Genomic DNA, 56,566 nt, shown 5'->3' with positions numbered 1-56,566 from the left:
CTCGATCCGAAAGACGTCTACGCGGCGGACCGGCCGAACAAGCTCTCCCCGGTGGTCAAGGACTTCCCGTCGCGCGTCTACGTGCCGAACACCAGCTCCAACACGGTGTCCGTCATCGACCCGGTGACCTACCAGGTCATCGACACCATCCCGGTCGGCGTCCAGCCCCAGCACGTGGTGCCCTCCTGGGACATGAAGACCCTGTGGGTCAACAACAACCGCGGCCACACGCTCACCCCGATCAACCCGGCCACCGGAGAGGCCGGAAAGCCCGTCGAGGTGCACGACCCGTACAACCTGTACTTCACGCCGAACGGCAAGTACGCGATCGTCATGGCCTCGATGGACAAGGAGCTCGTCTTCCGCGACCCGCACACGATGGACCGCGTGAAGACCGTCCCGGTGACCTGCTACGGCGTCAACCACGCGGACTTCTCCGCCGACGGCCGCTACTTCATCGTGAGCTGCGAGTTCTCCGGCGAACTCCTCAAGGTCGACACCGAGCGGATGGAGGTCATCGGCCAGCAGAAGCTGCCGTTCGAGGGCGCGATGCCGCAGGACGTCAAGATCTCGCCGGACGGGAAGACCTTCTACGTCGCGGACATGATGGCGCACGGCATGTGGGTGCTCAGCGGCGACACCTTCGAGACCCCCAAGCTGCTGCCCACCGGCAAGGGCTGCCACGGCCTGTACGTGAGCCGCGACTCCAAGGAGATGTACGTCTCCAACCGCGGCGAGGGCACGATCTCGGTCTTCAACTTCCCCGAGAACAAGCTCACCAAGAAGTGGACGCTGCCGGACGGCGGCAGCCCCGACATGGGCGGGGTGTCGGCCGACGGCAAGGTGCTGTGGCTGTCGGGCCGCTACAACTCCGAGGTGTACGCGATCGACACCGTGACCGGCAAGCAGCTCGCCCGGATCCCGGTCGGCGGCGGCCCGCACGGGCTCGCGGTGTACCCGCAGCCCGGCCGCTACTCGCTCGGCCACACCGGGATCTTCCGGTAGCCGAAGGCTCCGGCAGCCGAGGGACGTGACGACGGCGCCCCGGGAGCTCGCACAACTCCCGGGACACCGTCACCGACCCGTCGGGCCACGGACTACCAGGCGACCGGAAGACGCTCCGGAAGCCGTTTGATGAAGCCCGTGCGCCAGACGAGGTTCTCGGCGGGCACCGCGAGGCGCAGCCCGGGCAGCCGCTCGACCAGCACCTCCAGCGCGATCTCGGCGTGTGCCCGGCCCAGCGCGGAGGCCGGGCAGAAGTGCCGCCCGGCGCCGAAGGCGAGATGGGCGTTCGGGCTCTCGCGCTCCAGGTTCAGCTCGTCCGGGTTCTCGAAGGCCTCCGGGTCGAAGTTGGCCCCCTCCAGGAGGACGAGGACGAGCTCGCCCTCCTTGACCAGCACGTCGCCGACCCGGACGTCCGCCAGGGCGATGCGCGGCAGGCCGTCGCCGACGGACAGGTTCCAGCGCAGCAGCTCGTCGACCGCCCTGCCCATCCGGTCCGGGTGCTCGCGCAGGTACCCGATCAGCTCGGGCCTCTGGAGCAGCGCGAGGACCACGAGGGTGAGGAAGGCCGAGGTGGAGACCGCGCCCGCGCCGAAGAGCGAGACGGCGACCGTCGCGAACATGTCGTCGGTCAGACGGGCCGACTCCGGGTCCGCCTCCTTCAGCCCGGCGAACCTCCCGAGGAGCCCCGTACGCTCCTCGGGGGCCAGCGCGAGCTGCACGCCCAGCTGCCCGGCGAAGTAGCCCACGTCCTTGTACCAGTTGAGGGCCGAGTCGGCGAACGGTTCGCGCGCGGTCATGAACGCGACGTCCAGCCCCGACATCAGCCGGCGCCATTCCTCGAAGGGCACCCCGAGCACCTGGCAGTGCAGGGCCGCCGAGAAGGGGTCGGCGAACCCCGCCCGGAGGTCGGCCGGGCCGCCCTCGGCCACGATCCGGTCGATGAGCTCGCCGGCCTTGGCGCGCAGCAGTTCCTGCAGCCCCTTCTGGCGCGGATTGAGCGCCTTCATCACGGCGTTGCGCAGGCCGGCGCTGTTGATGTTGCCCATGTTGTTGACGACCTCGGGCGGGATCGTCAGCGCGTACTGGCGCGGGACCCCGGCGTTCGCCGTGTCCTTGAGGCTGAAGCGGTCGTCCTCCAGCACCTGCTTGGCCAGCGCGTAGCTGCTCACCAGCCAGGCCGGGTCCCCGGTGAGGGTGCGGACCCTGGCGACCGGGGCCTTCTCGCGCAGCCAGGCGCACTCCTCGGGGAGCACGTCACCGCGCCGCGACAGCGGGAAGTCGAGGAGCGGCTGCGGCACCCGGTTCTCCAGGCCCTCAAGCTGCTCGACGCTCATCGGCGGTCCTTTCGGCTGGTGCGTGGTTCACGGCGCTCCGGGGTGCGGCGGCCGCGGCGGGCTCGGGCCGTACGACGGCGTAGGCCTGGTTGCGGGTCGCGCGCAGGCCCCCGCCGCGCGCGAAGAGGACATCGGTCAGCGGCATCTTGACGTGGTAGGCCGCCACCGAGGACGGCACGTCGAGAATGCTCGGGGTGTCCACGAAGAACGGCAGCTCGGCAGCCATGTAATCGAAACAGACCTGCAACTGGTCGTCTGTGATCGATTCACCTTCCGGCAACTTGGAGCCGATGAAATGCAGGGCCATCTCCTCGCAGCCCTTGCGGAATTCGTCGTCGGTTTCCAGGAAATGCAGGACGCGGCGGTGCAGCAGTTGGTACACCGGGTTCGGCTGGAACTCCGACAGGGCCCGCACGCGGATTTCGGACTGCCCGGGCCCTGATTCCTCCACGCCCTTGAGGATCCGCCGCCGGACCGCCTTTATTTCCTTCGCGGCGCGCTTTTCCGCGTGCTCGCGGCTGTAGCCGAAAGCGGCGAACATCCGGTCCACGTGGAGGTCGGCGTAGACGAAGTCGACCTGGGCGAAGCGGGTCGTGGCCCACTGGGCGAGGCCGGCGATGCGCTCGGAACTGAAGTAGCTGTTCCCGGGACTCACTCCGATGAGCACATGGTCGCCGTCTTCCCAGATATGGCGGCAGGTGCGCGTGAAGGGCAGAACTTCGAATGATGCGTCAGCTGTGATCGTCACCTGTGTGATCGCCCTTGTTGCCGCTTGTCCCTGGGAGCCCTGCGCTCCTGGTGTGGCGGCAATGCCGTTACGTTATGCCGTGGCCCCGGAGTGTGACAAGTGGCGGCCGGATTTGTTGGCTGGAATTATCGCTTCCGTATTACGGAAGGGTAATTGAAGTTATATCTGCCGCTTGAACGGGACCCGCGGCGGGGGCCGGCCGGGGAGACCGCTACCCTGAGCCGGTCAACAGGCATCAAGAAGGAGTGGACCCAGTGGCGGACATCGAGAACGCACGGACGACGTTCGGCAAGTTCGACGTGAACGGTGACGGCTTCGTCACGGCCGACGAGTTCAAGGCCGCCATGGCGGCCATGGGCGACCCGTTCGTCACCGGCCCGGTCGCGGACGCCGTGATCGCCGCCAAGGACGCGAACGGCGACGGCCTGCTGAGCTTCGACGAGTTCTGGGCCTCCCTGAACAAGTAGTCCTTCCGCTCCCGCCCCGCCGGCCGGGGCGGGAGCGTACGGACGTACGGACGTACGGACGTACGGACGTACGCGTCAGGCTTCCGGCCCGGACATGTCCTCGACCTCGGCGAGGGCCTCCTCCAGCCAGGTCAGCCAGAACGTCTCCAGGGCGATCCCGCCGTGCAGGACGAGCCGGCGCAGCCGGTCCTCCACGGCGTCGCGCCCCGGCGGGAAGTCCTTCTCCTCGATGGCCTCGTACTGCGCCAGCTGGCGCCGGTGCAGGTCCAGATGGCGCCGCAGCTCAGGGCCGAGCCCCTGCGGCCCCACCACGCCCGCCGCCCGGATCCGCAGCAGCAGCGGGTCGCGCATCGGCTTGGGGTCCTGGCTCTCGCCGACCCACCGGGCCAGCTCCGCACTGCCGCCGGGCAGCACCTCGTACTCCTTCTTCTGCCCCCGCACGGGCACCTCGCTGGGCAGCGCCCGGATCAGCCCGGCCTCCTCCAGCCGCCCGAGCTCGCGGTAGATCTGCTGGTGCGTCGCCGACCAGAAGTACCCGATCGACTTGTCGAACCGCCGGGTCAGCTCCAGCCCGGACGAGGGCTTCTCGAGCAGGGCGGTGAGGATGGCATGCGGGAGGGACATGGCGCCATCCTAGATTTGCGGCCGCCCCCGTACGGCCGCCCCCGGCTGGCGGCCGGGCCCGGCGGTCCACAGGCTGGGGGAGTGTCCGCCGACTTCGAGTACCCCGACCTCACCGCCGTGTTCGTGAACTGCACCCTCAAGCGCTCGCCCGAGACCAGCAACACCGAGGGCCTGATCGCGAAGAGCCGCGCGGTCATGGAAGCGGCAGGCGCCCGCACCTCGCTCGTCCGGGCCGTCGACCACGACATCGCGACCGGCGTCTGGCCGGACATGACGGAGCACGGCTGGGAGAGCGACCAGTGGCCGGTCCTCTACAGCCAGATCATGGACGCCGACATCCTCGTGCTGTGCGGCCCGATCTGGCTCGGCGACAACAGCTCCGTGATGAAGCAGGTCATCGAGCGGCTCTACGCCTGCTCCTCCCTGCTGAACGAGCAGGGCCAGTACGCCTATTACGGGCGGGTGGGCGGCGCGCTGATCACCGGCAACGAGGACGGCGTCAAGCACTGCGCCATGAACATCCTCTACAGCCTCCAGCACCTCGGCTACGTGATCCCGCCACAGGCCGACGCGGGCTGGATCGGCGAGGCCGGGCCCGGGCCGTCCTACCTCGACGCGGGCTCGGGCGGTCCCGAGAACGACTTCACCAACCGGAACACCACCTTCATGTCGTGGAACCTGATGCACCTGGCCGCCCTGCTCAAGCGCTCGGGAGGCATCCCGGCCCACGGCAACCAGCGCTCGCTCTGGGACGCCGGCTGCCGCTTCGACTTCCCCAACCCCGAGCACCGCTGAGCCCGCCGCCCGGAGAGGCCCGCAGCCCGTGCAGCAACTACTGAGAGTCCAGAACTTCAGCGTCTCGCGCGACGGATTCGGTGCCGGTGAGCACCAGAGCCTCGCCCGGCCGTTCGGCGACGCCGATCCCGGCGAGCTGTTCGCCTGGGCCGGAGCCACCGCGAGCTGGCCCAACCGCACCGACCCCGGCGGGAGCCGGGGCCTCGACGACTACTTCACCCGGGACTTCGCGCACAACATCGGCGCCGAGATCATGGGCCGCAACAAGTTCGGACCCCAGCGCGGGCCCTGGGCCGACCACGACTGGCGCGGCTGGTGGGGTGAGGAGCCCCCGTTCCACACCCCCGTGTTCGTCATGACCCACCACACGCGTCCTTCGTTCACGCTCTCCGACACCACCTTCCACTTCGTCGACGCCGACCCGGCGACGGTCCTCGACCGGGCGCGGGAAGCAGCGCGGGGCAAGGACGTCCGGCTCGGCGGCGGGGCCACCACCATCCGCGAGTTCCTCGACGCCGACCTCGTCGACACCCTGCACGTGGCGGTCGCGCCGGTGGAGTTCGGATCCGGGGTCAGGCTCTGGGAAACCCCCGACGAGCTGCTCGACCGCTTCCACCTCGACGTGGTGCCCAGTCCCAGCGGTGTGACCCACCACCTGTTCTGGCGGAGGTGACGGGAGGGCCCTCCCGGGGACGCCGTTGCGCGGTGGACACCCCTACGCCGGCACCTCCGCCAGTGCCGACTCCAGCCGCGCCAGCAGCGGCCGGGCGTTCATCCGGCGGCAGCTGGCGAGGGCCTCCCGCAGCAGGACCCGGGCCGCGCCAGCCTCCCCCGACGCCAGCAGGGCGCGGGCGAGGGGCTCCACCGCCAGGACGCGCACCAGGCTCTGGCCCGAGCGGCGGCCCAGCTCGTCCGCCGCCCGCAGCTGCCGCAGCGCCCCGGCCACGTCTCCGCCGTCCAGCGCGATCCGGCCCAGCCCGATGCGGGCCGCGCTCTGCCCGGCCAGGTCTCCGGAGCCGCGGGTGTGGGCCAGGACCTCCCGGAAGCCGGCCGCCGCCTCGGCCGGCCTGCCCAGCATCCGCTGCGCGTCGGCGACCCAGCGGAGCATGCACATCGCGCCGTCCTCCCCCACCACGTCCAGGCCGGCGCGGCCGGAGCGTACGGGCACCTCCCCCGGCTCGGTGCACCAGTCCCTGCGCCCGCGCAGTTCAGCGGCATCGGCGAGGACCGCCGCGTGCAGGGACCGCAGTTCCGGGCCGGGGTCCAGGCCGGCCTCCCGCGCCAGCCGGCGCCGCGCCGAGTCGAAGGCGGTCAGCGCCTCCGCGCGCCGGCCCGAGCGGTACAGGGCCAGCATGTGAAGCTCCACCAGGCGTTCCCGTAAAGGGTGTTCGCCGGTGAGCACGGCCAGTTCCGGGCAGACCTCCGCATGGCGTCCGAGGGCTATGTCCGCGGCCAGCGCTCGCTCGACGCAGTCGATCCGCTCCTGTGCCAGCCGGGCCGCCGCCGCCTCGAAGATCCGCCCGCGCAGCCCGCCCAGCGCCGCCGGAGCGCGCCACAACCCCAGTGCGCGGACCAGCAGTTCACGGGCCGCGCCGGGACCGGCCGCCGCCTCCGCCGCACACCGCAGCCGCGCGAACTCCCGTACGTCCAGCACCGCCGGGCCCGGGTCCAGCAGGAAGCCGGCATCCGTGCGGACCACCGAGGCCCCCGCGCCCGCGAGGCGCCTGCGCAACAGGCCGGCCGCGTTCTGCAGTTGCTCCCGGGCCGTGGCCGGCGGGTCGTCCCACACGGCCTGCGCCAGTCCGGCGGTGGGCACCACCCGCCCCGCCTCCAGCGCCAGCGCCGCCAGTACCCGCCGGCCGCGTGGCCCGCCGAGCTGCAACGGAATGCCGTCCAGGGTGACTTGTACCGGACCCAGCAGGGAGAGGACCAAGGTCATGGCGGACTCCGCAGCGCTCCGTGGCGGACGGGTGGCCGGCGGATGGGCCGCCGGTGGGGGCCGATCGTAACCTCTGCCCACCTCGCCGGAGCAGGGGTGGATCAGACTCCGCTTCGGCCCCGTCCCTTCCGAGAGGACAGCCCCCCATGCCCAGGACAGGTCCCGGCCGCACGCGCACCGCCTCCCGCGGCGCCGCGCTGCTGACCGTCGCACTGCTCTCCCTGGCCGGACTCACCGCCCCGGACGCCTCGGCGGCCCCGTCCGGGCCCACCGTCGCCGTGGCGATGGGCGACAGTTTCATCTCCGGTGAGGGCGGCCGCTGGCTCGGCAACACCGATCGCCACGAAGGCAGCCGCAACGGCACCGACCGGGCCTGGACCGGCGGCTCGAAGTACGACCCGGCCAAGGTCTACGGGGCGACGGGCGCGGTCGGCGGCTGCCACCGCTCCGACGTCTCCGAGATAGCCGCCGCCCCGCTGCCCGGCATCGAGCAGCGCGTCAACCTGGCCTGCTCCGGCGCCGAGACGGTCAACGTCCTGAGTGCGGCCGCCGGCGGGCAGCCCTACCAGGGGGAGGCCCCGCAGACCGATCAGCTGGCCGCCGTGGCCCGGAGCGCACGGGTCAGGCTGATCGCGCTGTCCATCGGCGGGAACGACCTCGGCTTCGGCACGATCATCGGCGACTGCGCGTACGACTGGTACTTCAAGCGGCTGTGCTGGAAGAAGCAGGCGCCGCTCGTCGAGCAGAAGCTGCCCGGAGTGAAGGCGAAGGTCACGGCGGTGACGGACGACATCCGGGCCACCATGCGGGCCGCCGGGTACGCGGACGGCGACTACCGGCTGGTCCTGCAGTCCTACCCCTCGCCCATCCCGGGCGGGGAGTCCTTCCGGCTGAACCAGAACGACTCGGACCGGATGTTCAAGGACGGCTGCCCGTTCAACGACCGGGACGCGGACTGGGCGGCGTACACGCTCGTCCCGAAGATCGGCGACATGGTCAAGGCGGTGGCCGGCGCCCGCGGTACCGACTACCTGGACCTGAGGGACGCGCTGGCCGGGCACGAGGTGTGCGTGCTGGGCACCGAGCAGGTGGGCCAGGGCGGACCGGACCCGCGCGAGCACGAGTGGTTCCGCTTCCTCGACTACGCCAACACCCAGGGCACGCTGGAGGAGTCCATGCACCCCAACGCCCACGGGCAGCGGGCGATGGCGGCCTGCCTCGGGCTGGTGGGCGCGGCCGCGCCGGGCCGGTACGCGTGCACGCAGGACTGGTTCGGCGACGGAGACCCGAGCCGGATGAGGATCCGGCCGGCGGGGTGACGGGGGCCCGCGGCGGGCCCGGGGCACGTGCGACGCCCCGGGCCCGCCGGGCCGTGGGCCCGTGCGCCCGTCACTGGGTGACGTGCGAGATGTCCACGACGAACCGCTCCGGGGAGTGCAGGGTGTAGGCGCGGTAGTACGGCACGGTGTCGAAGGCGGCGCCGAAGGTCACGTACCCCTCGTAGTCGCCGGTCAGGGCGATGCCCTTGAGCTTGCTGAGGTAGATCTTCTGGAGCTTGGGTCCCTGGTAGACGCTCTGGCCCGCGTCGTTGTGCGCGGCGGCGGGGTTGAAGCGGATCTCCAGGAAGTACTTCCCGGCCAGCGGCACGGGCTTTCCGGACCCGTCGTAGACCAGCTGCGGGACGGGAGTGACGGTCACCTCGGGAACGTACCCCTGCAGGTCGATGACGATCCGGTCGAACGTGGCGTGCCCGCCCCAGCGGGCGTTGACGACGAGCGGGGTCTGGCTCTGGGCGACGGTGGCGGTGGTAGGGGCGGCGGCGGTGGCGGCCGAGGCAGGCGCGGCGAAGGAGAGGCAGGCGGCGAGCAGAGCGCCGGAGGCCAGGGCCACGATCGGCCGGAGACGTGCGTGGATCATGACGTCCCCTCGATTCCTGAGAGACGGGGACTGGTGGCACAGCCTAGGACGCCACGGCGGATCCGGCGGTTCCCGTTCTCCTTCGGTCAATCCACCGCTGCGCAACTGCCTTGGGTGGCAGGGTGGTTGACTGGAACCTGGCCCGCTCGACAGGAGAGAACCGGATGCGTCTTCACCGCTTTTCCCGTCATGGAACGGTCGCCGTGGCCCTCGTCCTGGCGGCCACCGCCTGCGGCGGCGGCGAGGACCGCGAGGTCTCGCAGGAGGGGAAGGGCGGCTACCGCTGGCTGGCCGCGGACGAGATCTGCAACGTGCTCCCGTACGGCGAGCTCGCCGACCCGCTCGGGGCGCGCGAGGAGGCCGCGGACCGGGACAAGCGGTCCGGCCAGGGCGCCCCGGGCGTCAAGTGCGTCCAGCCGCTCGTCGAGACCGGCCCGGCGAAGTACGGCAACGTCAAGGTGGAGCTGGACCTCGCGTACACGGAGAGCGTCGACTTCTCCAAGGACGTCTTCGCCAGGGGCCGCGAGAACACGGCCAAGGACATGCCGGACAGCGGTCTCACCGAGGTGAAGGACGTCGGCAAGGAGGCCTACCGGTTCGCCTTCAACAAGCCGACCGAGCTGCGCCAGGTGCGCGCGCTGCGCCTGCGCGACAGCAACATGACGATCGACGTGACGGTCACGGCCGAGGCCCGCACACCGCCCACCCCCGAGAGCCTGAAGGCGTACGACGCGTCGGTGGACGATTTCGCCAGGGGGGTCCTCAAGGCGCTGCGCCGCGGATAGCGGACGGCGGAAACGGAAGGGGCCCGGCGCGTACGGTACGCCGGGCCCCTTCCGTCAGCTGTCGGTGATCAGCACTCGATGACGTTGACCGCGAGGCCGCCGCGGGCCGTCTCCTTGTACTTCACCTTCATGTCCGCACCGGTCTCCTTCATGGTCTTGATGACCTTGTCGAGGGAGACCTTGTGGGTGCCGTCGCCGCGCATCGCCATCTTGGCGGCGGTGACGGCCTTGACCGCGGCCATGCCGTTGCGCTCGATGCAGGGGATCTGCACCAGGCCGCCGACCGGGTCGCAGGTCAGGCCCAGGTTGTGCTCCATGCCGATCTCGGCCGCGTTCTCGACCTGCTCCGGGGTGCCGCCGAGGACCTCGGCGAGCGCGCCGGCCGCCATCGAGCAGGCGGAGCCCACCTCGCCCTGGCAGCCGACCTCGGCGCCGGAGATCGAGGCGTTCTCCTTGAAGAGCATGCCGATCGCGCCCGCCGCGAGGAGGAAGCGGACCACGCCGTCCTCATCCGCGCCCGGCACGAAGTTCACGTAGTAGTGGAGCACCGCCGGGAGGACGCCCGCGGCTCCGTTGGTCGGGGCGGTCACGACCCGGCCGCCCGCCGCGTTCTCCTCGTTGACCGCCATCGCGTAGATCGTCGTCCACTCGCTGCGGTGCATCATGGGGTCGCCCTCGGTGCGCAGCTGGCGCGCCGTGGAGGCGGCCCGGCGCTTGACCCGCAGGCCGCCGGGGAGGATGCCCTCGCGGGACATGCCGCGCGAGACGCAGGACTGCATGACGCGCCAGATCTCCAGGAGGCCCTCGCGGATCTCCTCCTCGGTGCGCCAGGCCTTCTCGTTCTCCAGCATCAGCGAGGAGATCGACAGGCCGGTCTCGTTCGCGAGGCGCAGCATCTCGTCGCCGGAGCGGAAGGGGTACTTCAGCACCGTGTCGTCGAGCTTGATCCGGTCCTCGCCGACCGCGTCCTCGTCCACGACGAAACCGCCGCCGACCGAGTAGTAGGTCTTCTCCAGCAGCGGGGCGCCGGCCTCGTCGTACGCGAAGAGCGTCATGCCGTTCGCGTGGTACGGCAGGGAGCGCCGGCGGTGGAGGATCAGCTGGTTCGGCTCGTCGAAGGCGATCTCGTGTCCATCGCCTATCTCCGCGCCCAGCAGCCGCAGCCGGCCGCTCTTGCGGATGCGCTCCACCTCGTCGTCCGCCGTCTCGACGTTCACCGTGCGGGGGGAGTGGCCCTCCAGGCCCAGCAGCACCGCCTTGGGGGTGCCGTGTCCGTGGCCGGTCGCGCCGAGGGAGCCGAAGAGCTCGGCCCGGACGGAGGCGGTCTGGGCCAGCACGCCGTCCTTCTTCAGCCGCATGACGAACATCCGCGCGGCGCGCATCGGGCCGACCGTGTGGGAGGAGGAGGGACCGATGCCGATGGAGAAGAGATCGAAGACGGAGATGGCCACGGTGGCGGACTCCCTTGTCTGCTCGTGGGGTGGGAGGGGGCAGGAGAGGTGGATTGATCAGATTTTGTCCGACAGACGAGCTTAACGCGGTGAGGTGAACGGCTGGGCCGTCGGACGAGGTGGGAAGGATTACGTGGACGGGTCGGGCGGGTGCCGTCTCACGCTCCGGAGCCGCCTCGTGTCCCGCACGGCCGTGGCCGCGGCCGGCGCCGTCGCCGGGAGGCGGAAGGGGCGGGGAGCCCCGCGCCGTGCGGGGGCAGGGGCCGGGGCGGGCGCGGAGGGGGCGGGGCGGGGGTGCGGCCGCCCGGTACTCCTGGTCATGGGAAGGGCCCGGCCCTGTCCGCGAACAAGACCGGGCCCTTCACGCCGTCGCTTAGAGCGACGGGTACAGCGGGAACTTCGCGGCGAGCGCCGAGACGCGCGCCTTGAGGGACTCGGCGTCGTACGTCGGCTTCAGCGCCTGCGCGATGATCTCGGCGACCTCGGTGAAGGCCTCGGCGTCGAAACCGCGGGTGGCGAGGGCCGGCGTACCGATCCGCAGACCCGAGGTGACCATCGGGGGCCGCGGGTCGTTCGGGATGGCGTTGCGGTTGACCGTGATGCCGACCTCGTGGAGGCGGTCCTCGGCCTGCTGTCCGTCCAGCTCGGAGTTGCGCAGGTCGACCAGGACCAGGTGCACGTCGGTGCCACCGGTGAGGACGTCCACGCCCACGGCCTTGACGTCGTCCTGGACCAGGCGGGCGGCGAGGATCTTCGCGCCCTCCAGGGTGCGCTCCTGGCGCTCCTTGAACTCGGGCGAGGCCGCGACCAGGAAGGAGACGGCCTTGGCCGCGATCACGTGCTCCAGCGGGCCGCCCTGCTGACCCGGGAAGACCGCGGAGTTGATCTTCTTGGCCAGCTCCTGCGTCGACAGGATGACACCGCCGCGCGGACCGCCGAGGGTCTTGTGCGTGGTGGTCGTGACGACGTGGGCGTGCGGCACCGGGTTCGGGTGCAGACCCGCGGCGACCAGGCCGGCGAAGTGCGCCATGTCGACCATCAGGTACGCGCCGACCTCGTCCGCGATCCGGCGGAAGGCGGCGAAGTCCAGCTGGCGCGGGTACGCGGACCAGCCGGCGACGATCAGCTGCGGCTTGGACTCCTTGGCGAGGCGCTCGACCTCGGCCATGTCCACCTCGCCGGTCTCGTCGACGTGGTACGGGACCACGTTGTAGAGCTTGCCGGAGAAGTTGATCTTCATGCCGTGGGTCAGGTGACCACCGTGGGCCAGGTTCAGGCCCATGATCGTGTCGCCCGGCTTCAGCAGCGCGAACATCGCGGCGGCGTTCGCCTGCGCACCCGAGTGCGGCTGGACGTTCGCGGCCTCGGCGCCGAACAGCGCCTTGATGCGGTCGATCGCGATCTGCTCGACCACGTCGACGTGCTCGCAGCCGCCGTAGTAACGGCGGCCCGGGTAGCCCTCGGCGTACTTGTTGGTCAGGACCGAGCCCTGGGCCTCCATGACGGCGACCGGAGCGAAGTTCTCCGACGCGATCATTTCCAGGGTGGACTGCTGGCGAACGAGCTCGGCGTCGACGGCGGCGGCGACGTCCGGGTCGAGCTCGTGGAGAGGGGTGTTCAGTACAGACATCAGGGTCCCCTGGGGTCAGTTACCGGCGGTGAGCTGGGTGTACTCCTCGAAGGACAGGGTGTCCTTCGGCTCCTCCGAGAGGCGCACCTTGAACAGCCAGCCGCCCTCGAACGGGGCCGTGTTCACGAGCGCCGGGTCGTCCACGACGTCCTGGTTGAACTCGACGATCTCGCCGGAGACGGGGGAGTACAGGTCGCTGACCGACTTCGTCGACTCCAGCTCGCCACAGGTCTCGCCCTCGGTCACGGTCTCGCCGACCTCGGGGAGCTGGGCGTAGACGACGTCACCGAGCGCGTTGGCCGCGAACTCCGTGATGCCGACCGTCGCGACGCCGTCCACGGCGTCCGACAGCCACTCGTGCTCCTTGGTGTAACGCAGCTTCTCGGGGTTGCTCATGACCTGATTCTCCTGGATGCGGGGGAGTGGATACGAACTGTGGTCTTGGGTACTGAGACGGCGCCGTACGGGTTTCCGGACGGCGGACGTGGTGCGTGGAGCTACTTCTGCCGCTTGTAGAACGGCAGCGCCACGACCTCGTACGGCTCATGCGTACCGCGAATGTCGACGCCGACGCCGGACGTGCCGGGCGCGGCGTGCGCCGCGTCCACGTACGCCATCGCGAGCGGCTTGCCCAGCGTCGGGGACGGGGCGCCGGAGGTGACCTCGCCGATGACCTGACCGTCGGCGACGACCGGGAAACCGGCGCGCGGGACGCGGCGGCCCTCGGCGATCAGGCCGACCAGCTTGCGCGGCGGGTTGGTGGCGGCGCGCTCGGCGGCGGCCTCCAGCGCGGCGCGGCCGACGAAGTCCCCCTCCTTCTCGAACTTCACGACCCGGCCCAGCCCCGCGTCGAAGGGGGTCAGGGAGGTGGTCAGCTCGTGCCCGTACAGCGGCATGCCCGCTTCCAGGCGCAGGGTGTCGCGGCAGGACAGGCCGGCCGGCACCAGGCCGACGCCCTCGCCCGCCTTGGTCAGCGCCTGCCACAGCTCCACGGCGTGCTCGGGGGCGACGAACAGCTCGAAGCCGTCCTCGCCGGTGTAGCCCGTACGCGCGATCAGCGCGGGCACGCCCGCGACCGTGCCCGGCAGACCGGCGTAGTACTTGAGGCCGTCCAGATCGGCGTCCGTCAGGGACTTCAGGATGCCGGGGGATTCCGGGCCCTGCACCGCGAGCAGCGCGTACGCGTCGCGGTCGTCGCGGACCTCGGTGTCGAAGCCGGCGGCGCGCTCGGTCAGGGCGTCGAGGACGACCTGGGCGTTGGAGGCGTTGGCGACGACCATGAACTCGGTCTCGCCGAGGCGGTAGACGATCAGGTCGTCGACGATCCCGCCGTCCTCCTGGCAGATGTGCGTGTAGCGGGCGCGGCCGACGCCGACGGTGGAGATGTTGCCGACCAGCGCGTAGTCGAGGGCCTTGACGGCCTCCGGGCCGGTCAGCGTGATCTCGCCCATGTGCGACAGGTCGAACAGGCCGGCCTTGGTGCGTACGGCGTTGTGCTCGTCGCGCTCGCTGGCGTACCGCAGCGGCATGTCCCAGCCCGCGAAGTCGGTCATGGTCGCACCGAGCGAGCGGTGCAGCGCGTCGAGGGCGGTCAGACGGGGGGCAGTGCTCATGGGTGTGGCTCCCGAGTCCCAGGGCATGACATGACGAGGAGGGTCCTCCCCATCTGTCATCGGAACCTGAGAGGTTCGCCGAGAGTTCCTCGGCTTGCACCTTGGGTGGAGCTGTCGAGCAGCTCGCTTTTCAGATCTGCCTCATCCACGCGGTACGGGGCCTGAGAGATTCAAGGGAGGATCTTGCTCCTTCGGCGCCCGCGCACGGCCTTGCGGCGTGCCGGGACTCTCCCGCGCGGATTCAAGCGGCCGGTATGCAGTTGGTCCAGATGGCGCACATCATTGCACGCCATGCCCGTGATCGGGCGGAGGGGTCCGAAAGTTCGTACGGTACCCCGAGTGGGCGGACCGGAACCGGGGCTGCCGGATTACCGTCTCTTTACACTCAGTGGGCAAGGGTCCTGGCGACCCGATTCGGGGGAGGCGAACACTGTGCGGAGATTCGGAGTGGTGACGACGACGGGAACCGTGGACGCGGTGCCGGCGCAGCGCGGCCCGCGCGGGCGGGACCACGAGCGCGAGCGTGCGGCGGGCCCCGGCATCCGTTCCGTACGCGACCTGCGCGGCCCCGCGGTCCACGGCCCGCAGCGGCTCGCCTTCGCGGACGGGGACATCGTCGTGGTGTCCGGCCTGCCCGGCGGCGGCAAGAGCACGCTGATCAAGCGGGCGGCGGCCGAGGGCGGGGCCGTCGATTCCCAGGACACCCGTGAGCGCTGGGAGCGGCGGATGCCGGCGGCGCTGCCGTACGCCGTGTACCGGCCGCTGGTGCGCGCCGCGCACTACTGGGGGCTGTGGCGGCTCCTGCGCTCCGGAGCCTCCGTGGTCGTCCACGACTGCGGTACGCAGAGCTGGGTGCGCGGCCTGCTCGCGGCGGCCGCGCGGCGCCGGGGGCGGGCGCTGCACCTGCTCCTCCTCGACAGCAGCCCCGCGGAGGCCCTCTCCGGGCAGGCCGCACGGGGGCGGCGGGTGTCCGCCTACGCCTTCGCCCGCCACCGCGGCGCGGTGGGCCGCCTCCTGCGCGAAGCCGAGGCCGGCCGCCCCCCGCACGGCTGCGCCTCGGTCACCCTGCTGGACCGTGCCTCCGCCGCGACGGTGACCCGGATCGCGTTCCACGCCTGACCCGCCGGGCGCGCCGCCGCTGCCGGGCTCTGCCCGGACCCGCTCCTCAAACGCCGGTGGGGCTGGAATATGCAGCCCCGGCGGCGGTGCGGCGCACGGGGCCGGTACCCTGCGGGGCGACACGCGCGGGATCAGGCAAAGGCAGGGGCACATGCAGGGCAGCGGCTGGCCGGGGAATGAGCTGGAGCAGGTGCTCGGGGCGGCGCTCGGGCACCCGGACGCCGGCGGACGGATCCTGGAGGTGCTCGGGCGCAGCCAGGTGTGGGTCCCCCTGCCCGGCGGCGGTGGCCCGGACTCGGCCGACCTCACCCTGCCCACGATGGACATCGGCGGGGCGGCGTACGTCCCCGTCTACACCTCCGAGGCCCAGTTCCTCGCCTGCGTCGGCCCCGGCATGGGCTTCGCCGTGGCCCCGGCCGTGGAGTTCGCCCGCGGCCTGCCCCCGCAGCTCGGCATCGCGCTGAATCCCGACGGCGCCGTCGGCGTCCCGCTGCCCCCGCCCGCCGTCGCGGAGCTCTGCCGTACCGGCCGGACCCCCCTCGACGGCCCCTCCACCGGCGGCCGCGTCCGGCTCTACGAGCCCGACTGGCAGGAGGACCCGGTGGACTTCCTGGCCGCCGCCACCGAGGAGTTCCGGGCCACCGGCGTGGTCGCGGCCGCGCACCGCTGCCTCGCCAGCATCGAGGGCGGGGATCCGGAGCTGTTCATCGGTGTCCGCCTGGTGGGATGGGAACCCGAGATGCGCGAGGCCCCGATGGAGGCCCTCGGGCGGGCCCTGACCCGCGTCCCGCCGCCGTGGCCCGTGCAGTTGATCCTCCTGGACGCCGCCCAGGACCCGGTCACGGACTGGATTCGTGAGCGCGTACGCCCCTTCTACGTCCCGTAGGGCCGCTTAAGCTGAGGGGCACGCGTGGACGACGGGCGGACGAAGAGGGGTACCGGGTGAGTGCGTCAGGCACGGCCGCGGCCGGGCAGGTCGAGCACATGATGCGCCAGGTGACTCCCGGGCGCTATGAGAGCTACGAGTCGCTCCTGCATGCCCTGTCCGAGGGCCGGCTCTGGATGCTGCTGTGGCAGGGGCAGCCGGGTTCCCCGGACGCCCAGTACGGCGGCATGGAGGTCGAGGGCCTCGGGTACGCGCCCTGCGTCACCTCCCCGCAGGAGCTGGCCGCCAGCGGCTGGAACCGGGGCTACGAGGTGGTCACCGGGCGCGACATCGCCCGCGCGCTCTACCCGGACCGCTGGGGCCTGTGGCTCAACCCGCACGCCCAGGGCGGCGGCCTCGGCGTGCCCTGGGCCGACCTGCGCCGGATCGCGACCGGCCTGGACCGGATGCCGGCCGGCCCGCTGCGGCTCGCCGAGCCCGCCATCGAGCTTCCGCAGTTCTACGGGCTGCTGACCCAGCACGCGCACCGCACGCCCGCCGTCCGGTCGCTGCGCCGCGCCTGGGTGCAGCCCGCGCTCGGGTCCCCGTACCTCGCGGTCGGGCTCGACCTGTACGACGCCTCCGCGCCCGCGCTGGAATCCGTACGGGAGATGATGCGGCAGTCCGTCGGGGTGGTCCCCGAGGGCGTCCCGGTGTGCACGGTCGCGCTGGCGGACGAGCACGACCCGGTGGCGATGTGGCTGCGCGCGCAGACCCGCCCCTTCTACGACCGCGAGGGCCAGGCGCCGGCGTACTGATCCCCCGCACATATCGAGACATCCCCCTCGAAGGCCGCACCGGACCCATTGGTGCGGCCTTCGGCATATCCGCTGAATAGACCCAAGATCCGTGCACGAAAAGGCAGTTGAGACGGATGTCCGTTCCGCGCCGAACGTGAGCTCTTGAACCGCTGAGGCGGGTGCGCCGTTCGGATAACGGAAGTCGACACGTCACATCACGGTTGCGCATCACATCCCCGTCGGGTCTGGCGGGTGATCGAGAGACCGTTGAAGACTCCCCCCACTGAGAGGGCCCAACCAGCGGGTGCCCACTCTTCATCCGCATTTCGCGAGCAGTATCCGTAGCGACGAACCGCCGGCAACCAGCGACAACCGCGCCACGAAGTGAACCAGGCCGTCACAGCGGCTGGCAGGGGCCGGCCACCAGCCGGCCGAGAGGGGTCCCCACCACGATGACGGCACCTACCGAGACCAGCGGGCCTGCGCGGCCCCAACCCGGCGCCAGCCCGGACGGGGCGAAGCAAGGGGCGATTGAGGGCCGCTCGCTCGGCCGGATCGCATGGACCCGCCTCAAGCGGGACCGGGTCGCGATGGCCGGCGGGATCGTCGTCCTCTTCCTGGTCGTGCTGGCCGTTCTCTCGCAGCCGATCCAGGCGATCTTCGGCCTCGACCCCGACGCCCTGCACCAGGACCTGATCGACCCGTCGCTCGCGACCCCCATCGGCTCCTTCGGCGGCATCAGCTGGTCCCACCCGCTGGGCGTGGAGCCGAAGTTCGGCCGTGACATCGCCACCCGCATCCTGGAGGGCTCCTGGGTGTCGCTGCTCGTGGCCTTCGGCTCGACGCTGCTGTCCGTGGTCATCGGCTCGGTGCTGGGCGTCGTCGCCGGCTATTACGGCGGCTGGGCCGACACCGTCATCAGCCGGATGATGGACACCTTCCTCGCCTTCCCGCTGCTGCTGTTCGCGATCTCCATCTCGGCCGCGCTGCAGGGCGGGGCGTTCGGACTGGAGGGGCTGCCGCTCCACATCAGCGTGCTGGTGTTCGTGATCGGCTTCTTCGGCTGGCCCTACATCGGGCGCATCGTGCGCGGGCAGACACTGTCGCTGCGCGAACGGGAGTTCGTCGACGCGGCACGCTCCCTGGGCGCGCGGGGCCCGTTCATCGTCTTCAAGGAACTGCTCCCGAACCTGGTGGCGCCGATCCTCGTCTACGCGACCCTGCTCATCCCCACCAACATCCTTTTCGAGGCGTCCCTGAGCTTCCTGGGCGTCGGTATCCAGCCCCCGCAGGCTTCCTGGGGCGGAATGCTGAGCGAGGCCGTCAGGTACTACAAGGTCGACCCGATGTACATGGTCGTGCCGGGCCTGGCGATCTTCATCACTGTGCTCGCCTTCAACCTGCTCGGCGACGGTCTGCGGGACGCCCTGGACCCCAAGAGCCGCCGCTGAACCGTTTCCTCGGGCGCGGCCGGGCCACCGCCCACCCCATCACCACTCCACTCTGAATCAGGGGGCTTAACTCCACCATGAAAAGCAGGTCGAGATCAGCTGCGGTGCTCGTGGCCGCCATCAGCATCGCCATGGGCGCCTCCGCGTGCAGCGGCGGGGACAAGACGGGCGAGGGTGACGGCAAGGGTTCCGCCGCCAACGCAGCCGTCACGGGTGTCGTCAACGCCTCGGACAAGAAGGGCGGGACGCTCATCTACGAGGCGTCCGACACGCCCGACTCGTTCGACCCGGGCAACACGTACTACGGCTTCGTCTTCAACTTCAGCCGCCTGTACGCGCGTCCGCTGACCACCTTCGCCCCCGCTCCGGGCGCCGAGGGCAACAAGGTCGTGCCGGACCTCGCCGAGTCCCTGGGCGTCCCGAGCGACGGCGGCGCCACCTGGACGTACAAGCTCCGCAAGGGCGTGAAGTACAGCGACGGCACCGAGGTCACCTCGAAGGACGTCAAGTACGGCGTCGAGCGCAGCAACTTCGCCCGTGACGTCCACTCCAACGGCCCGAGCTACCTGGCCCAGTACCTCAAGGACAACGAGCCGAAGTACGAAGGCCCGTACAAGGACAAGAGCGACGAGGGTCTGAAGTCCATCGAGACCCCGGACGACCACACCATCGTCTTCAAGCTCAAGCAGCCCTTCGCGGAGTTCGACTACCTCCTCGCCAACCCGCAGTCGGCCCCGGTGCCGAAGGCCAAGGACGACGGCGCGGACTACGTCAAGCACATCATGTCCTCCGGCTCGTACATGTTCGAGAGCTACGAGCAGGACAAGCAGGCCGTCCTGGTCCGCAACCCCAACTGGGACGCCGGCAACGACCCGCTCCGCAAGCAGCTGCCGGACAAGATCGTCGTCAAGCTGAAGGTCAACCAGGAGACGATCGACTCCAACCTGAAGGCCGGCAACTCGCACATCGACATCGTCGGCAACGGCGTCGCCCAGCAGACCCAGTCGGAGCTGCTGAGCTCGAAGGACCCGAACACCGACAACGCGCAGGGCGGTCGCCTGGTCTACATGGCGATCAACACCAAGGTGGCGCCCTTCGACAAGGCCGAGTGCCGCAAGGCCGTCCAGTACGCGGTGGACAAGGTCTCGGTGCAGACCGCGTTCGGCGGACCGGTCCGCGGCGCCGTCGCCAGCACGGTGCTGCCGACGGACATCCCGGGCCACGTGGACTTCGACACCTACAAGACCCCGGACAACAAGGGTGACGAGGCCAAGTCCAAGGAACTGCTGACCGCCTGCGGCCAGCCGAACGGCTTCGAGACCACCATCACGGCCCGCAACGACCGTGCCGGTGAGGTCGACATGGCCACCGCGATCCAGGCCTCGCTGAAGAAGGTCGGGATCACCGTCAAGATCCAGCAGTACCCGGCCGGCAAGTACTTCAGTGACTACGCGGGTGTCCCGAAGTTCACCGAGGACAACAAGATCGGCCTCATGATGATGCAGTGGGGTGCCGACTGGCCGACCGGCTTCGGTTTCCTCCAGCAGGTGGTCCACGGTGACGCGATCGGCAAGACGGGCAACACCAACCTGTCGCAGCTGAACAACCCCGAGATCAACAAGATGCTCAACGACAACATCGCCAACACCGACCCCGCCGCGCGGGAGAAGGTCTACGGCGACATCGACAAGAAGGTCATGGACGAGGCGGTCATCGTGCCGCTGACCTACTTCAAGGTGCTGCACTACCGCTCGCCGAAGATCACCAACGCGGTGTCGAACCCGGCCTGGAGCGGCCAGTACGACTACCTCAACGTCGGCCTGAAGTAAGTCCGAACCCAGTAAGGCCCGACCTTTCAGCCCGATCTGCCAGAACCGTGGAAGGCAGGTGAAGGCAGCAGTGCACGCCGGCTCGTGCGGCTCCCCCGACCGGGGGGCCGTACGGGCCGGCGGACGCCGAAGCCGACCCTCGTGTTTGTGTACATCGTCCGGCGGATGATCGCCGCGGTGGCCCTGCTGCTCGTCGTCAGCGCGATCACCTTTGCGATTTTCTTCCTGCTGCCCAGGCTGGCCGGCGGAACCGTCGACTCGCTCGCCACCCAGTACATCGGCAAGAATCCCTCACCGGAGTCGATCGCCGCGGTCAAGCAGAACCTTGGCCTCGACCAGCCCCTGCACCAGCAGTTCTGGGAGTTCCTGAAGGGGATATTCGTCGGCCGCGAGTTCAACTTCGGCCCGCAGCCCTCGCAGTGCCACGCGCCCTGCCTCGGCTACTCCTTCAAGGACCACGTCGAGGTCTGGCCCCAGATGGTGGAGCGCCTGCCGATCACGGCCTCCCTCGCCTTCGGCGCGGCCGTCGTCTGGCTGGTCACCGGCGTGACCACCGGAGTCATCTCCGCCCTGCGACCGGGCTCGCTCTTCGACCGCGTGGCCATGGGCGTGGCGCTGGCCGGCGTCTCGCTGCCCATGTTCTTCACCGGCGTCCTGTCGCTGGCGCTGTTCGTCTTCAACTGGCCGATCTTCACCAACGTGTACGTCGACTTCTCCGACGACCCGGCCGGCTGGTTCCAGGCGCTCGTCCTGCCCTGGTGCACCCTCGCCTTCCTCTACTCGGCGCTCTACGCCCGTCTCACCCGGGCCGGAATGCTGGAGACGATGAGCGAGGACTACATCCGGACGGCCCGTGCCAAGGGCCTGCGCGAGCGCGTGGTGGTGACCCGGCACGGACTGCGGTCCGCGCTGACGCCGATCATCACCATCTTCGGCATGGACTTCGGGCTCCTCCTCGGCGGCGCCATCGTCACCGAGACCGTCTTCTCGTACCACGGGGTCGGCGAGTACGCCTATCAGGCGATCGCGGTCAACGACCTCCCGAAGATCCTCGGCGTGACCCTGTTCGCCGCGTTCTTCATCGTGTTCTGCAACCTGGTGGTCGACCTCGTCTACGCCATCATCGACCCGAGGGTGAGGCTGTCGTGACCGACCCGACGAAGCCCGTCAGCGGTGCCGGTCAGGGCACCGAAACCGGCACCGAAACCGGCACAGGAACGAGCACCGGCACCGCGTCGGCCGCCGGCGCGCCCGGGACCTTCCTCGACGTCCGCGACCTGCGGGTCCACTTCCCCACGGACGACGGCCTGGTGAAGTCGGTCGACGGACTCTCCTTCCAACTGGAGAAGGGCAAGACCCTCGGCATCGTGGGCGAGTCGGGCTCCGGCAAGTCCGTCACCTCCCTGGCCCTCATGGGCCTGCACCGCGTCGGCAACGGCGGCCGCTCCAGCGCCTCCCTCTCGGGAGAGATCTGGCTCAACGGCAATGAGCTGCTCTCCGCCGACCCGGAGGAGGTGCGCCGGCTGCGCGGCCGGGAGATGGCGATGATCTTCCAGGATCCGCTCAGCGCGCTGCACCCCTACTACACCATCGGCTCCCAGATCGTGGAGGCCTACCGGGTCCACCACCAGGTGAGCAAGAAGACCGCCCGCGCCCGTGCGGTCGAGATGCTGGACCGCGTCGGCATCCCCGAGCCCGACAAGCGGGTGGACAACTACCCGCACGAGTTCTCGGGCGGCATGCGCCAGCGCGCCATGATCGCGATGTCGCTGGTGAACAACCCCGAGCTGCTCATCGCGGACGAGCCGACGACCGCCCTCGACGTCACCGTCCAGGCGCAGATCCTCGACCTCATCCGGGACCTGCAGAAGGAGTTCGGCTCCGCGGTCATCATGATCACCCACGACCTCGGCGTGGTGGCCGAGATGGCCGACGACATCCTCGTGATGTACGGCGGCCGGTGCGTGGAGCGCGGCTCCGCCGAGAAGGTCTTCTACGAGCCCCGGCACCCGTACACCTGGGGCCTGCTCGGCTCGATGCCCCGCATCGACCGCGACCAGACCGAGCGGCTCATCCCGGTCAAGGGCTCGCCGCCCAGCCTGATCAACATCCCCAGCGGCTGTGCCTTCAATCCGCGCTGCCCGTACGCCGACGTGCCCGAGGACGGGATCACCCGCACCCTGCGGCCCGAGCTGACGGAGGACGGGAACAAGCACTGGTCCGCCTGCCACATGTCGACGGAGCAGCGGACCCGGATCTGGACCGAAGAGATTGCGCCGAAGCTGTGACCGAGGACATGAAGAAGAAGGACGCCCCCGGTGTCCCCGCGCAGCGGGCGGAGCAGGACGGGCCGCTGCTCAAGGTGTCCGGGCTCACCAAGCACTTCCCGATCCACAAGGGACTGCTGCGCCGCCAGTCCGGTGCTGTCCAGGCCGTCGACGGCCTCGACTTCGAGGTGCGGCGCGGTGAGACCCTCGGGGTCGTGGGCGAGTCCGGTTGCGGCAAGTCCACGATGGGCCGGCTGATCACCCGGCTGCTGGAACCCACGGGCGGGAGCATCGAGTTCGAGGGCCGGGACATCACCCACCTCGGGGCCTCGGCCATGCGGCCGCTGCGCCGGGACATCCAGATGATCTTCCAGGACCCGTACGGCTCGCTGAACCCGCGGCACACGGTCGGCACGATCGTCAGCACCCCCTTCAAACTCCAGGGCGTGCAGCCCGAGGGCGGGATCAAGGCGGAGGTCCAGCGGCTGCTGGCGCTGGTGGGCCTCAACCCGGAGCACTACAACCGCTACCCGCACGAGTTCTCCGGCGGCCAGCGCCAGCGCATCGGCATCGCCCGCGCCCTGGCCCTGAATCCGAAGCTGGTCGTCGCGGACGAACCGGTCTCGGCGCTGGACGTGTCGATCCAGGCCCAGGTGGTCAACCTGCTGGACGACCTCCAGGAGGAGCTCGGCCTCACGTACGTGATCATCGCGCACGACCTGTCGGTCATCCGGCACGTGTCCGACCGCATCGCCGTGATGTACCTCGGCAAGCTCGTCGAACTGGCCGACCGGACCGCGCTCTACGAGAACCCGATGCACCCGTACACCAAGGCGCTGCTGTCGGCCGTACCGGTGCCGGACCCGCGCCGTCGGGGCGCGAAGAGCGGGCGCATCCTGCTCAAGGGCGACGTGCCCTCGCCGATCTCGCCGCCGAGCGGCTGCCGCTTCCACACGCGGTGCTGGAAGGCCACGCAGATCTGCACGACGCAGGAGCCGCCGCTGCTGACCCTGAAGACGGGCCACCAGGTGGCCTGCCACCACCCGGAGAACGCCCCCGACCAGGCCCCGGGCGACAAGCCCCTGCCCGGCGCGGCGGACGCGGTGACGAAGGTGACGGAGTAGTCGGCCCGGCGGGGGCCGGGTCCACGCGGACCCGGCCCCGCGGGTCACTTTCCGGCTCCGCCGCACCGCTCCGGCCCCGCCGGCGTTCGAGGCGCGGGCCTGGGGCGGAGCCCCGGGCCCTTGAGCCGCACCGGCCCCGTCAACCCGGCGGGAGCCAAGGGGCGACAATGAGCCCGTGCTCCACGATCTCTTCCCGCCCGGGGTCCAGCATGCGCTGGACCTCGCCGGCATCTTCGTCTTCGCCACCGCAGGCGCCCTGCTCGCCGTCCGCAAGAACTTCGACGTCTTCGGCATCGCCGTCCTCGCCCTGGTCACGGCCCTCGGCGGCGGCCTCTTCCGCGACCTCGTCATCGGCGCCGTCCCGCCGGCCGCCTTCGGCGAGCTCAGCTTCTTCGTCACGCCGCTGATCGCCGCCGCGCTCGTCTTCTTCCTGCACCCCGAGGTCCAGCGGATCAACCGGGCCATCAACGTCTTCGACGCCGCCGGCCTCGCGCTGTTCTGCGTGACGGGCACGACCAAGGCCTACGAGTACGGCCTCGGCCTCACCGCGTCCGCCGCGCTCGGTCTCGCCACGGCCGTCGGTGGCGGCGTACTGCGCGACGTACTCGTCAACGAGGTGCCCTCGCTGCTGCGCGACCGCGAGATGTACGCCGTGCCGGCCACCGTCGGCGCCGCGATGGTCGCCGTCTTCATCGCCCTGGACTCCCTCAACGCCGTCACCACCGGCCTGGCGATCGTCACCACGTTCGTCCTGCGGATCCTCGCGATGCACTACCACTGGCGGGCCCCGCTGGCCTGGAACCGGCGCTCTTCGGTGGCCGAAGAGCCGTAACCGAAGAAAGCTACCGCTTAGTAGTAAGCCGGTGTACCGTCGTTTTCATGTCACACGCAGCTGCCAAGGCCTCCATCGGCGACAGTGAGTTCGACCGCGACACCAGCATCACCGAACGCGCGGACGAGCCCGGGGTGTACGACGCGGAACTCTCCGCCGGGTGGACGATCATCGCCGCCGTCAACGGCGGCTACCTGCTGGCCCTGGTCGGCCGGGCCCTGTCCGCGGCCCTCCCGCACCCGGACCCCTTCACCGTCTCCGCGCACTACCTGACCTCCTCCGTGCCCGGCCCCGCCGTGATCCGCACGCAGGTGGTACGGGTCGGCCGCACCCTCTCCACCGGGCAGGCCTCGCTCTTCCAGTACGACGAGAGCGGCGCCGAGGTCGAGCGCATCCGCGTCCTCGCCTCCTACGGCGACCTCGCGGCCCTGCCGGACGACGTGCGCACGGTCGCCGAGCCGCCCGTCATGCCCGCCTACGAGGACTGCATCGGCCCCGAGGCCGGCCCGGCCCCGATCCCCGGCAGCTCCGCCATCGTGGACCGGCTCCGGCTCCGCCTGGACCCGGCCACCGCGGGATGGGCCGTCGGCGCCCCGTCGGGCAAGGGCGAGATGCGCGCCTGGTTCGAGCTGGCCGACGGCCGCGACGCCGACCCGCTGTCGATGCTCCTCGCGGTGGACGCGCTGCCGCCGACCGCCTTCGACCTCGGACTGGTGGCCTGGACCCCGACGGTGGAACTCACCACCCACATCCGCCGCCGCCCGGCCCCCGGACCGCTCCGGGTCTCCATCACCACCCGCAACCTGGCCGGCGGCTTCCTGGAGGAGGACGCCGAGGTCTGGGACTCGACCGACCACCTGGTCGCCCAGTCCCGCCAACTGGCCCGCGCGCTCCGTTCCTAGACGGACTCCGTCCGTCGTGGGCGCCGGGGGCTGCGCCGGGCAAATCGAGCCCGGCCGCACCGATCCAGCCCCGCCGGCGTTCGAGGCGCGGGGTCTGGGGCGGAGCCCCAGGTCCTTCAGGCGCGGGGGCCCGGGGAGGACCCGGGAGACGGCGGGGCAGAGCGGCCCGGGGTCCCGCCGGGCGGACCGGCACCGGCGGGCTCGTAGAATCGGGGGATCATGGCCTACCTCGACCACGCCGCCACCACCCCGATGCTGCCGGAGGCCGCCGCGGCGATGACCGCGCAGTTCGCCGCCACGGGGAACGCGTCCTCCCTGCACGCCGCCGGCCGCCGGGCCCGCCGTACCGTCGAGGAGGCCCGCGAGGCCTTCGCCGAGGCGGTCGGCGCCCGCCCCAGCGAGGTGGTGTTCACCGCCGGCGGCACGGAGGCCGACAACCTCGCCGTCAAGGGCCTCTACTGGGCCCGGCGCGACGCCGACCCGGGCCGGACCCGGGTCCTGGCCAGCCCCGTCGAGCACCACGCCGTGCTCGACGCCGTCCACTGGCTCGCCGAACACGAGGGCGCCCGCGTCGAGTACCTGCCCGTGGACCGCTACGGCCGCGTGCACCCCGACGCCTTCCGGGAAGCCGTCGAGCGCAACCCCGACGACGTGGCCCTGGCCACCGTCATGTGGGCCAACAACGAGATCGGCACCGTCATGCCGGTCCGCGAACTGGCCGCCGTCGCCCGCGAGCACGGGATCCCGCTGCACTCCGACGCCGTCCAGGCCTTCGGGCAGCTCGACGTCCACTTCGCGGACAGCGGCCTCGCCGCCATGACCGTCAGCGGCCACAAGGTCGGCGGCCCCTACGGCATCGGCGCCCTGCTCCTCGGCCGCGACCAGACCCCCGTACCCGTCCTGCACGGCGGCGGCCAGGAGCGGCACGTCCGTTCCGGCACCCTCGACGTGCCGGCCATCGCCGCCTTCGCGGTGGCCGCGGTCCTCGCCGCCGAGCGGCGGGAGCGGTTCGCCACCGAGATCGGCGCCCTGCGCGACGAACTGGTCGCCGCCGTCCGCGCGGCCGTGCCCGACGCCGTCCTCGGGGGAGACCCCGAGGGGCGGCTTCCGGCCAACGCCCACTTCAGCTTCCCCGGCTGCGAGGGCGACTCCCTGCTGCTCCTGCTCGACGCCCAGGGCATCGAGTGCTCCACCGGCTCCGCCTGCACCGCCGGCGTGGCCCAGCCGAGCCACGTCCTGCTGGCCACCGGCACCGACCCGCAGCTGGCCCGCGGCACCCTGCGCTTCTCCCTCGGCCACACCTCCACCAAGGAGGACGTCGCCGCCGTGGCCGCGGCCATCGGCCCGGCGGTGGAACGCGCCCGCACGGCGGGCCTCAGCTAGGGCTCGCCGCGAGGGCTTCCCGGACGAGGCGTAGGTAGCGGACCCAGTCCCAGTGGGGGCCCGGATCCGTGTGGTCGGCGCCCGGGACCTCGGAGTGCCCGACGAGGTGGGTGCGGTCCGCCGGTATCTCGTACCGGCGGCAGATGTCGGCCGCCAGCCGGGCCGAGGCCGCGTACATCGCGTCCGTGAAGTCCTGCGGGCGGTCCACGAAGCCGACGTGCTCGATGCCGATGCTGCGCTCGTTCATCGAGCGGTTCGCCGCGTGGAAGGCCACGTCCATCTCGCGCACCAGCTGCTCCACGTGGCCGTCGCCGCGCACCATGTAGTGCGCCGACGCCCGGTGCCACGGGTTCTTGAAAGCCTGCACCGAGCCCTCGAAGCTGCCCTGTGTGACATGGACGACGATCCGGTCCACCCGGTAGTCGTCGGGCCGGTCCGCCATCCGCCAGTTCGCCGGCGAGGCCGCGGTCCAGCTCGCGCCCACGTGGTCGAGCTCGCCCTCCTTGCGCGGCTTGGCCACTCCCGGTATCAGCCACCAGGCCCGGCCGATCTCCTCCCGGCCGGCGACCGCCGCCACCGCGAAGACCCCGAGCCCGCCGAACAGCACCGCCCTGCGGGTCCGGTTCCGCGGTTTCGATCTCTTGTTCCCGAGCTCGGACATGTGATCCACCCCCCGTACCCGATAACGCGCTGTGACCCCGCTCGGTTCCCCCGTACTCTGGACGGTGCTATGACTGAGAACCTGCCGCGCACCGCCCGCCCCCTCCGCGTCCTGGCCGCCATGTCCGGCGGCGTGGACTCCGCCGTCGCCGCCGCCCGCGCGGTCGAAGCCGGGCACGACGTGACCGGTGTCCACCTCGCGCTCTCCGCGAACCCGCAGTCCTTCCGGACCGGTGCCCGCGGCTGCTGCACCATCGAGGACTCCCGTGACGCCCGCCGCGCCGCCGACGTCATCGGCATCCCGTTCTACGTCTGGGACCTGGCCGAGCGCTTCCGCGAGGACGTCGTCGAGGACTTCATCTCCGAGTACGAGGCCGGGCGCACCCCGAACCCCTGCCTGCGCTGCAACGAGAAGATCAAGTTCGCGGCGCTGCTCGACAAGGCCCTCGCCCTCGGCTTCGACGCCGTCTGCACCGGCCACTACGCCACCGTCGTGCTGAACGAGGACGGCTCCCGCGAGCTGCACCGCGCCTCCGACATGGCCAAGGACCAGTCGTACGTCCTCGGCGTCCTCGACGAGAAGCAGCTCGCGCACGCGCTCTTCCCGCTCGGCGACACCCTCACCACCAAGGACGAGATCCGCGCCGAGGCCGAGCGCCGCGGCCTGGCCGTCGCGAAGAAGCCCGACAGCCACGACATCTGCTTCATCGCCGACGGCGACACCCAGGGCTTCCTCGCCGGCCGCCTCGGCAAGGCCGAGGGCGACATCGTCGACGAGGCGACCGGCGAGAAGGTCGGCACCCACGAGGGCGCCTTCGGCTTCACCATCGGCCAGCGCAAGGGCCTGCGCATCGGCCACCCCGCCCCCGACGGCAAGCCGCGCTACGTCCTCGACATCTCCCCGGTGAACAACACCGTCACGGTCGGCCCCGTCGAGGCCCTCGACGTCACCGCCCTCACGGCGATCCGCCCCCGCTGGTGCGGCTCCACGGCCGCCGCCCCCGGCACGTACACCGCCCAGCTGCGCGCCCACGGAGGCGAGACCGAGGTCTTCGCCGAGGTCGTGGACGGCGAGCTGCGCGTCTCCTTCACCGAGCCGGTCCGCGGCGTGGCCCCCGGCCAGGCGATCGTGCTCTACGACGGCACCCGCGTGGTCGGCTCCGCCACCATCGCGACCACGACGCGGGCCACCGCCGCCGTCTGAACGGCCCCGTCCACGGCATGACGCCGCGGCCCGTCCCCCGGGCGGGCCGCGGCGTCGCGCTGCGCTGATCAGGCCGCCGGGTACCAGACCGTGCCGCTGCCGCCGTGCTGGGCGAGGGTGGTCGCGATGATCTCGCCGTCCCGGAAGTAGCGCGGGTGCTGCTGCAGGAAGCCGGGGAAGGAGTCCAGCGACGTCGCGTCACAGACCCCGTCGGTCTTGATGCAGTGGCGCTGGACCGGGACGCCGGGGAAGTCCTGCGGCCCGGTGCCGGGGGAGTACGCCACGAACGGGATCAGGACCCCCTGGGGGACCAGGCGCCAGAAGCCGGTTCCGGGCTGCATCGGGTCGGAGTAGAGCATGCCGTCGACCCGGTCGCGGGGCACCTCCGTGCCGTTGTTGGCGATCGTCTGGAGCAGCAGGTCGCCCACCCAGGCGCCCTGGGAGTAGCCGGCGATCGTGAAGCGCGCCGTCGGGTCGGCGCGGTACGCGTTCTCCAGGGCGGCCTTGGCGTTCCAGTAGCCCTGGTTCACGCTGTCGCCGAAGCTCGGCGCGAAGGGGGCCGGCTGCTCGTTGTGGCTCCCGACGAAGGGGCCGCCGCTGGCCACGTAGCAGACCGGAATCGCGATGCCCCCGTTCAGGTGCTTGTTCGCGGCGTCGAAGCTCGTGGTGCATCCGGGCGCGTCCGCGGCCGCGCCGGTGCCGCCGATCTCGATGTAGTAGTGGTTCACCGGGGCGGCCTGCGCGGTGGTCGGCGCGGCCACGGCGCCGGCGAGCAGTAAGACCGTCGACGCGACGACGGACTTGAGACGCCGGGTGAGCCTGTTCGGCTTCGTGGTGGACATACGGGTCAACTCCCTTGGGTCAAGGCGGCGCCGCATAGGCTGCGGCGACCGGGACCCATCGTGGTGTTTGCGCTGGTCGGCGGACCATGCCCGCAACCGGCCATATGTGGCCGGTCGACCGCGCCCCGTGGTTTGACCGGGATCCGGGAGGACATCGGACACACGTGGCAGGACCGTCGTCGGGGGGAAGGGCTTTCAAGTGACCAGCGAGTTCGGTGCGTTGCTCCGCGGTTTGCGGCACGAGGCGGGGTTGACGCAGGAGCAGCTGGCCGAGCGCTCCCGGCTCGGGGTCCGCACCATCCACCGGCTGGAGACCGGCAAACCCACCGATGCCCGGATGGGGACGGTGAAGCAGGTCGCGCACGCGCTGGCCGACGCGCTGCGGCGCGACCGTGACGAGCTGTGGACGGACCTGCTGGCCGCCCACCGCGGCCACGGATCCGCGGCCGGGGCCTCCCAGGAGGACGTGCGCACCACGCCTGCCGCCGTGGCCGTTCCGATGCCGATGCCCGCGGCTGTGCCCGAGCCGGAGCCCGGGCCCGGGCCCGTCGTGCCCGAACGGCCGGTGCGGCCCGGCACGCTGCCGGCCTCCCGGGGCGTCCTGGCCGAGGTCGCCGCCGCCCTCGCCCACGACGTCTACGGCCGGTGCATCCGCGAGGAGGAGCAGCGCCGCATCCACGACCCCTTCCCGCTGCCCGTCCGCTGGCGGTCGGTGCCCGCGGACCTGCTGGACCACGCGGACAACATCAGTGGCACCGCGCCCGGCGCCGCCCGCGGCCCGCTGTCCCTGGACGGCGGCCTCGCCGAGATCGCCGACGTCTACCGGCGCGTCCGCTCCGGGCGGCTGGTGGTCCTCGGCCGGGCCGGCTCCGGCAAGACCGTCCTCGTCCTGCGCTTCGTCCTCGACCACCTGGGCACGCGCTCCGACGGCGAGCCGGTGCCCGTGGTCTTCAGCATGGGATCGTGGGACCCGCCCGGAACCACCCTGCGCGACTGGCTGATCGCCCGCCTGCTGCGCGACCACCCGAACCTCGACGCACGCGCTCCCGGTGGCTCCACCCTCGCGGCCGCCCTGGTGGACGCCGGATGGATCCTGCCGGTGCTGGACGGGTTCGACGAGATGGCCACCGGGCTGCTCGGCGTCGCCCTGCGCGAACTCAACGCGAGCGCGCTGCCGCTGCTCCTGACCAGCCGCACCGAGCAGTTCGCCGAGGCCGTCCGGGTCGAGGTGCTGCGCAGGACCGCGGGCATCGAGCTGCTGGACCTGGACGCCGACGGCCTGGTCCACTACCTGCCCCGCACCGCGCGCCCCACCGCACCGGCCGACCGTGACGGCCGGGCCGCCACCGGCTGGGACCCCGTCCTCGAGCGGCTGCGCACGGACCCGGACGGCGGGCCGGGCGCCCACCTGGCGACCGTACTGAGCACACCGCTGATGGTCCTGCTCGCCCGGACCGCCTACAGCGACACCCCGGCCCGGGACCCGGCCGTACTGCTGGACGCCGCCCGCTTCCCGAACCCGGAGGCCATCGAGGAGCACCTGCTGGCCGGGTTCGTGCCGAGCGTCTACCAGACCCTCCCCACGGCCGTCCCGGGTGCCCGCAGGCCCCGTAGCTGGGAGCCGCAGCGCGCCCGGCGCTACCTGGGCCACCTCGCCGAACACCTGGACCGGCCCGGGCGGCGCGAGGGCCAGGACCTGGCCTGGTGGCAGCTGCGCGAATCCCTGCCGCTGACCTCGCGCATTGTGGCCGTCGTCCTCGCCTGCTCCCTGGTCACCGCGCTCGCCGACTGGCTGGTCTTCCCCGCCAAGAACCTGGCGGCGGGCCACGGCGCCGCCTTCGCGCTCGGCACCGGCCTGCTGGACGCGCTGCTGTTCGGCCCCGCCGTCGGCCTCGCCTTCGGGCTGGTCCACGGACTCATGGCCGTGCTCGGGATCCGGGCGTTCGAGCCGTCCCGCGTGCGGATGCGGCTCCCGGGCCGCCACCGGCGGTCCGCCGGACCGTCCGCCCGCCGGGTCGCCACTCTCGTACCGGCCGGACTGCTGGGCGGCTTCGTGATGGGCCTCGGCTGCGGGCTCGCCTTCACCGTCGGTGCGCAGCTGACGTACGGCGGGGTGCTGGTCAACCCGGCGGTGATCGAGGCGACGGCCGTCAACTGCCTGATGTACGGGCTCACGTTCGCCCTGGCGGGAGGGCTCGTACTCGGGCTCGTGGCGACCCTGGAGACCCCCATCGACCTCGGTTCCGCCGCCACCCCGACGGACCTGCTGGCCATCAACCGCAGCATCGTGGTGCGCCAGGCCCTCTTCCTCGCGCCGATGCTCACCGTGGTGATCGCCTTCGGCGGCCGGCTCATGACCGAGCTGCTCCAGGGCGTCGTCGGCCCCCTGACCTGGCCGATGGCCGACGGGCTCGCGCTCGGCGCCGTGGGCGGGGTGGCCGGAGCGCTCTCTTACGCCCTGGCGTTCACCGCCTGGGGCCAGTGGCTGCTCCTGACCCGCATCTGGCTGCCGCTGACCGGGCGCCTCCCCTGGGCGACCGTCGCCTTCCTGGAGGACGCCTACCGGCGCGGCGTGCTGCGCCAGGTCGGCGCCGTCTACCAGTTCCGCCACGCCCGGCTCCAGCGCCACCTGCGCGGACGGCCCACACGCTAGGCCCTGTCCGGGCCCCGGGCCGTCCCGCGGCGGACCGCGCCGCTCAGGCCACCGTCAGGACGATCTTGCCGGTGGTGCGGCCCAGTTCGCCGATCTCGTGGGCCTTCGCGGCCTGCTCCAGCGGGAGCACCGTGTCGATCAGGGGCCTCAGCAGGCCCTGCTCGACCAGGGCCGCGATCTCCCGCAGGCCCTGCAGGTCGGGCTCCACGAGGACCCAGGAGGCGTGCACGCCCTCCGCGTCGGCGGGGAGGCCGTCCGGGCTCGGCAGGGTCACCAGGTGGCCGCCCGGCTTCAGCACCTTCAGCGAGCGCTGCCCGTAGTCCCCGCCGAACGCGTCGACCACGACGTCCACGCCGGAGACGGCGTCCTCGAAGTCGGTGGTGCGGTAGTCGATCACCTCGTCGGCGCCGAGCTCGCGCAGCAGCGCGTGCTTGCCCGCGCTCGCCGTGCCGATCACGTACGCGCCGCGGGCTTTGGCGATCTGCACCGCCAAGTGCCCGACCCCGCCGGCCGCCGCGTGCACCAGCACCCGCTGCCCGGCGGTGACCCCGGCCGTGTCCACCAGCGCCTGCCAGGCGGTCAGCGCCGCCAGCGGCAGCGCGGCCGCCTGCACGTGGTCGAGGGAGGCCGGCTTGCGGGCGAAGTGCCGGGCCGGGGCCGCCACGTACTCGGCGTAGCCGCCCGCCTGCCGCGGGAAGCCCGGCATCCCGTACACCTCGTCGCCCGGGCCGTAGAGGGTCACGCCGGGGCCGACCGCCTCGACGGTGCCGGAGACGTCCCAGCCGACGATCGGGACCTCGCCCCAGGCGATCAGCCCTCCGCTGGCCCGGGTCTTCCAGTCGACCGGGTTCACGCCGGCCGCGCGGACCCGCACGAGGATCTCGCCCGGGCCGGGCTCCGGCCGCTCGATCTCCCGCTCGACCAGGTTCTCGGGGCCGCCCCATCCGTTCACGACCATCGCGCGCATGCTGTTCCGCCTCATTCCATCTGAATCCGTGCCGTACCGGGTGGATTCCCGGCGACACGTCCCACAGTCAGGCATCACGGCGCCCCATGGTGTTGGCCGAATGGCCACTATGTGACAGGATCTGGCCATGGACGAGGTGCGTACGACACGAACGGGGACGACGGCCGGGGAGGGCGGCCCCGGGAGCCGCCATCGGATCGCGGTGCTCGCCCTGCCGGGCGTTCCCCCCTTCGAGCTGGGGATCCCCTCGCGGGTCTTCGGCAGTGCCGTGGACGAGGCCGGCGAGGCCCTGTACGAGGTCGTCGTCTGCACCGCCGACGGCCGACCGGTCCTGAGCGACGCCGGGTTCACCGTCCAGCCCGCCGCCGGACCCGAAGCCCTCGCCGCCGCCGACACCGTCATCCTCCCGCCCACGCACGCCATGCCCGAGCTGGCCGACGGCGGCCCGCTGCCGCCCGAGGTGGCCGCGGCCATCGCCGGCATCCGCCCCGGCGCCCGCCTGGTCTCGATCTGCACCGGCTCCTACGTGCTCGCCGCCGCCGGGCTGCTCGACGGCCGCCCCGCGACCACGCACTGGAACCTGGCCCCCGAGTTCCGCCGGGCCTACCCCCGCGTCCTCGTCGACGAGGACGTCCTGTTCGTCGACGACGGCGACGTCCTGACCTCCGCAGGGGTCGCCGCCGGCGTCGACCTGTGCCTGCACCTGATCCGCCGCGACCACGGCGCGGCCGTCACCAACCGGGCCGCCCGGATGTGCGTCGTACCGCCCTGGCGCGACGGCGGGCAGGCCCAGTACATCGACCGCCCCGTCCCCGAACCCACCGTCGCCACCACCACCGCCACCCGCGCCTGGGCGCTGGAACGCCTCGCCGAACCGGTCACCCTCGCCGAACTGGCCGACCACGCCCGGATGAGCCTGCGCACCTTCACCCGGCGGTTCCGCGACGAGGTCGGCATGACCCCGGTGCAGTGGCTCACCGCCCAACGCCTCGAAGTGGCCCGCCACTTGCTGGAGTCCAGCGACCTGCCGGTCGACCTGGTCGCCCACCGCTCCGGCTTCGGCTCCGCCAACTCCCTGCGCCAGCACATGCGCTCCGCCCTCGGCATCTCCCCGATCGCCTACCGGCGCACCTTCCAGCCCGCGCCGGCATGACCTCGCAGGTAATCGCCGCCGCGGCCGCGCCCTGACAGGATCGGATCAACGGCGCGCACCGGCGGGCCCGTCGAGAGGGGAGCAGGCCATGACCGCGTACGCCATCGCCCACATACGGCCCGAGACGATGAACGAGGACGTCCTCCGCTACATCGAGGAGATCCAGTCGACCATGACACCCTTCGGCGGCCGGTTCCTCGTCCACGGCGCGGAGGTCGAGGTCCTGGAGGGCCCCTTCCCCGGGACCGTCGTCATGATCGGCTTCCCGGACATCGAGCAAGCCCGCGCCTGGTACGCCTCGCCCGCCTACCGGGCCATCCTCCCGCTGCGCACCGACCACATGGCGGGCGAGGTCATCCTGGTCGAGGGCGTCCCCGCCGGATACGACGCCACGAAGACGGCCGCCCGCCTGCGCGGAGCCGCGGGTCTCTGACATGAGCGACTACGCCACGTACGTCCTCGGCGGCCCCGACGGCTACACCGGCCACGCCGACGAGTGGGGGGCCGTCTGCCTGGACCTCGACCTGCTGGCCGGCCCCGACGTCCTGCTCCCGTTGCTGGACGCCGGGACCTGTACGCCCGTGGACTGGGGCGCGGACGACTACGTGCAGTCGGGCGTCCTGGCCGACCCCGGCCGCAAGGTCCTGCTGTTCTTCGCGGTCGAGGGCCCGGCCGCCTCGTCGCGCACCCGCGCCGCGTTCCTCGCCATGCTGGGTCACGCCTGGCCCGGCTGGGAGGTGCGCTGGGCCCACGACGGCCAGGCCGACCTGCGGAGGTACCTCGGCGAGCCGGTGGAAGACCACGGCCACCCGATCTTCTCCTTCGAGGCCTCCGCCATCGGCCCGGACGACCGGACCCTGACCCGGGCGGACCCGCCGACGACGGTCGTCACCGTCGGCGCGGACCGCTGTCACGTGCTCACCGACATCGTCGACCTCGCCGTCGCCGAGGGCTCCGGCCTGCTCGGCCGGCTGGACGACGCCCCCCGGCACGAGGCGTACCGGACGTACGCCCAGGGCGGGATCCACATCGATCCGGAGCACCGGCGGGTCGGCTGGTGGCTCAGCGGCACCCCCGAGTACGTGCGTACCCCGGCCGCGGCCTGGGAGGGCTGGACGGTGGAATTCTGGGGGGACCGCTGGTGGGAGCAGACCCGGGCCTCGGGCGGCCGCTTCGATCCGCCCGTGCCGGACCGGACCGCCGCCCTGGCCGAGGTACGGGACGAGGCGCTGCGGTACTGGACCGGACCGAGGAACGGTGATCCGGCCGGGGTCATCGCCCTGGCCGGGCTCAGCCAGGTCGCGGGCCTCACCGCGCGGCAGGCCCCCGCCGCCCGAGCCGCGATCGAGCGCGCCCACGCGGCGGCCGCGGGACTCTGACCTCCGGGGCAACGGCAGCCCCAGGGGTGCGAGCATGGGCGCTATGGCTACTCACCTGATCACCGGTGCCGGATCCGGCATCGGCGCGGCCGTCGCGGCCCGCCTGCACGCCCGCGGCGACGACCTCGTCCTCCTCGCCCGGGACGCCGGCCGCGCCCGCGAGCTCGTCGACCGCTACCCCGGTGCCACGTCCCTCGTCGGCGACCTCGCCGACCCCGACCGGCTGTCGTGGGCGTTCTCCAAGCAGGCCGTTCCCGAGCGGATCGACTCCCTGCTGCACGTCGCCGGGATCGTCGACCTCGGACCGGTGGGGGAGCTCCGCCCCAAGACCTGGCACCAGCAGCTCAACGTCAACCTGATCGCGCCCGCCGAGGTCACCCGGCTGCTGCTGCCCACCCTGCGCGCCTCCCGGGCCACCGTCGTCTTCGTGAACTCCGGCGCCGGCCTGAGCGCCCACGCCGACTGGAGCGCGTACGCCGCCTCCAAGCACGGGCTGAAGGCCCTCGCCGACTCGCTGCGCGCGGAGGAGAAGGCCAACGGGATCCGCGTCACCTCGGTGTACCCGGGACGCACCGCCAGCCCCATGCAGGCCAAGGTGCACTCCCAGGAGGGCAAGGAGTACGACCCGGCCGCCTGGATCGACCCCGAGTCGGTGGCGACCACCATCGTCATGGCCGTCGACCTGTCGCGCGACGCCGAGGTCAACGACCTGAGCGTCAGGCCGGGCCGGTGACCGCGAGCGCCACCGGCGTCGGTTCGCTGCCCGGCGGCGACGCCCGCGAAGCCGCCAAGACCGTCACCGGCTCCTTCGAGGACTTCCCGTACCTGCCCGAGCTGCCCGCCCGCGGGCCCGGCGCCGACATGATCGGCCGTTCCCTCGGACTGCTCGTCGACATGTACGCGCACGTCGAGCCCAGCGGCTGGCGCATCAGCGACCGCCCCGGACGGGACTCGAAGCGGGCCCGGTCCTGGCTCGGGGAGGACCTCGACGCGCTGGAGGAGTTCACCCAGGGGTACACCGGGAAGCTCAAGATCCAGGCGGTCGGGCCGTGGACGCTCGCCGCCGCCCTGGAACTGCACGGCGGCGAGGCCATGCTCCAGGACGCGGGCGCCTGCCGGGACCTGGCCGGATCGCTGGCCGAGGGGCTGCGCGACCACCTGGCCGACGTGCGCAAGCGGATCCCCGGCGCCGACGTCGTGCTGCAGTTCGACGAGCCGTCCCTGACGGCCGTCCTGCTCGGCCGGGTCCGCTCCGCGAGCGGCTACCGCACCTACCGCGCCGTCGACCGGCAGGTCGTCGAGGGCACGCTGCGCGAGCTCTTCGCCGTGCACGACGGGGACGTGGTCGTGCACTCCTGCGCCCCCGAGGTCCCCTTCGGCCTGCTGCGGCGAGCCGGAGCCACGGGCGTGTCGTTCGATTTCTCGCTGCTCACCGAGCGCGAGGATGACGCCATCGGGGAGGCCGTCGAAGGCGGTGTGAAACTCTTCGCCGGAGTGGTGCCGGGCACCGACGGTCCGTTGTCAGAGCCTGCCGGTAGCGTCATGGGTGTCAGGAAGCTTTGGCGCAGGCTGGGGCTGGCCCCGGGGACTCTGGCGGAGTCCGTCGTGGTCACCCCCTCGTGCGGTCTGGCGGGCGCCTCGCCCGCCTACGCCCGCGCGGTGCAGGCGCATTGCGTCAGGGCGGCGAGGTCGCTCGCCGACAACCCTGAGTGACGGTCGAGACGGGGCACGGGAGGACACGGCATGGCAGCCGAACAGCAGGACACGGCAGTACCGGCGGCGGTGCGTGAGCAGCACCAGCTGCTCGCCGAGCAGGTCGAGGAGCACCGCTTCCGGTACTACGTGAACGACCAGCCGGTCGTCAGCGACGCCGAGTTCGACAAGCTGCTGCGCTCGCTGGAGGCGCTGGAGGAGCAGTACCCGGAGCTGCGCACGCCCGACTCGCCCACCCAGAAGGTGGCCGGGGCGTACGAGACGGACTTCGCCTCCGTCGAGCACCGGGAGCGCATGCTCTCCCTCGACAACGCCTTCGACGACGAGGAACTGGCCGCCTGGGCCGAGCGGGTGGCCCGGGACGTGAACACCTCGGACTACCACTACCTGTGCGAGCTGAAGGTGGACGGCCTCGCCGTCAACCTCACCTACGAGCACGGCCGGCTCACCCGTGCCGCCACCCGCGGCGACGGCCGCGCCGGTGAGGACATCACGCCCAACGTCCGCACCATCGCCGAGATCCCGGACCGCCTCAAGGGCGACCGGATCCCGGCCCTCGTCGAGATCCGCGGCGAGGTCTACTTCCCGATGGAGAAGTTCGAGGAGCTCAACGCCCGCCTCGTGGAGGCGGAGGGCAAGCCCTTCGCCAACCCGCGCAACGCCGCGGCCGGTTCGCTGCGCCAGAAGGATCCGAAGGTCACGGCGAGCCGTCCGCTGCACATGGTCGTCCACGGCATCGGCGCCCGCGAGGGCTTCGAGATCGAGCGCCAGTCGCAGGCGTACGAGCTGCTGCGCGAGTGGGGCCTGCCGACCGCCCGGCACAACAAGGTGGTCGCCTCCCTCGCCGAGGTCCGCGCGTTCATCACGGAATTCGGCGAGAACCGGCACTCGGTGGAGCACGAGATCGACGGCGTGGTCGTCAAGCTCGACGAGGTCGCGCTGCAGGGCCGGCTCGGCTCCACCGCGCGCGCCCCGCGTTGGGCGATCGCCTGGAAGTACGCCCCCGAAGAGGTCAACACCAAGCTGATCGACATCAAGGTCGGCGTCGGCCGCACCGGGCGCGTGACCCCGTACGCGCAGGTGGAGCCGGTGACGGTGGCGGGCTCGGAGGTCGAGTTCGCCACCCTGCACAACCAGGAGGTCGTCAAGGCCAAGGGCGTGCTCATCGGGGACACCGTCGTCCTGCGCAAGGCGGGCGACGTCATCCCCGAGATCCTCGGACCGGTGGTGGACCTGCGGGACGGCAGCGAGCGGGAGTTCGAGATGCCCGCCGAGTGCCCCGCGTGCGGGACGGCGCTGCGGCCGATGAAGGAGGGGGACATCGACGTCCGGTGCCCCAACGCCCAGACCTGCCCCGCCCAGCTGCGCGAGCGGCTCTTCTACCTGGGCGGCCGGCAGTCCCTGGACATCGAGAACTTCGGCATGGTGGCGGCGGCCGCGCTGACCGCCCCGCTGGAGCCGGCGCAGCCGCCCCTGCTGGACGAGGGCGACCTCTTCGCCCTGACCATCGAGCAGCTGCTGCCCATCAAGGCGTACGTCCTGGACCAGGACAGCGGTCTTCCCAAGCGGGACCCGAAGACCGGCGAGGAGAAGATCGTCACGGTCTTCGCCAACCAGAAGGGCGAGCCGAAGAAGAACGCCCTGGCGATGCTGGAGAACATCGCCGCCGCCAAGGAGCGCCCGCTCGCCCGTGTCATCAACGGTCTGTCGATCCGTCACGTGGGACCGGTCGCGGCGGAGGCCCTCGCCCGCGAGTTCCGGTCGATCGAGCGCATCGAGCAGGCCACCGAGGAGGAGCTGACCGCCACCGACGGGGTCGGGGCGATCATCGCCGCCTCCCTCAAGGAGTGGTTCGCCGTCGACTGGCACCAGGAGATCCTGCGCAAGTGGCGGGAAGCCGGGGTACGGATGGAGGAGGAAGGTTCCGCCGAGGAGGAGGGGCCGCGGCCGCTGGAGGGGCTGACCGTCGTCGTCACCGGAACCCTGCAGAGCCACACGCGGGACGGCGCGAAGGAGGCCCTGCAGAGCCGCGGCGCCAAGGTCACCGGCTCCGTCTCGAAGAAGACCTCGTTCGTCGTCGTCGGCGACAACCCGGGCTCCAAGTACGACAAGGCGGTGCAGTTGAAGCTGTCCATCCTCGACGACGCCGGTTTCGCGGTGCTGCTGGAGCAGGGCCCGGACGCGGCGCGGGAGGCCGCGCTCCCGGTGGACGGCGAAGGCGAAGCGGAGTAATACCGAGTAGTAGCGGGGAAAACCCGCGAGGGGAATCGCCGAGGGGGAGCAGCGAAGGCGAACGGATGCGTGGCGTGCGGCCGTACGGGCGGGCGCACGCCAGGCGCGGTGGACGGTGGTAAACGGCTGGTACAAGCCTGGTCGCAGGGCGGTGACCTGTCGGATCATCGGATGGGTGACGTGGGGGGCCCGGTCCAAACTCACCCGTTCGGCGGATACCGTACTGATGAGGATGGCTGGGTCGCATTCGGGCAACCACTGCCGACCGCTGCCCCTGGGACCCTCCCGCGTCCTACTGTTGAGGGGTGCGCCTGTCGTGCACGGCTGCAGGATGCGATCCGGCCGTGGTGGCATGACATCGGGGCCATCGCGTGACATCGGCATCGCCGGCTGTGAGAGGTACGGGCATGAAACCCACCGAAAGCGCCGACCCGTCACCTGAATTCGGCGGGGAACTCCCGTCCATGCGGGCGGGCAGGCTCGGAGTCCTGGGTGCCAGGACACCGGAGACCCGACCGATCGACACCGACGCGGGCGGACAGGGGCGGCGCGGCGTGCTGCCCTTCCTCGTCGTGGGCCTCTCGGTCGTGGCCCTCGGCGCCGGCATCGTGTCCGCGCTGAACGGCCGTCATGCGCTGTTCCCCGGCGGGACGGTCGGCTGGGCGCTGGCCCTCCTCACCGGCATCATCGTCGGCCACCTCGTCGCACTGGGCCGTGACCGCTGGTGGGGCGGCACCGGATCCGGCGCCGCGCTCACCCTCGGCGTGCTCCTCCTCTACGGGTGGGTGCCCGCGGGACTCGTCTCCCTGGCGGTCGTCTCGCTGGTCGGGGCCGCGCGCCGGCACCGCTGGCGGCAGGGTCTGCTGCACGGCTCCGTGGACATCCTCGGCATCGGCGCGGGAGCCCTCGTGCTCGCCGCCTTCGGGGTGGCGCCCTCCGTCGAGACCCCCTGGCTGCCCACCACCTGGGGGCTGGAGGCGGTCCCCGAGGTCGTCCTCGTCGCCGTCGCCTACCTGGTCGTCACGCGCGTCCTGCTCTGGATCGCGCTGAACCCGCGCGGCGACGGCCTGCCGACGGTCGCCCGCACCGCCCTGCTCCGGCAGGCCTTAGTCGCCGTGGCGCTGCTCGGCATCGCCCCGCTGATCTGCGTCGTCGCGGTCACCCAGCCGGTCCTGCTGCCGCTGTTCGCCGTACCGCTGATCGCCCTGGACTCCACCCTGTGGATCGCCCGGGCACGCGCCGAGGAACAGCTGCGGGACCCGCTGACCGGGCTGCCGAACCGGCAGTGGCTGCTGGAGCGCGCCTGGTCCGCCCTGGACGAGGCTGAACGTTTGGGCACCCGGGCAGCTCTTGTGCTGATCGACCTGGACCGCTTCCGTGCCGTCAACGACACCCTCGGTCACCTGGCGGGCGACCGGCTGCTGCTCCAGATCGCCGACCGGCTGCGCCAGGCCCTGCCCGAGGAAGCCGAGGCGGCCCGGCTCGGCGGCGACGAGTTCGCCGTGCTGCTCCCCGTCACCGACTCCACCACCAGCGCCCAGCGGGTCGCCCGCCACCTGGTCGCCGAGCTCAGCTCCCCCCTCGACCTGGACGGCCTCACCCTCGTCCTGGAGGCCAGCGCCGGCCTCGCCGTCTTCCCCGACCACGCGCTGGACGCGGAGGGGCTGCTGCGGCGCGCGGACGTGGCGATGTACCAGGCCAAGCGCGACCGTACGGGCGTGGAGGTGTACGAGTCCAAGCGGGACAGCAACACCCCCGACCGCCTGGGCCTCCTCGGCGACCTCCGCAGGGCCCTGGACGCCGGCGAAGTGGAACTCCACTACCAGCCGAAGGTCCGCTTCGACGGCCAGGTGGCCGGGCTCGAAGCCCTGGTGCGCTGGGTGCACCCGGAACGCGGACGGGTGTCCCCGGACGAGTTCATCGCGATCGCCGAGACCTCCGGGCTGATGCCGCACCTGACGGAGTACGTACTGGAGACCGCCCTCGCCCAGGTGGCACGGTGGCGGGCCCAGGGCCTGAAGGTCCCCGTGGCCGTCAACGTCTCGCCGCGCGACGTCCACACCCCGGGCTTCGCGGGTGCGGTGGCCGCGCGACTGGCCCGGCACGGGGTCCCGGCGAGCGGGCTGCAGCTGGAGATAACGGAACACGTCCTGCTGGAGGACCCCCAGCGGGCGGCCGACACCATGGCGGGGCTCACCGGCCACGGCGTGAAGATGTCCCTGGACGACTTCGGTACGGGCTACTCCTCGCTGGTCCACCTGCGGCGGCTGCCGGTCAGCGAGCTGAAGATCGACCGCTCCTTCGTGGGCCGGCTGGCCGTCGACGCGCAGGACGCGGAGATCGTCCGCTGCACCGTGGACCTCGCGCACTCGCTCGGCCTGCTGGTCGTCGCCGAGGGCGTGGAGGACGACGAGACGTGGGAGCGGCTGAGGGACCTGGGCTGCGACGCGGTGCAGGGGTGGCTGGTCGCCGCCGCGATGCCGCCGCAGGAGGCCACCGCCTGGCTGCTGGCCCGCGGCGAACGCGGCTGGCGCCGCCCGGCCGACATCTCGGCCGAACTGGCCGCCGCCGAGGCCGACGCGGTCTGAGCGGGCGGGGCCGGATCTTCCAGCCCCTCCGGCGTTTGAGGAGCGGGGTGCGGGGCGGAGCCCCGGTCTTCGAGCCGCGCCGGCGATCGAGGCGCGGCTCCGGGCGGTGTCCGGGCGGTGTCCGGGCGCGCACGGAGGCTCCGCGCAGGGGCTCGCGCGGCGAACCCGCGGCGGCCCGGGCCAAACCGTTTCGCAGGCCGGGGGCCGGGCCCCATAGGATTGGGTCCGAAACCAAACATCCACCCACCCCCAGAGGATCGCTGCATGCCTGGCATTACGCGCGAGGAGGTCGTCCACCTCGCTCGGCTGGCGCGCCTTGAGCTGTCCAGCAACGAGCTGGATCACTTCGCCGGACAGCTCGACGACATCATCGGCGCGGTCGCCCGCGTTTCCGAGGTCGCCGACCAAGACGTCCCGCCGACCTCCCACCCGCTGCCGCTGACGAACGTCATGCGCGCGGACGAGGTCCGTCCGTCGCTCACCCCCGAGCAGGCGCTCTCCGGTGCTCCCGCCCAGGAGCAGCAGCGTTTCAAGGTGCCGCAGATCCTGGGGGAGGACTAACAGCCATGGTCGACATCATCAAGCTCACGGCCGCCGAGACCGCCGAGAAGATCGCCTCCGGCGAGCTCACGGCCGTCGAGGTGACCGAGGCCCACCTGGCCCGCATCGACGCCACCGACGAGAAGGTCAACGCCTTCCTGTTCGTGGACCGCGAGGGCGCCCTCGCGCAGGCCCGCGCCGTCGACGCCAAGCGCGAGCGCGGCGAGAAGCTCGGCCCGCTGGCCGGCGTCCCGCTCGCCCTCAAGGACATCTTCACCACCATCGGGGTCCCGACCACCGTCGGTTCGAAGATCCTCGAGGGCTGGCTCCCGCCGTACGACGCCACCCTGACGCGCAAGCTGAAGGAAGCCGACGTCGTCATCCTCGGCAAGACCAACATGGACGAGTTCGCCATGGGGTCCTCCACCGAGAACAGCGCCTACGGCCCCACCGGCAACCCCTGGGACCTCACCCGGATCCCCGGCGGCTCCGGCGGCGGCTCCGCGGCGGCCCTCGCCGCCTTCCAGGCCCCGCTGGCCATCGGCACGGACACCGGCGGCTCCATCCGCCAGCCCGCCGCCGTCACCGGCACGGTCGGCGTGAAGCCCACGTACGGCGGCGTCTCCCGCTACGGCATGGTCGCCTTCTCCTCCTCCCTCGACCAGGGCGGCCCCTGCGCCCGTACGGTCCTGGACGCGGCGCTCCTCCACGAGGTCATCGCCGGCCACGACCCGATGGACTCCACCTCCATCGACGCGCCGGTCCCGCCGGTCGTCGAGGCCGCCCGCAACGGGTCGGTCGCCGGCATGCGCGTCGGCGTGGTCAAGCAGTTCGCCGGCGAGGGCTACCAGGCCGGCGTCGTCCAGCGCTTCAACGAGTCGGTGGAGCTCCTCAAGGAGCTGGGCGCCGAGATCGTCGAGCTGGACTGCCCGTCCTTCGACCTCGCGATGGCCGCGTACTACCTGATCGCGCCGTCCGAGTGCTCCTCCAACCTGGCCCGCTTCGACGCCATGCGCTACGGCCTGCGCGTCGGCGACGACGGCACCAAGTCCGCCGAGGACGTCACCGCCCTGACCCGCGAAGCCGGCTTCGGCGACGAGGTCAAGCGCCGCATCATCCTCGGCACGTACGCGCTCAGCTCCGGCTACTACGACGCGTACTACGGCTCCGCCCAGAAGGTCCGCACCCTCATCTCGAAGGACTTCGAGAAGTCCTTCGAGCAGGTCGACGTGATCGTCTCCCCGACGACCCCGACCACCGCCTTCCCGATCGGTGAGCGCACCGACGACCCGCTGGCGATGTACCTCGCGGACCTGTGCACCATCCCGACCAACCTGGCCGGCAACTCCGCCATGTCGCTCCCCTGCGGCCTGGCACCGGAGGACGGTCTCCCGGTCGGGCTGCAGATCATCGCCCCGGCGATGAAGGACGACCGGCTCTACAAGGTCGGTGCCGCCGTCGAGGCCGCCTTCGTCGCACGCTGGGGTCACCCGCTGCTCGAGGAGGCTCCGTCGCTGTGAGTGCCATGGCAAAGAAGGCCAAGAACTTCAAGAAGTCGAAAACCGGCGTCTACGTCTCGCTGGCCACCACCGCGTTCGGCGCCTTGAGCGTTGCCAAGCAGGCCAAGCTTGCCCGCAGCGACGGCGACGTGCTGCGACTGGTCGACGCCGCCGTGTCCGCCGCCGCCATCGTCACCGGCCTCGCGATCCTGTACCGCGAGCTGAAGCGCCTGGGCGACGACGACGTCCTGCTGGGCTGAGAGGGAAAGTTTCACCGTGACCTTCACCGAACTGCTGTCTTACGAGGACGCTCTCGCCTCGTTCGACCCCGTCATGGGCCTCGAGGTCCATGTCGAGCTCGGCACCAAGACGAAGATGTTCTGCGGCTGCTCCACGGAGCTGGGCGCCGAGCCCAACTCGCAGACGTGTCCCACCTGCCTCGGCCTGCCCGGCTCGCTCCCGGTCGTCAACGCGATCGGCATCGAGTCCGCCATCAAGATCGGCCTCGCGCTGAACTGCGAGATCGCCGAGTGGTGCCGCTTCGCCCGGAAGAACTACTTCTATCCGGACATGCCGAAGAACTTCCAGACCTCCCAGTACGACGAGCCCATCGCCTTCAACGGCTACCTGGACGTCCAGCTGGAGGACGGCGAGATCTTCCGCGTGGAGATCGAGCGCGCCCACATGGAGGAGGACACCGGCAAGTCGCTGCACGTCGGCGGCGCCACCGGCCGTATCCACGGCGCGTCCCACTCCCTGCTGGACTACAACCGCGCCGGCATCCCGCTCATCGAGATCGTCACCAAGCCGATCGAGGGCGCGGGCGAGCGGGCCCCCGAGGTCGCCAAGGCGTACGTCGCCGAGCTGCGCGAGGTCATCAAGGCGCTCGGCGTCTCCGAGGCCCGCATGGACAAGGGCCAGATGCGCTGCGACGTGAACCTGTCGCTGCGCCCGACCCCCGAGTCCGAGTTCGGCACCCGCAGCGAGACCAAGAACGTCAACTCGCTGCGCTCCGTCGAGCGTGCCGCGCGCTTCGAGATCCAGCGCCACGCGGCCGTGCTGACCTCCGGCGGCTCGATCGTGCAGGAGACCCGGCACTTCCACGAGGAGGACGGCTCCACCACGGCCGGCCGCATCAAGGACAACGCCGAGGACTACCGGTACTTCCCGGAGCCCGACCTGGTCCCCGTGGCCCCGGCCCGCGCGTGGGTCGAGGAGCTGCGCGGCGGCCTGCCCGAGATGCCGCGCGTGCGCCGCAACCGGCTCCGCGAGGAGTGGGGCGTCACCGAGCACGACATGCAGTCGATCCTCAACGCGGGCGCGGTGGACTCCATCGTCGCCACGATCGAGGCGGGTGCCGACTCGGCCGCCGCGCGCAAGTGGTGGATGGGCGAGCTGGCCCGCAACGCCAACGAGCAGGGCGTCGTCGTCGACGAGCTGCCGATCACCCCGGTCCAGGTGGCCCGGGTCGCGGCCCTGGTCGCGGACGGTTCGCTCAACGACAAGCTGGCCCGCAAGGTCCTCGAGGGCGTCCTCGCCGGCGAGGGCACCCCGGACGAGGTCGTCGAGAAGCGCGACCTGAAGGTCGTCTCGGACGAGGGCGCGCTCGGCGCGGCCGTGGACGAGGCCATCGCCGGCAACGCGGCCATCGCGGACAAGATCCGCGGCGGCAAGATCGCCGCCGTCGGCGCCCTGGTCGGCGCGGTCATGAAGACCACCCGCGGCCAGGCCGACGCGGCGCGCGTCAAGGAGCTCATCCTGGAGCGCCTGGGCGTCTCCGAGTAGTCTTCCACGGCACGTACGACGGCCCCGCACCGGAACCTCCCGGTGCGGGGCCGTTCGCGGTTCAGACTGGGTGTGGGGTGATCGCGCGCGACGGGCGCGGGGTCGGTGGGATCAGGGGGGTGGGCCGGTGGAGATCGGTGCGATGGTCATCGCGGTGGCGGGTGTCGCGGGCACGCTGGGCGGCGCGCTGCTCACCCAGCGGGGGGCGGCGCGAGCCAAGCGGCGCGAGATCGAACTCGTGCGCGCCCACGACGAGATACGCGAGAACCAGGCGCTGCGGCGCTCGTGCTACACGGAGCTGAACCGGGACGCCCGGCAGTTCACCACGGCACTCAACCGGCATCTGCACGCCATGCGGGAACGCGGGGTCGAGGAGGCCGACCGGGCCGCGCTCGACGCCGCGAAGGACGCCTTCCGCGACCGGTACTCCGAGGCGCAGATGATCGCGCCCGATCCGGTCCTCGCGCCCGCGACGGAGGTCCACCACGCCCTGACCGCGGTCTACGGGCAGGTGAAGCGCCTGGAGCGGGGCACGCCCGGCCCGGGGGAGTCGATGGAGTCGGCGGTGGCGGCGCAGCAGGGGATCTGGGGGCCGCTCCGGGAGATGCGGGCGGCCATGCGCGCCGACCTCGGCGTGGGCTGAAGGCACCGGGCACCCGGGGAGCCATTTATGTATCGATCGATATAGAACCTGTGTACCCTCACAACTTCGGCCCGATCCTCGACGAGTTGGGCGCCTCGCACAGCGTCGTCGGCGTCGACTACCCCGGCGCGGGGGACACTCGCGGGCCACCGGAGCGCTGACCCTGGACGAACTGGCCGATCAGCTCGTGGCCGCCGCCGACGCCGAGGGGCTGGAGCGGTTCGCCGTACTCGGGTACTCGCTCGGCGGGTACGTCGCCGTCCGGATCGCCACGCGCCATCCGGAGCGGGTCACCGCGCTCGTCCTCACCGCCACCTTCGCGCGGGCCGGGAACGGGCTGAAGCTGATCGGCGACCTCTGGTCCGAGCTGGCCGCGCGGCGGGAGAACGAGCTCCTCGCGCGGCTGCTCGTACCGCTCGCGTTCGGCGAGGGGGCGCTGGAGTCGCTCACCCCCGATCAGCTGGAGGCCGTCGTGCGGGACACCGCCGCCTCGGTCCCGCCCGGGAGCGGCGACCACGTCGACCTGATCAAGGGGTCCGACCTGCGGGCCGAGCTCGCGCGGATCGACCTGCCGGCGCTCGTCATCGCGACGACCTGGGACCGGCTCGTGCCGCCGGCCCTCCAGTGGGAACTGGCGGACGCGCTGCCGGGCGCGCGGGTCGCGGAACTGCCCACCGGGCACCTTCCGTTCGCCGAACGCCCGGCCGAATGGGCCGCCCTCGTCACCGGGTTCCTGGCGCGGCCCGCGGCCCGCGGCCCGCGGCCCGCGGCCCGCGGCCCGGTGAGCCGACCGCGCCCGCGTCAGCGCGTCAGCTGCGGGCCCGCGATGACCACCTTGCCGATGTCACACCCCGCTTCCACCTTGATGCGCAGCCGCAGGGCGCCGCTGACCTCCACCCTCTTCGTGATGGGCTTGCCCAGCGCGACCAGTTCGGAGAAGGCGGCGGGCTGGCCGTCGAGCGCGATGGTGACGCGGCCCTTCTCGTGGGTGGAGCCGTCGTCGATCCCGGCCGTGAAGTCCAGGTACTTCCACTCACGGTTGAGGTCGAACTCCGCGATCGCGTCGCCGCTGCACCCCAGGTCGGCGATGAACGCGGCGCCGTACTGCTTGGTGTTGATCTTCGCCGCTCCCACGGCGAACTCGCCCAGTCCGTCGACGGCGCTCATGACGGTCAGATCGGCGGTGTTGACGCCCGGAGCGACGCCCCCCGGAGGCTTGGACGCCGAGCCGGTGGGCTGGGTCAGGGGCGTGTCGTCACCGGTCCCGGACGGACTGGGGGACGGGGAGGCGGACGGGGACGGCCCGCTGGAGCTCGCCGCCCCGGCCGGCTTGTCGCTCCCGGCCGCCCGGTCCGCCCCCCGGTCCTTGTCCTTCAGCAGCTGTACGCCGGCCACCGCGAGGGCGGCCAGTACCAGTACCCCGGCCACCGAGCCCAGGACCAGGCCGGTCCGCCGCTTCTTCTTCGGGCGTACGGGCTCCGGCGCGGGGGCCGGGGCCGGGCTCAGGTTGTACGTCGGCCCGTACCCGGCCGGCGCCGGCGCCGGCTCCGGCAGCGACTGCGGGACGGGGGTGGCGGCGGTGGCGGGCTCCGGGACGGTGGCCGGTTCCGACTGCGCGGGCTGCGCCGGCTGGAGCGGCTGTGCGGTCGGGGTGTACGCGAGCGGCACCGCCGTCGGAGCAGCCGCGGGCGGGGCCACGGGCGGCGGAGTGACGGGCTGCGGCGGGACCACCGGCGGCGGCGGGGCGGCCGGCCGGGGCGGGGCCTCCTGGCCGGCCCGCTGCGAGGTCGCGGTGGTCGTGGACACCACGGCGTGGCGGACGTCCTTCATCCAGCCGGCCAGGTTCACCGGCCGCTTCCCCGGGTCGGCCGCGTAGATCGACGCGATCCGCGCCCGCTGCTCGGCGTCCAGCACGGCGATCTGCGGCAGGGCCGCCAGCGCGTGCGCCAGCTGCTCCGGGGTGGCGGGCGGCGACTGCCCGCTCAGCAGGAAGTAGGCGATCGCCCCGAAGGCGTACCGGTCCGTGCCCGGTGTCCGCTTGCCGTCGAAGACCTCGGGTGCCGCGTAGCCCGGGGTGAACCAGACCTCCGCCGTCTGGTGGTCGGCGGTCAGCTTGCTCAGGCCGAAGTCCACGAGCGTGGCCTGCCCGTGGGCGTCGACCATCACATTGCCGGGGGAGAGGTCGCCGTGGATGACCTGGCGCCCGGACGGGGTGGCCTTCCCCGAGTGCAGCCAGTCCAGTACGTCGGCGAGCTGCTCCAGGGTGCGCATCACCTCGCGCCGCTCCGCGGCGGTGGCGAGCGTCCGCTCGGCCCGCCAGTCCCGCAGGTCCAGGCCGTCGACGTGGTTCATGACGAGGACGAGCGCCCGCCCGGTCAGGGTCGAGGACTCCCCCGGCCGGTGGATCGGCGGCCCTTCGAAGTGCTCGCGTACGCCCACGACGCCGGGCCGGTGGACGAAGCGCAGCAGTTCGGCCTGCTCGTTCCACTTCTGGCTGATGCGGTCGAAGATGTCGGGCGTGATGGTCGTCTTGGAGTCGAGCACCTTGACGACCACGGGCTCGGATCCGCCGGCGAGCTCGATCTCCGCGAGATAGAGCACGGCCTCCCCGCCACGCCCGATGGACCGGAGCAGGCGGTACCGGTCGGCCGCCGAGTCTGGTCCGATGTGCAGGTTCTGACTGGTCAATGTCCCCCACCTCAACCCACTTTGAGAGGGCATCAGCTTCCCGGGACGAGGTGTGCGGGGTCAATGGGAATCGGGATCTCCGTCGGGGCCCCTCTTTCTGTAGCGATCGTTAAGCCGTTCGGGTAGCGTTCATTCTGTAGTGACCGTTACGGAAACCAGGGGTACAGCCATGTCCGTCACCAGCAATGTCATCAACGTCGGCACCGAATACGCCCGCACGGTCCGCAAGGAGAGCGGCGGACCGGGTCTCCTGCTCGCCCACGGCGCCGGAGGTTCGGTGGAGTCGAACTTCGGGCCGCTCCTGGACGCCCTCGCCGCCACGCACAGCGTCGTCGCCGTCGACTACCCCGGCGCCGGCGCCACCCCGCGAGCCACCGGTCCGCTCGAACTCGACGAGCTGGCGGACCGGCTGGTCGCCGCCGCCGATGCCGAGGGTCTGGAGCGCTTCGCCGTCCTCGGCTACTCGCTCGGCGGGAACGTCGCCGTACGGGTCGCGACGCGCCATCCGGAGCGGGTCACGGCGCTCGTGCTCACCGCGAGCTTCGCGCGGGCCGGCCACGCCTTCGGCCTCGTCGGCGAGCTGTGGTCCGAACTGGCCCGGCGCGGGGAGAACGAACTGCTCGCACGGCTCCTCGTACCGCTCCTGCTCGGCGCGGAGCAGCTGGAGGGGCTGAGCCCCGCGCAGCTGGAGGCCGCCGTACGGGGGACCGCCGCGACCGTGCAGCCCGGGAGCGGGGACCACGCCGCGCTGATCAAGGGGACCGACCTGCGGGCCGAGCTGGCCCGGATCGACGTACCGGCCCTCGTCGTCGCGACGACCGGGGACCGGCTCGTACCCCTCGCGTCCCAGCGGGAACTGGCCGACGCGCTGCCGGGCGCACGGCTCGCGGAACTGCCCACCGGGCACCTCCCGTTCGCCGAGCGCCCGGCCGAATGGGCGGCTCTGGTCAGTGAGTTCCTGACGCGGCACCCGGCGCGGTGAAGAACCCCAGGCGGGCCTGCTTGGCGGGGAGGTAGACCTCGGGCAGGTCGATCTCCGGGAGTTCGACCTCCGGTCCGAGCGTGAAGCCGGTGCGCTCCATGAGGGCGATGGCCTTGACGTTGCGGGTGTCCGGTTCGACGACGACGCGGCGGGTCGAGCCGTCGGAGAACACGAACGAGAGGAACGCCGCCATCAGGGCCGCGGTGTAGCCGTGCTGGACCCCGCCCTCGGCAGGGCCGATCAGCAGGTGCGCGCCGACGTCCCCGGGCTGGACCTCGTAGCACTCGCTGACCCGGTCCTCGGCGCAGTCGTACGTCTGGAAGAGCGCGACCCGCTCGCCGTCGCGGCTGACCATGAACGCGTGGTGGGTGGTGCGCCGGTCGACGTCCTCGTAGATCTCCTGGACCAGCTCGCGGCTGGCCTCGCCCATGCCCCAGAAGCGGGCCCGCTCCTGCGTGACCCAGCTGTGGATCAGGGCGGAGTCGGCGGCCGGGTCGACGGGGGTGAAGACGACGGTGCCGAAGCCCTCGACGTGCTGGGTGTGAACGGGCTGTCTGACGGAGACGGGGGAGGTCATATCGATTCCTTGGTGAGCCGGGTCCAGTCGGTGACGACGGGGACGAGTGCGCAGTCAGCCCACAGCGGGAGCTGATCGCGGTGGTGGGGTGAGCCGGTGACTCCGTCCGCACCGAGCGGGACGGCCCAGAGGCTGTCCTCGCGGCGGGCGAGGTCCCAGACGTAACGGGCCGCCGATGCACGGGCGGTGCGGTCGGTGAAGCCCGGGACCGAGGAGGTGGCGTTCACACAGTCGTGGTCGCCGCCGAGGCCGGGCCAGTCCGCGGCCTCCTGGTCGGGCAGCGCCTGCCAGGGGGTGAGGCGGTGCACCTCCGACCAGGCGGCGTCGGGGACGCCGGCGGCGGCCGTCTCCTCCAGGGCGGCGCGGACGTGCGCCGCACGGTCGAGGCCGGGGACGAGGGAGGTGGTGAGCAGGCCTTCGAGGGCGTACCCGATGCGGGGGACCAGGTAGAGCCAGGGGTGGAACACGTCCGGGCCGGTCGGCGCGCCCCACAGCCCCTCGAAGACCGGGTCGGCGGCGAAGCGGCGTACGGTCGCGGTCCGGAAGGCCGAGAAGACGGTGGCGTCGGTGCTGTCGGCCGTCATGTGCCGGTCCCAGGCCAGCAGCCGCTCGCGCAGGGCCCGCGCCGCCGGGGTCAGGTCCTCGAAGCCGGGCAGCAGGGCGAGCAGGGGCGCGGCCGAGGCCAGGTGCGTGTCCCGGTGTACGTCGGCCATCGCCTCCGGGGACCAGTCCGCGGAGCCGCTGAGCAGCTCGCGGATGCGGTTGGCGCGGTGCGGGGGCGCGAACTCCACGCCGAGGGGGGAGGCGATCCCGCGCGCGTTGGCCATCACGGCGAAGCCCTGCACGGGCTCGGCGGGGGTCGGGGCCCAGCCCTGCCAGGCGTGCCCGGGCTCCCAGGCGGGCACGGGGCGCAGCCGGTTGGTGCGGTGGCGCAGCGGCACGGCACCCGCGACGCGGTGCAGCAGCCCGCCCGAGGTGTCGGCGGCGTGCACGACGTTGACCGGCTCGGCCCAGCCGTCGAGGGCGAGGTCGATGTCGGCGACCGTGCGGGCGCGCAGGAGGGCGGGGAGGGCGGCGAAGCCGAGGTCCCGGCGGACCCGGGGCGGGTAGCGGAGGGAGAGGGTCTGCGCGCTGCCGTCGGCGTGGGCCCCGGCGAGCGCGTCGGCCCCGGTGTCCCCGTCCGCGTGGATGATCACGGGGCCGCGGGCGGTCTCCAGGATCTCCACCTCGACGTCGTCGCCGCCGGCGACGGTGATGGTCTCGGTGTGGCGGGCGACGGGCTCCCAGGCGCCGTCCGGGCCGAGTGCCTCGACGGCGGAGCCGTCGCCGCGGCGCAACTGCTCGACGTACAGGTCCTGGTAGTCGGCCATCGCGTTGGTGATGGCCCAGGCGGCGGTGCCGGTGTGCCCGAAGTGGGCGAGGCCGGGGACGCCGGGGACGGCCAGGCCGAGGACGTCGTAGTCCGGGCAGGAGAGACGTATCTGCTGGTAGACGCCCGGGTCCTCGATGAACCGGTGCGGGTCGCCCGCGATGATCGCCGAACCGGTGGTGGTGCGGTCGCCCGGCACCAGCCAGCCGTTGCTCCCGGCGGTGCCGGGGCCGTCGGTGGCGAAGAGGGTGACCGCCTCGTCGCCGAGGGCGCGGGCCACGCGTTCGCGCCACAGCTTGGTGGCGAAGCCGGCGAACAGGATGTGCGTGGCGATCCAGATGGCGAGCGGAACCCAGGGCTCCCAGGGGGCGGGGGTGAGGCCGGTGCGGGCGAAGCGCTCGTCGCGGGCGGCGCCGGCGGCGAGCCCGTCGTTGACGCCGTCCACGTACGCGCGGACCCAGGCGGCGGTGCCGGGATCCTCGGCTTCCAGGGCCTCGTAGCAGAGGCGGGCGGTGTCGGCGAGACGGCACTGGCGGGCGAAGCGGTCCCAGCCGACGGAGTCCGCGCCGAGGAAGGAGGCGCTGGACCCTTGGGCGCGGTGCCGTTCGACCTCCAGCTGCCAGGCACGGTCGAAGGCGGTGACACGGCCCTGGGCGTGGGCGAGCCGGAGTTCGTCGGATGCGCGGAGATGGGGGATGCCCCAGGGGTCGCGGAAGACCTCGTACGATTCGGAGGTCTCCGAGTCGTTCTCGCTGCTCACACTGCTCACGCTGCTCACACTCTTCCCCAGGGTGCATTAGGTTAGGCTGCCCTAACTATAGACGCGTACAGGGGAGGGGCTGGACATGGCGGTCGGCAAGGGCTGGGAGGGCGTGGTCCTGAAGCTCATGCGGGGCAAGGACTTCACGTTCACGGTCACGGGGGCGGAAGACGTCACGGAGCACTACCGCCGGGTGTACTTCACCGACGGCGGACTGCTGGCGGCCGCCGGTGAGTCGCTGCATCCGACGATGTGGGTGCGCGTCTGGTTCGAGGGCGCGGGCCGTCCGCACCAGCGGGCCTACACGCTGGTCGACCCGGACCCCGAAGCCGGCACGTTCTGCTTCGAGTTCGCCCTGCACGACGGGGTCGCCAGCGCCTGGGCGCGGGGCGCCGAGCCGGGTGACACGATCGAGGCCACCGTCCAGGGCACCGGATTCACCGGCCCGGTCCCGACCCCCGGGCGCCTGCTGGTCATCGGCGACCCGGCCTCCCTCCCCGCGATCAACTCGCTGCTGGACGCGTACCCGCAGACGCCGGCGACCATCTGGTTCGAGACGCAGCACGCCTCGGACGCGGAACTGCCGGTACGGGGGGACGCGGGCCTGCGCGACATCCGCCGCGTGCCGCGGGGCGGCGCGGCGCTGACCGACCGGGTCCGGGCCGAACTGCCGGAGCTGCTCGGGGACCCGGAGTCGGCGTACGTCTGGCTGGCCTGCGACACGGCGACGACCCGCGGTCTGACGGCGTACCTGCGCAAGGAACTCGCGCTGCCGAAGCACCGGGTGAACGGGCTGGGCTACTGGCGGCCGGGCACGGGCGGCTGAGACACGGCGCGAATCCCTCCGCCCGCACGTGTCCTGCGCGCCCTGGGCGCCCTACGCGCCCGTGGTGCCGTCGATCGCCTCGCGGAGGAAGTCGGCATGGCCGTTGTGGCGGGCGTACTCGTGGATGAGGTGGAGCATGACCAGGCGCAGCGAGGCCTCCTCCTGCCAGCTCGGCACGTACGCCTTCACGTCCAGGGACTCGGCGGCCGACTCGATCCGGCGCGCGTGCGCGACCTCGTCCCGCCAGGCGGTGAAGGCCTCGGTGCGGCTGGAGCCGGAGGCGTCGTAGGCGGCCTGGAAGTCGTGGGTGTCCGACCACAGGTGCGGGAGGTCCTCGCCGCCCAGGACGCGGCGGAACCAGTGCCGCTCGACCTCGGCCATGTGCCGGACCAGGCCCAGCAGGGACAGCGTGGACGGGGGCATCGAGCTCTGGCGCAACTGCTCGTCGGTCAGGCCCTCGCACTTCCAGGCGAGGGTGGCCCGGTGGTAGTCGAGAAAGGCCCGGAGGGTTTCGCGCTCGTTGCCGGTCAGAGGCGGGCTGATGCGTTCCATGCGGGCGATCTTGCCCGTTGATCGCGGGCCGGGGAACCCCGCCGGGGAGGCGGGCCACATGAGCCCGCACGCGGGCCGGGCGCGGAGGTCAGGAGGCGCCGGCGGCCGTCCACAAGTACGGCACCGTCACGCCCAGGACCCCGAAGCCCAGCCGTTCCAGGATCGGACGGCTGTCGTCCGACGCGTCCACCTGGAGGTACGGGATGCCGCGCTCCGCCGCCAAGCGGGCGCGGTGGGCCACCAGCAGGCGGTAGATGCCGCGGCCGCGCCACTGCGGGATCGTGCCACCGCCCCAGAGGCCCGCGAAGCCGGTCCCCGGCCGCATCTCCATCCTGGCCGCGCTCACCGGGGTGTCACCGGCCATCGCCAGCACCGCGGCGATGCGCTCCGGCTCGTTCAGCAGCTGGTCGAGCAGGTGCTCCCGGATCCGCGGCCGCTCGGTTCCGAAGGCCGCCGCGTGGACCTCCATCATCAGGTCGACCCCGGCCTCGTCCGTCACCACCCGCAGCGTGATCCCCTCCGGCGGCTCCACCGGCAGCCGCGCGAGTTCGGCCGCCCGTCCCGCCATCAGGGTCTCCGGCGGCTCCGGTACGAAGCCCGCCACCCGCAGCCGTTCCCCGAGATCCGCCGGCCCGTCGTAGTCGTACAGCTTCCACTCGAACTCGGGACATCCGCGTCCCGCGAAGAACGCCACCTGCGCGGCGATCTCCGCATCAGCGTTCTCCTCGTCGAGGTCCGACCAGAGCACGCAGTTCCACCCGAGCCCGGGCACGCTCTGCCGTACGACCCGGCCCGCCCGCTCCACCCGGGCCCGCGCGCTGTCCGGCTGCGCCCCCTCGCGCAGCTCGGCGTCGTAGAGGGCGCGTACCTTCAGAAGTTCATCAAGATCCATCGTCATCACCCCCACCTCACCAGGGTCCGACCACCCGGCACAACTGCATTAGCCTCACCCCGTGAACGACGACTCCACCATCTACACCGGCAAGGCCGCCCCCGATGCCGCCGCCGACCGCGGCTGGCTGCTGGGCCACTTCAAGGACCCCGCCGATCCCCGTCACAGCGAGGACGTGGAGATCAAATGGGGCGTCCACCCGAAGGGCGACGAACGGGAGCGGTGGGCGACCGCCGAGAAGCGCACCGCACTGCTGGTGCTGATCAGCGGACGCTTCCGGCTGGAGTTCCCGGGGCGGACCGTCGTCCTCGCCGAGCAGGGGGACTACGTGCTCTGGGGCCGAGGCGTCGACCACTCCTGGTACGCGGAGGAGGACGCGGTGGTCCTCACCGTCCGCTGGCCCTCGATCCCCGGCTACCGGGTGGACGAGCCCGACGACCGGGCGGCCGCCCGCTAGGCCGTCCCTGTGACCGAGGGCGCGCACCTTCCCCGGCCCCCTGTGACGATGCACACGAAAGGGGCCAACGATCACGAAACGCTGAGATCGTGTAGGTGTAGACCAACTGGGCCGAATCCCCTGGGCGATCCCCCGGGCGGTCGGCCGCGTCTGCACGAGTTCATGTTTGCGACGGGCCGCCTCCCGGTGAAGACCCGAACCATCAGGGAGCACGTCCGTTGGCAGTAATCGCACGCTGGTGCATGCGCCACCGTCTCCTCACCGTCCTGATCTGGCTGCTCGCACTCGGTGGGACCGCGGCGGCCGCAGGCACTGCCGGAGCGGCGTTCTCCAACGACTACGAGGTCCCCGGCACCGAATCCGGGAGGGCGAACGACCTCCTCCGCGAGGGCTTCCACGGCCAGGGCGGCGACACCGACACCATCGTGTGGCGGGCCCCGGACCACCAGAGCGCACGCACCCCGGACATCGAGCAGCGCATGACCCGGGCACTCGACGCCGTCGCCGCACTCCCGGGCGTCGGATCCGTCGCCGGCCCCTACGGCCCGGGCCCCGAGAGCGCCGCACGGATCAGCGCCGACGGGCGCACGGCCTATGCCGTGGTGACCTTCGGCCAACAGGCGGACTCCGTACCCAAGGCCCAGGCCAGGTCCGTCGTCGACGCGGTGAAGAACCCCGCCACCGAGGCCGGCGGTCTGCAGGTCGAACTGGGCGGCCGCGCCATC

52 protein-coding genes, 1 pseudogene and 1 riboswitch (2 of these 54 running past the window's edge) are annotated in these 56,566 nt (G+C 72.0%); of the genes and pseudogenes, 36 read left to right on the top strand and 17 right to left on the bottom strand.

The genetic code is table 11. The features are described from left to right. On the top strand, positions 1–1,005 hold the 3' portion of the coding sequence (locus RIU97_RS12800; protein WP_404956290.1) for a YncE family protein. Its footprint begins 183 nt before the window's first position; the window shows 1,005 of its 1,188 coding nt (coding positions 184–1,188); the start codon falls outside the window, past its left edge; the stop codon is at positions 1,003–1,005. Between the two features lie 92 nt (positions 1,006–1,097). Here RIU97_RS12800 and RIU97_RS12795 read toward each other — a convergent pair whose 3' ends face one another. After that, positions 1,098–2,339, bottom strand: a complete 1,242-nt coding sequence (locus RIU97_RS12795; RefSeq protein WP_404956288.1) for a cytochrome P450 — start codon at positions 2,337–2,339, stop codon at positions 1,098–1,100. Further along, a complete protein-coding gene (locus RIU97_RS12790) occupies positions 2,320–3,087 on the bottom strand; it encodes a tRNA-dependent cyclodipeptide synthase (RefSeq protein ID WP_404956285.1) in 768 nt (255 codons plus the stop codon). Before RIU97_RS12790 ends, RIU97_RS12795 begins: the two co-directional genes overlap by 20 nt. Positions 3,088–3,341: 254 nt before the next feature. Here RIU97_RS12790 and RIU97_RS12785 point away from each other — a divergent pair, with 254 nt between their 5' ends. Then, positions 3,342–3,554, top strand: a complete 213-nt coding sequence (locus RIU97_RS12785; RefSeq protein WP_319722101.1) for an EF-hand domain-containing protein — start codon at positions 3,342–3,344, stop codon at positions 3,552–3,554. A 75-nt stretch (positions 3,555–3,629) separates the two neighbouring features. On the opposite strand, the gene RIU97_RS12780 is transcribed toward RIU97_RS12785, so the two are convergent. Continuing rightward, a complete protein-coding gene (locus RIU97_RS12780) occupies positions 3,630–4,178 on the bottom strand; it encodes a PadR family transcriptional regulator (protein ID WP_404956283.1) in 549 nt (182 codons plus the stop codon). Between the two features lie 81 nt (positions 4,179–4,259). Between RIU97_RS12780 and RIU97_RS12775 the strand changes: the two genes are divergently transcribed. Beyond that, entirely contained in the window at positions 4,260–4,973 is a 714-nt protein-coding gene (locus RIU97_RS12775) for a flavodoxin family protein (RefSeq protein ID WP_404956281.1), read from the top strand. Between the two features lie 28 nt (positions 4,974–5,001). Beyond that, complete coding sequence (locus RIU97_RS12770; protein WP_404956279.1) at positions 5,002–5,646, top strand: dihydrofolate reductase family protein; 645 nt, start codon at positions 5,002–5,004, stop codon at positions 5,644–5,646. Between the two features lie 42 nt (positions 5,647–5,688). On the opposite strand, the gene RIU97_RS12765 is transcribed toward RIU97_RS12770, so the two are convergent. Continuing rightward, on the bottom strand, positions 5,689–6,912 hold the full coding sequence (locus tag RIU97_RS12765; RefSeq protein ID WP_404956277.1) for a BTAD domain-containing putative transcriptional regulator: 1,224 nt from the start codon (positions 6,910–6,912) through the stop codon (positions 5,689–5,691). Between the two features lie 146 nt (positions 6,913–7,058). Between RIU97_RS12765 and RIU97_RS12760 the strand changes: the two genes are divergently transcribed. Continuing rightward, positions 7,059–8,231, top strand: coding sequence for a hypothetical protein (locus tag RIU97_RS12760; protein ID WP_404956275.1), 1,173 nt, complete (start codon positions 7,059–7,061; stop codon positions 8,229–8,231). A gap of 70 nt (positions 8,232–8,301) precedes the next feature. Here RIU97_RS12760 and RIU97_RS12755 read toward each other — a convergent pair whose 3' ends face one another. Beyond that, positions 8,302–8,829 carry a hypothetical protein gene (locus RIU97_RS12755; protein ID WP_404956273.1) on the bottom strand — a complete coding sequence of 176 codons (528 nt, stop codon included), beginning with the start codon at positions 8,827–8,829 and terminating at the stop codon, positions 8,302–8,304. A 164-nt stretch (positions 8,830–8,993) separates the two neighbouring features. Between RIU97_RS12755 and RIU97_RS12750 the strand changes: the two genes are divergently transcribed. Then, positions 8,994–9,614, top strand: coding sequence for a hypothetical protein (locus RIU97_RS12750; protein WP_404956271.1), 621 nt, complete (start codon positions 8,994–8,996; stop codon positions 9,612–9,614). Positions 9,615–9,682: 68 nt separating this feature from the next. Here the strand turns inward: RIU97_RS12750 and RIU97_RS12745 are convergent, their stop codons facing one another. From RIU97_RS12745 to gcvT, 4 genes are all read right to left on the bottom strand, one after another. Continuing rightward, positions 9,683–11,065: an L-serine ammonia-lyase gene (locus tag RIU97_RS12745; RefSeq protein ID WP_404956269.1), complete on the bottom strand. Its 1,383-nt coding sequence runs from the start codon at positions 11,063–11,065 to the stop codon at positions 9,683–9,685. Positions 11,066–11,438: 373 nt separating this feature from the next. Beyond that, positions 11,439–12,695 carry a serine hydroxymethyltransferase gene (gene glyA / locus RIU97_RS12740; RefSeq protein WP_362854499.1) on the bottom strand — a complete coding sequence of 419 codons (1,257 nt, stop codon included), beginning with the start codon at positions 12,693–12,695 and terminating at the stop codon, positions 11,439–11,441. Between the two features lie 15 nt (positions 12,696–12,710). Beyond that, a complete protein-coding gene (gcvH, locus tag RIU97_RS12735) occupies positions 12,711–13,091 on the bottom strand; it encodes a glycine cleavage system protein GcvH (protein WP_362805385.1) in 381 nt (126 codons plus the stop codon). 101 nt (positions 13,092–13,192) lie between these two features. Further along, positions 13,193–14,308: a glycine cleavage system aminomethyltransferase GcvT gene (gcvT, locus tag RIU97_RS12730; RefSeq protein ID WP_351584754.1), complete on the bottom strand. Its 1,116-nt coding sequence runs from the start codon at positions 14,306–14,308 to the stop codon at positions 13,193–13,195. A gap of 140 nt (positions 14,309–14,448) precedes the next feature. Further along, a riboswitch (glycine riboswitch) is annotated at positions 14,449–14,552 on the bottom strand. A 206-nt stretch (positions 14,553–14,758) separates the two neighbouring features. On the opposite strand from gcvT, the gene RIU97_RS12725 reads away from it, so the two are divergent. From RIU97_RS12725 to RIU97_RS12675, 11 genes are all read left to right on the top strand, one after another. Further along, the gene (locus RIU97_RS12725) at positions 14,759–15,427 is read left to right on the top strand and encodes an AAA family ATPase (protein WP_404956265.1); all 669 of its coding nucleotides are present in this window, start codon (positions 14,759–14,761) and stop codon (positions 15,425–15,427) included. 151 nt (positions 15,428–15,578) lie between these two features. Next, entirely contained in the window at positions 15,579–16,313 is a 735-nt protein-coding gene (locus RIU97_RS12720) for an enhanced serine sensitivity protein SseB (protein ID WP_404956263.1), read from the top strand. Between the two features lie 56 nt (positions 16,314–16,369). Further along, positions 16,370–17,110: an enhanced serine sensitivity protein SseB C-terminal domain-containing protein gene (locus RIU97_RS12715; RefSeq protein WP_404956261.1), complete on the top strand. Its 741-nt coding sequence runs from the start codon at positions 16,370–16,372 to the stop codon at positions 17,108–17,110. A gap of 434 nt (positions 17,111–17,544) precedes the next feature. Continuing rightward, positions 17,545–18,543 carry an ABC transporter permease gene (locus tag RIU97_RS12710; RefSeq protein ID WP_404956259.1) on the top strand — a complete coding sequence of 333 codons (999 nt, stop codon included), beginning with the start codon at positions 17,545–17,547 and terminating at the stop codon, positions 18,541–18,543. 131 nt (positions 18,544–18,674) lie between these two features. Continuing rightward, entirely contained in the window at positions 18,675–20,372 is a 1,698-nt protein-coding gene (locus RIU97_RS12705; RefSeq protein WP_404962826.1) for an ABC transporter substrate-binding protein, read from the top strand. Between the two features lie 141 nt (positions 20,373–20,513). Next, on the top strand, positions 20,514–21,521 hold the full coding sequence (locus tag RIU97_RS12700; RefSeq protein WP_404956256.1) for an ABC transporter permease: 1,008 nt from the start codon (positions 20,514–20,516) through the stop codon (positions 21,519–21,521). 128 nt (positions 21,522–21,649) lie between these two features. Next, positions 21,650–22,660: an ABC transporter ATP-binding protein gene (locus RIU97_RS12695; RefSeq protein WP_404962825.1), complete on the top strand. Its 1,011-nt coding sequence runs from the start codon at positions 21,650–21,652 to the stop codon at positions 22,658–22,660. Between the two features lie 8 nt (positions 22,661–22,668). Beyond that, complete coding sequence (locus RIU97_RS12690) at positions 22,669–23,763, top strand: ABC transporter ATP-binding protein (protein ID WP_404962824.1); 1,095 nt, start codon at positions 22,669–22,671, stop codon at positions 23,761–23,763. A 175-nt stretch (positions 23,764–23,938) separates the two neighbouring features. Next, positions 23,939–24,595: a trimeric intracellular cation channel family protein gene (locus RIU97_RS12685; protein ID WP_404956254.1), complete on the top strand. Its 657-nt coding sequence runs from the start codon at positions 23,939–23,941 to the stop codon at positions 24,593–24,595. Positions 24,596–24,642: 47 nt separating this feature from the next. Next, positions 24,643–25,497, top strand: coding sequence for a thioesterase family protein (locus tag RIU97_RS12680; protein WP_404956252.1), 855 nt, complete (start codon positions 24,643–24,645; stop codon positions 25,495–25,497). A 219-nt stretch (positions 25,498–25,716) separates the two neighbouring features. Next, a complete protein-coding gene (locus RIU97_RS12675; protein ID WP_388470666.1) occupies positions 25,717–26,880 on the top strand; it encodes a cysteine desulfurase family protein in 1,164 nt (387 codons plus the stop codon). Here the strand turns inward: RIU97_RS12675 and RIU97_RS12670 are convergent. Beyond that, a complete protein-coding gene (locus tag RIU97_RS12670; RefSeq protein WP_404956249.1) occupies positions 26,873–27,541 on the bottom strand; it encodes an N-acetylmuramoyl-L-alanine amidase in 669 nt (222 codons plus the stop codon). The genes RIU97_RS12675 and RIU97_RS12670 overlap by 8 nt on opposite strands. 69 nt (positions 27,542–27,610) lie before the next feature. Here RIU97_RS12670 and mnmA point away from each other — a divergent pair, with 69 nt between their 5' ends. Next, complete coding sequence (gene mnmA / locus RIU97_RS12665) at positions 27,611–28,744, top strand: tRNA 2-thiouridine(34) synthase MnmA (RefSeq protein WP_404956247.1); 1,134 nt, start codon at positions 27,611–27,613, stop codon at positions 28,742–28,744. Positions 28,745–28,812: 68 nt separating this feature from the next. Here the strand turns inward: mnmA and RIU97_RS12660 are convergent, their stop codons facing one another. Further along, complete coding sequence (locus tag RIU97_RS12660) at positions 28,813–29,586, bottom strand: PE-PPE domain-containing protein (RefSeq protein ID WP_404956244.1); 774 nt, start codon at positions 29,584–29,586, stop codon at positions 28,813–28,815. A gap of 199 nt (positions 29,587–29,785) precedes the next feature. Between RIU97_RS12660 and RIU97_RS12655 the strand changes: the two genes are divergently transcribed. Beyond that, entirely contained in the window at positions 29,786–32,239 is a 2,454-nt protein-coding gene (locus RIU97_RS12655) for a helix-turn-helix domain-containing protein (RefSeq protein WP_404956242.1), read from the top strand. Positions 32,240–32,282: 43 nt separating this feature from the next. On the opposite strand, the gene RIU97_RS12650 is transcribed toward RIU97_RS12655, so the two are convergent. Next, a complete protein-coding gene (locus RIU97_RS12650) occupies positions 32,283–33,206 on the bottom strand; it encodes an NADP-dependent oxidoreductase (RefSeq protein ID WP_404956240.1) in 924 nt (307 codons plus the stop codon). Between the two features lie 127 nt (positions 33,207–33,333). On the opposite strand from RIU97_RS12650, the gene RIU97_RS12645 reads away from it, so the two are divergent. The 13 genes and pseudogenes from RIU97_RS12645 to RIU97_RS12585 form a co-directional block, all read left to right on the top strand. Continuing rightward, positions 33,334–34,359, top strand: a complete 1,026-nt coding sequence (locus RIU97_RS12645; protein ID WP_404956238.1) for a GlxA family transcriptional regulator — start codon at positions 33,334–33,336, stop codon at positions 34,357–34,359. Positions 34,360–34,447: 88 nt separating this feature from the next. Then, positions 34,448–34,792: a DUF1330 domain-containing protein gene (locus RIU97_RS12640; protein ID WP_404956236.1), complete on the top strand. Its 345-nt coding sequence runs from the start codon at positions 34,448–34,450 to the stop codon at positions 34,790–34,792. A gap of 1 nt (position 34,793) precedes the next feature. Then, positions 34,794–35,738 carry a hypothetical protein gene (locus tag RIU97_RS12635; RefSeq protein WP_404956234.1) on the top strand — a complete coding sequence of 315 codons (945 nt, stop codon included), beginning with the start codon at positions 34,794–34,796 and terminating at the stop codon, positions 35,736–35,738. Between the two features lie 43 nt (positions 35,739–35,781). Then, positions 35,782–36,471 carry an SDR family oxidoreductase gene (locus RIU97_RS12630; protein WP_404956232.1) on the top strand — a complete coding sequence of 230 codons (690 nt, stop codon included), beginning with the start codon at positions 35,782–35,784 and terminating at the stop codon, positions 36,469–36,471. Further along, positions 36,468–37,451, top strand: coding sequence for a methionine synthase (locus RIU97_RS12625; protein WP_404956230.1), 984 nt, complete (start codon positions 36,468–36,470; stop codon positions 37,449–37,451). Before RIU97_RS12630 ends, RIU97_RS12625 begins: the two co-directional genes overlap by 4 nt. A gap of 30 nt (positions 37,452–37,481) precedes the next feature. Continuing rightward, a complete protein-coding gene (gene ligA, locus RIU97_RS12620; protein ID WP_404956228.1) occupies positions 37,482–39,683 on the top strand; it encodes an NAD-dependent DNA ligase LigA in 2,202 nt (733 codons plus the stop codon). Positions 39,684–40,090: 407 nt separating this feature from the next. Beyond that, a complete protein-coding gene (locus RIU97_RS12615) occupies positions 40,091–42,271 on the top strand; it encodes a putative bifunctional diguanylate cyclase/phosphodiesterase (protein ID WP_404956226.1) in 2,181 nt (726 codons plus the stop codon). 264 nt (positions 42,272–42,535) lie between these two features. Further along, the gene (gatC, locus tag RIU97_RS12610) at positions 42,536–42,832 is read left to right on the top strand and encodes an Asp-tRNA(Asn)/Glu-tRNA(Gln) amidotransferase subunit GatC (RefSeq protein ID WP_030030671.1); all 297 of its coding nucleotides are present in this window, start codon (positions 42,536–42,538) and stop codon (positions 42,830–42,832) included. A gap of 5 nt (positions 42,833–42,837) precedes the next feature. Beyond that, complete coding sequence (gene gatA, locus RIU97_RS12605; RefSeq protein ID WP_404956223.1) at positions 42,838–44,331, top strand: Asp-tRNA(Asn)/Glu-tRNA(Gln) amidotransferase subunit GatA; 1,494 nt, start codon at positions 42,838–42,840, stop codon at positions 44,329–44,331. Between the two features lie 5 nt (positions 44,332–44,336). Further along, the gene (locus tag RIU97_RS12600) at positions 44,337–44,570 is read left to right on the top strand and encodes a hypothetical protein (RefSeq protein WP_328972960.1); all 234 of its coding nucleotides are present in this window, start codon (positions 44,337–44,339) and stop codon (positions 44,568–44,570) included. Positions 44,571–44,586: 16 nt separating this feature from the next. Next, positions 44,587–46,095, top strand: a complete 1,509-nt coding sequence (gene gatB / locus RIU97_RS12595; protein ID WP_404956221.1) for an Asp-tRNA(Asn)/Glu-tRNA(Gln) amidotransferase subunit GatB — start codon at positions 44,587–44,589, stop codon at positions 46,093–46,095. A gap of 127 nt (positions 46,096–46,222) precedes the next feature. Continuing rightward, complete coding sequence (locus tag RIU97_RS12590) at positions 46,223–46,738, top strand: hypothetical protein (RefSeq protein ID WP_404956218.1); 516 nt, start codon at positions 46,223–46,225, stop codon at positions 46,736–46,738. Positions 46,739–46,925: 187 nt separating this feature from the next. Then, positions 46,926–47,381, top strand: a pseudogene (locus RIU97_RS12585) (alpha/beta fold hydrolase); the annotation flags it as partial. Between the two features lie 158 nt (positions 47,382–47,539). Here RIU97_RS12585 and RIU97_RS12580 read toward each other — a convergent pair. Beyond that, positions 47,540–49,426, bottom strand: coding sequence for a protein kinase domain-containing protein (locus RIU97_RS12580; protein WP_404956216.1), 1,887 nt, complete (start codon positions 49,424–49,426; stop codon positions 47,540–47,542). A gap of 169 nt (positions 49,427–49,595) precedes the next feature. Here RIU97_RS12580 and RIU97_RS12575 point away from each other — a divergent pair, with 169 nt between their 5' ends. Next, on the top strand, positions 49,596–50,408 hold the full coding sequence (locus RIU97_RS12575; RefSeq protein ID WP_404956214.1) for an alpha/beta fold hydrolase: 813 nt from the start codon (positions 49,596–49,598) through the stop codon (positions 50,406–50,408). On the opposite strand, the gene RIU97_RS12570 is transcribed toward RIU97_RS12575, so the two are convergent. Together RIU97_RS12570 and RIU97_RS12565 are read right to left on the bottom strand one after the other, a co-directional pair. After that, positions 50,374–50,985: a GNAT family N-acetyltransferase gene (locus RIU97_RS12570; protein WP_404956212.1), complete on the bottom strand. Its 612-nt coding sequence runs from the start codon at positions 50,983–50,985 to the stop codon at positions 50,374–50,376. The two genes, RIU97_RS12575 and RIU97_RS12570, sit on opposite strands and share 35 nt — an antisense overlap. Continuing rightward, positions 50,982–53,123 (bottom strand): penicillin acylase family protein, encoded by a 2,142-nt coding sequence (locus tag RIU97_RS12565; protein ID WP_404956210.1) that lies wholly within the window; start codon positions 53,121–53,123, stop codon positions 50,982–50,984. Before RIU97_RS12565 ends, RIU97_RS12570 begins: the two co-directional genes overlap by 4 nt. A 76-nt stretch (positions 53,124–53,199) precedes the next feature. Here RIU97_RS12565 and RIU97_RS12560 point away from each other — a divergent pair, with 76 nt between their 5' ends. After that, entirely contained in the window at positions 53,200–53,940 is a 741-nt protein-coding gene (locus RIU97_RS12560; protein ID WP_404956208.1) for a siderophore-interacting protein, read from the top strand. Positions 53,941–53,991: 51 nt separating this feature from the next. Here the strand turns inward: RIU97_RS12560 and RIU97_RS12555 are convergent, their stop codons facing one another. Both RIU97_RS12555 and RIU97_RS12550 read right to left on the bottom strand, forming a co-directional pair. Beyond that, positions 53,992–54,492, bottom strand: coding sequence for a DinB family protein (locus tag RIU97_RS12555; protein ID WP_404956206.1), 501 nt, complete (start codon positions 54,490–54,492; stop codon positions 53,992–53,994). An 88-nt stretch (positions 54,493–54,580) separates the two neighbouring features. After that, positions 54,581–55,384, bottom strand: coding sequence for a GNAT family N-acetyltransferase (locus tag RIU97_RS12550; RefSeq protein WP_404962823.1), 804 nt, complete (start codon positions 55,382–55,384; stop codon positions 54,581–54,583). 61 nt (positions 55,385–55,445) lie between these two features. Between RIU97_RS12550 and RIU97_RS12545 the strand changes: the two genes are divergently transcribed. Together RIU97_RS12545 and RIU97_RS12540 are read left to right on the top strand one after the other, a co-directional pair. Further along, positions 55,446–55,841, top strand: a complete 396-nt coding sequence (locus RIU97_RS12545) for a signal peptidase I (protein WP_404956204.1) — start codon at positions 55,446–55,448, stop codon at positions 55,839–55,841. Positions 55,842–56,059: 218 nt separating this feature from the next. Further along, positions 56,060–56,566, top strand: partial view of an MMPL family transporter gene (locus tag RIU97_RS12540; protein ID WP_404956202.1) — the 5' portion only. Its footprint extends 1,743 nt past the window's final position; the window shows 507 of its 2,250 coding nt (coding positions 1–507); it begins with the start codon at positions 56,060–56,062; its stop codon lies beyond the right edge, outside the window.

This window comes from Streptomyces sp. 147326, assembly GCF_045000215.1.
In the GTDB taxonomy this organism is placed as follows: domain Bacteria; phylum Actinomycetota; class Actinomycetes; order Streptomycetales; family Streptomycetaceae; genus Streptomyces.
Note: the sequence above shows the minus strand (reverse complement) of the source record. Positions and strands in the feature narration are given on the sequence as shown.

Bases quoted from the DNA above. Each gene is read 5' to 3' on its own strand.
- RIU97_RS12795 (WP_404956288.1), bottom strand. From the start codon at position 2,339: ATGAGCGTCGAGCAGCTTGAGGGCCTGGAGAACCGGGTGCCGCAGCCG.
- RIU97_RS12780 (WP_404956283.1), bottom strand. From the start codon at position 4,178: ATGTCCCTCCCGCATGCCATCCTCACCGCCCTGCTCGAGAAGCCCTCG.
- RIU97_RS12765 (WP_404956277.1), bottom strand. From the start codon at position 6,912: ATGACCTTGGTCCTCTCCCTGCTGGGTCCGGTACAAGTCACCCTGGAC.
- RIU97_RS12760 (WP_404956275.1), top strand. From the start codon at position 7,059: ATGCCCAGGACAGGTCCCGGCCGCACGCGCACCGCCTCCCGCGGCGCC.
- RIU97_RS12755 (WP_404956273.1), bottom strand. From the start codon at position 8,829: ATGATCCACGCACGTCTCCGGCCGATCGTGGCCCTGGCCTCCGGCGCT.
- RIU97_RS12750 (WP_404956271.1), top strand. From the start codon at position 8,994: ATGCGTCTTCACCGCTTTTCCCGTCATGGAACGGTCGCCGTGGCCCTC.
- glyA (WP_362854499.1), bottom strand. From the start codon at position 12,695: ATGTCTGTACTGAACACCCCTCTCCACGAGCTCGACCCGGACGTCGCC.
- gcvH (WP_362805385.1), bottom strand. From the start codon at position 13,091: ATGAGCAACCCCGAGAAGCTGCGTTACACCAAGGAGCACGAGTGGCTG.
- gcvT (WP_351584754.1), bottom strand. From the start codon at position 14,308: ATGAGCACTGCCCCCCGTCTGACCGCCCTCGACGCGCTGCACCGCTCG.
- RIU97_RS12720 (WP_404956263.1), top strand. From the start codon at position 15,579: ATGCAGGGCAGCGGCTGGCCGGGGAATGAGCTGGAGCAGGTGCTCGGG.
- RIU97_RS12710 (WP_404956259.1), top strand. From the start codon at position 17,545: ATGACGGCACCTACCGAGACCAGCGGGCCTGCGCGGCCCCAACCCGGC.
- RIU97_RS12705 (WP_404962826.1), top strand. From the start codon at position 18,675: ATGGGCGCCTCCGCGTGCAGCGGCGGGGACAAGACGGGCGAGGGTGAC.
- RIU97_RS12690 (WP_404962824.1), top strand. From the start codon at position 22,669: ATGAAGAAGAAGGACGCCCCCGGTGTCCCCGCGCAGCGGGCGGAGCAG.
- RIU97_RS12680 (WP_404956252.1), top strand. From the start codon at position 24,643: ATGTCACACGCAGCTGCCAAGGCCTCCATCGGCGACAGTGAGTTCGAC.
- RIU97_RS12675 (WP_388470666.1), top strand. From the start codon at position 25,717: ATGGCCTACCTCGACCACGCCGCCACCACCCCGATGCTGCCGGAGGCC.
- RIU97_RS12670 (WP_404956249.1), bottom strand. From the start codon at position 27,541: ATGTCCGAGCTCGGGAACAAGAGATCGAAACCGCGGAACCGGACCCGC.
- mnmA (WP_404956247.1), top strand. From the start codon at position 27,611: ATGACTGAGAACCTGCCGCGCACCGCCCGCCCCCTCCGCGTCCTGGCC.
- RIU97_RS12660 (WP_404956244.1), bottom strand. From the start codon at position 29,586: ATGTCCACCACGAAGCCGAACAGGCTCACCCGGCGTCTCAAGTCCGTC.
- RIU97_RS12650 (WP_404956240.1), bottom strand. From the start codon at position 33,206: ATGCGCGCGATGGTCGTGAACGGATGGGGCGGCCCCGAGAACCTGGTC.
- RIU97_RS12645 (WP_404956238.1), top strand. From the start codon at position 33,334: ATGGACGAGGTGCGTACGACACGAACGGGGACGACGGCCGGGGAGGGC.
- RIU97_RS12640 (WP_404956236.1), top strand. From the start codon at position 34,448: ATGACCGCGTACGCCATCGCCCACATACGGCCCGAGACGATGAACGAG.
- RIU97_RS12635 (WP_404956234.1), top strand. From the start codon at position 34,794: ATGAGCGACTACGCCACGTACGTCCTCGGCGGCCCCGACGGCTACACC.
- RIU97_RS12630 (WP_404956232.1), top strand. From the start codon at position 35,782: ATGGCTACTCACCTGATCACCGGTGCCGGATCCGGCATCGGCGCGGCC.
- ligA (WP_404956228.1), top strand. From the start codon at position 37,482: ATGGCAGCCGAACAGCAGGACACGGCAGTACCGGCGGCGGTGCGTGAG.
- RIU97_RS12615 (WP_404956226.1), top strand. From the start codon at position 40,091: ATGAAACCCACCGAAAGCGCCGACCCGTCACCTGAATTCGGCGGGGAA.
- gatC (WP_030030671.1), top strand. From the start codon at position 42,536: ATGCCTGGCATTACGCGCGAGGAGGTCGTCCACCTCGCTCGGCTGGCG.
- gatA (WP_404956223.1), top strand. From the start codon at position 42,838: ATGGTCGACATCATCAAGCTCACGGCCGCCGAGACCGCCGAGAAGATC.
- RIU97_RS12600 (WP_328972960.1), top strand. From the start codon at position 44,337: ATGGCAAAGAAGGCCAAGAACTTCAAGAAGTCGAAAACCGGCGTCTAC.
- RIU97_RS12575 (WP_404956214.1), top strand. From the start codon at position 49,596: ATGTCCGTCACCAGCAATGTCATCAACGTCGGCACCGAATACGCCCGC.
- RIU97_RS12570 (WP_404956212.1), bottom strand. From the start codon at position 50,985: ATGACCTCCCCCGTCTCCGTCAGACAGCCCGTTCACACCCAGCACGTC.
- RIU97_RS12560 (WP_404956208.1), top strand. From the start codon at position 53,200: ATGGCGGTCGGCAAGGGCTGGGAGGGCGTGGTCCTGAAGCTCATGCGG.
- RIU97_RS12555 (WP_404956206.1), bottom strand. From the start codon at position 54,492: ATGGAACGCATCAGCCCGCCTCTGACCGGCAACGAGCGCGAAACCCTC.
- RIU97_RS12550 (WP_404962823.1), bottom strand. From the start codon at position 55,384: ATGGATCTTGATGAACTTCTGAAGGTACGCGCCCTCTACGACGCCGAG.